Origin of the sequence: Staphylococcus equorum (assembly GCF_029024965.1) — a bacterium.
In the GTDB taxonomy this organism is placed as follows: domain Bacteria; phylum Bacillota; class Bacilli; order Staphylococcales; family Staphylococcaceae; genus Staphylococcus; species Staphylococcus equorum.
On the sequence record NZ_CP118982.1, the window covers coordinates 1,153,431 to 1,211,101 of the forward strand.

47 protein-coding genes and 1 riboswitch (2 of these 48 cut by a window edge) are annotated in these 57,671 nt (G+C 33.0%); of the genes, 35 read left to right on the top strand and 12 right to left on the bottom strand.

Going from position 1 to position 57,671, the window contains the following annotated elements; genetic code table 11:
• From PYW44_RS05640 to PYW44_RS05650, 3 genes are all read left to right on the top strand, one after another.
• Window positions 1-255, top strand: the 3' end of a protein-coding gene (locus PYW44_RS05640; protein WP_002512495.1) for a lysophospholipid acyltransferase family protein. The gene continues 366 nt to the left of window position 1, outside the view; the window shows 255 of its 621 coding nt (coding positions 367-621); its start codon lies beyond the left edge, outside the window; it ends in the stop codon at window positions 253-255.
• Window positions 256-433: 178 nt separating this feature from the next.
• Window positions 434-1,933 carry an N-acetylglucosamine-specific PTS transporter subunit IIBC gene (gene nagE, locus PYW44_RS05645; RefSeq protein WP_021339063.1) on the top strand — a complete coding sequence of 500 codons (1,500 nt, stop codon included), beginning with the start codon at window positions 434-436 and terminating at the stop codon, window positions 1,931-1,933.
• Between the two features lie 221 nt (window positions 1,934-2,154).
• The gene (locus PYW44_RS05650) at window positions 2,155-3,276 is read left to right on the top strand and encodes an HAD family hydrolase (protein ID WP_021339064.1); all 1,122 of its coding nucleotides are present in this window, start codon (window positions 2,155-2,157) and stop codon (window positions 3,274-3,276) included.
• A gap of 165 nt (window positions 3,277-3,441) precedes the next feature.
• Here the strand turns inward: PYW44_RS05650 and serA are convergent, their stop codons facing one another.
• The 3 genes from serA to PYW44_RS05665 all read right to left on the bottom strand — a co-directional run bounded on the left by serA (window position 3,442) and on the right by PYW44_RS05665 (window position 6,814).
• Complete coding sequence (gene serA, locus PYW44_RS05655) at window positions 3,442-5,058, bottom strand: phosphoglycerate dehydrogenase (protein ID WP_002507332.1); 1,617 nt, start codon at window positions 5,056-5,058, stop codon at window positions 3,442-3,444.
• A complete protein-coding gene (locus PYW44_RS05660; RefSeq protein ID WP_115075984.1) occupies window positions 5,051-6,211 on the bottom strand; it encodes a pyridoxal-phosphate-dependent aminotransferase family protein in 1,161 nt (386 codons plus the stop codon). The genes serA and PYW44_RS05660 overlap by 8 nt, the downstream gene beginning before the upstream one ends.
• Window positions 6,212-6,373: 162 nt before the next feature.
• Window positions 6,374-6,814: an SACOL1771 family peroxiredoxin gene (locus tag PYW44_RS05665; protein ID WP_002507334.1), complete on the bottom strand. Its 441-nt coding sequence runs from the start codon at window positions 6,812-6,814 to the stop codon at window positions 6,374-6,376.
• Window positions 6,815-6,893: 79 nt separating this feature from the next.
• Here PYW44_RS05665 and PYW44_RS05670 point away from each other — a divergent pair, with 79 nt between their 5' ends.
• Window positions 6,894-7,634, top strand: coding sequence for a glycerophosphodiester phosphodiesterase (locus PYW44_RS05670; RefSeq protein ID WP_021339066.1), 741 nt, complete (start codon window positions 6,894-6,896; stop codon window positions 7,632-7,634).
• Between the two features lie 82 nt (window positions 7,635-7,716).
• Here the strand turns inward: PYW44_RS05670 and PYW44_RS05675 are convergent, their stop codons facing one another.
• The 3 genes from PYW44_RS05675 to PYW44_RS05685 all read right to left on the bottom strand — a co-directional run bounded on the left by PYW44_RS05675 (window position 7,717) and on the right by PYW44_RS05685 (window position 9,756).
• Complete coding sequence (locus PYW44_RS05675; protein WP_002507336.1) at window positions 7,717-8,244, bottom strand: GNAT family N-acetyltransferase; 528 nt, start codon at window positions 8,242-8,244, stop codon at window positions 7,717-7,719.
• Window positions 8,245-8,433: 189 nt separating this feature from the next.
• Entirely contained in the window at window positions 8,434-9,036 is a 603-nt protein-coding gene (gene rpsD, locus PYW44_RS05680) for a 30S ribosomal protein S4 (protein WP_002507337.1), read from the bottom strand.
• Between the two features lie 255 nt (window positions 9,037-9,291).
• On the bottom strand, window positions 9,292-9,756 hold the full coding sequence (locus PYW44_RS05685; RefSeq protein WP_021339067.1) for a GAF domain-containing protein: 465 nt from the start codon (window positions 9,754-9,756) through the stop codon (window positions 9,292-9,294).
• Between the two features lie 229 nt (window positions 9,757-9,985).
• Between PYW44_RS05685 and ezrA the strand changes: the two genes are divergently transcribed.
• The 9 genes from ezrA (at window position 9,986) to PYW44_RS05730 (ending at window position 20,001) form a co-directional block, all read left to right on the top strand.
• The gene (ezrA, locus tag PYW44_RS05690; RefSeq protein ID WP_021339068.1) at window positions 9,986-11,677 is read left to right on the top strand and encodes a septation ring formation regulator EzrA; all 1,692 of its coding nucleotides are present in this window, start codon (window positions 9,986-9,988) and stop codon (window positions 11,675-11,677) included.
• A gap of 224 nt (window positions 11,678-11,901) precedes the next feature.
• Window positions 11,902-13,038: a cysteine desulfurase family protein gene (locus PYW44_RS05695; protein ID WP_021339069.1), complete on the top strand. Its 1,137-nt coding sequence runs from the start codon at window positions 11,902-11,904 to the stop codon at window positions 13,036-13,038.
• A complete protein-coding gene (gene thiI, locus PYW44_RS05700) occupies window positions 13,035-14,258 on the top strand; it encodes a tRNA uracil 4-sulfurtransferase ThiI (RefSeq protein WP_021339070.1) in 1,224 nt (407 codons plus the stop codon). The genes PYW44_RS05695 and thiI overlap by 4 nt, the downstream gene beginning before the upstream one ends.
• 113 nt (window positions 14,259-14,371) lie before the next feature.
• Window positions 14,372-15,145: a sulfite exporter TauE/SafE family protein gene (locus tag PYW44_RS05705; protein WP_021339071.1), complete on the top strand. Its 774-nt coding sequence runs from the start codon at window positions 14,372-14,374 to the stop codon at window positions 15,143-15,145.
• A 325-nt stretch (window positions 15,146-15,470) separates the two neighbouring features.
• Complete coding sequence (gene sppA, locus PYW44_RS05710) at window positions 15,471-16,463, top strand: signal peptide peptidase SppA (protein ID WP_002507343.1); 993 nt, start codon at window positions 15,471-15,473, stop codon at window positions 16,461-16,463.
• A gap of 17 nt (window positions 16,464-16,480) precedes the next feature.
• Window positions 16,481-17,014 carry an RDD family protein gene (locus tag PYW44_RS05715; protein WP_370444995.1) on the top strand — a complete coding sequence of 178 codons (534 nt, stop codon included), beginning with the start codon at window positions 16,481-16,483 and terminating at the stop codon, window positions 17,012-17,014.
• A gap of 89 nt (window positions 17,015-17,103) precedes the next feature.
• Complete coding sequence (gene tpx / locus PYW44_RS05720) at window positions 17,104-17,598, top strand: thiol peroxidase (RefSeq protein ID WP_002507345.1); 495 nt, start codon at window positions 17,104-17,106, stop codon at window positions 17,596-17,598.
• Between the two features lie 169 nt (window positions 17,599-17,767).
• On the top strand, window positions 17,768-18,715 hold the full coding sequence (locus tag PYW44_RS05725) for a class I SAM-dependent methyltransferase (protein ID WP_021339073.1): 948 nt from the start codon (window positions 17,768-17,770) through the stop codon (window positions 18,713-18,715).
• A gap of 86 nt (window positions 18,716-18,801) precedes the next feature.
• Entirely contained in the window at window positions 18,802-20,001 is a 1,200-nt protein-coding gene (locus PYW44_RS05730) for an acetate kinase (protein ID WP_021339074.1), read from the top strand.
• Window positions 20,002-20,134: 133 nt separating this feature from the next.
• On the opposite strand, the gene PYW44_RS05735 is transcribed toward PYW44_RS05730, so the two are convergent.
• Window positions 20,135-21,307: an esterase-like activity of phytase family protein gene (locus tag PYW44_RS05735; protein WP_021339075.1), complete on the bottom strand. Its 1,173-nt coding sequence runs from the start codon at window positions 21,305-21,307 to the stop codon at window positions 20,135-20,137.
• Between the two features lie 260 nt (window positions 21,308-21,567).
• Window positions 21,568-22,071, bottom strand: a complete 504-nt coding sequence (locus tag PYW44_RS05740) for a universal stress protein (protein ID WP_002507349.1) — start codon at window positions 22,069-22,071, stop codon at window positions 21,568-21,570.
• 141 nt (window positions 22,072-22,212) lie between these two features.
• On the opposite strand from PYW44_RS05740, the gene ald reads away from it, so the two are divergent.
• Window positions 22,213-23,328, top strand: coding sequence for an alanine dehydrogenase (gene ald, locus PYW44_RS05745; RefSeq protein ID WP_002507350.1), 1,116 nt, complete (start codon window positions 22,213-22,215; stop codon window positions 23,326-23,328).
• A 324-nt stretch (window positions 23,329-23,652) separates the two neighbouring features.
• On the opposite strand, the gene PYW44_RS05750 is transcribed toward ald, so the two are convergent.
• Together PYW44_RS05750 and PYW44_RS05755 are read right to left on the bottom strand one after the other, a co-directional pair.
• Window positions 23,653-24,282 (bottom strand): copper homeostasis protein CutC, encoded by a 630-nt coding sequence (locus PYW44_RS05750; RefSeq protein ID WP_002507351.1) that lies wholly within the window; start codon window positions 24,280-24,282, stop codon window positions 23,653-23,655.
• Entirely contained in the window at window positions 24,279-25,331 is a 1,053-nt protein-coding gene (locus tag PYW44_RS05755; protein ID WP_021339076.1) for a M24 family metallopeptidase, read from the bottom strand. The genes PYW44_RS05750 and PYW44_RS05755 overlap by 4 nt, the downstream gene beginning before the upstream one ends.
• 207 nt (window positions 25,332-25,538) lie before the next feature.
• Between PYW44_RS05755 and PYW44_RS05760 the strand changes: the two genes are divergently transcribed.
• Complete coding sequence (locus PYW44_RS05760; RefSeq protein WP_021339077.1) at window positions 25,539-26,228, top strand: metal-dependent hydrolase; 690 nt, start codon at window positions 25,539-25,541, stop codon at window positions 26,226-26,228.
• Window positions 26,229-26,446: 218 nt separating this feature from the next.
• On the opposite strand, the gene PYW44_RS05765 is transcribed toward PYW44_RS05760, so the two are convergent.
• Complete coding sequence (locus PYW44_RS05765; RefSeq protein ID WP_002507354.1) at window positions 26,447-26,860, bottom strand: universal stress protein; 414 nt, start codon at window positions 26,858-26,860, stop codon at window positions 26,447-26,449.
• A 228-nt stretch (window positions 26,861-27,088) separates the two neighbouring features.
• On the opposite strand from PYW44_RS05765, the gene PYW44_RS05770 reads away from it, so the two are divergent.
• From PYW44_RS05770 to pyk, 8 genes are all read left to right on the top strand, one after another.
• Complete coding sequence (locus PYW44_RS05770; protein ID WP_021339078.1) at window positions 27,089-28,381, top strand: DRTGG domain-containing protein; 1,293 nt, start codon at window positions 27,089-27,091, stop codon at window positions 28,379-28,381.
• A 36-nt stretch (window positions 28,382-28,417) separates the two neighbouring features.
• A complete protein-coding gene (locus PYW44_RS05775) occupies window positions 28,418-29,353 on the top strand; it encodes a DHH family phosphoesterase (protein WP_021339079.1) in 936 nt (311 codons plus the stop codon).
• A 21-nt stretch (window positions 29,354-29,374) separates the two neighbouring features.
• Window positions 29,375-32,578, top strand: coding sequence for a DNA polymerase III subunit alpha (locus tag PYW44_RS05780; protein WP_021339080.1), 3,204 nt, complete (start codon window positions 29,375-29,377; stop codon window positions 32,576-32,578).
• Between the two features lie 255 nt (window positions 32,579-32,833).
• On the top strand, window positions 32,834-34,066 hold the full coding sequence (ystJ, locus tag PYW44_RS05785) for an NADP-dependent malic enzyme (RefSeq protein WP_021339081.1): 1,233 nt from the start codon (window positions 32,834-32,836) through the stop codon (window positions 34,064-34,066).
• Between the two features lie 80 nt (window positions 34,067-34,146).
• The gene (gene accD, locus PYW44_RS05790) at window positions 34,147-35,013 is read left to right on the top strand and encodes an acetyl-CoA carboxylase, carboxyltransferase subunit beta (protein ID WP_002507359.1); all 867 of its coding nucleotides are present in this window, start codon (window positions 34,147-34,149) and stop codon (window positions 35,011-35,013) included.
• Complete coding sequence (locus PYW44_RS05795; protein WP_021339082.1) at window positions 35,006-35,950, top strand: acetyl-CoA carboxylase carboxyltransferase subunit alpha; 945 nt, start codon at window positions 35,006-35,008, stop codon at window positions 35,948-35,950. Before accD ends, PYW44_RS05795 begins: the two co-directional genes overlap by 8 nt.
• A 336-nt stretch (window positions 35,951-36,286) precedes the next feature.
• A complete protein-coding gene (pfkA, locus tag PYW44_RS05800) occupies window positions 36,287-37,255 on the top strand; it encodes a 6-phosphofructokinase (protein WP_002507361.1) in 969 nt (322 codons plus the stop codon).
• A gap of 20 nt (window positions 37,256-37,275) precedes the next feature.
• Window positions 37,276-39,036, top strand: coding sequence for a pyruvate kinase (gene pyk / locus PYW44_RS05805; protein WP_002507362.1), 1,761 nt, complete (start codon window positions 37,276-37,278; stop codon window positions 39,034-39,036).
• Window positions 39,037-39,263: 227 nt separating this feature from the next.
• Here the strand turns inward: pyk and PYW44_RS05810 are convergent, their stop codons facing one another.
• Window positions 39,264-40,628: an amino acid permease gene (locus PYW44_RS05810; protein ID WP_021339083.1), complete on the bottom strand. Its 1,365-nt coding sequence runs from the start codon at window positions 40,626-40,628 to the stop codon at window positions 39,264-39,266.
• Between the two features lie 356 nt (window positions 40,629-40,984).
• On the opposite strand from PYW44_RS05810, the gene PYW44_RS05815 reads away from it, so the two are divergent.
• The 12 genes from PYW44_RS05815 to thrS all read left to right on the top strand — a co-directional run bounded on the left by PYW44_RS05815 (window position 40,985) and on the right by thrS (window position 57,486).
• Complete coding sequence (locus PYW44_RS05815) at window positions 40,985-42,103, top strand: citrate synthase (protein WP_021339084.1); 1,119 nt, start codon at window positions 40,985-40,987, stop codon at window positions 42,101-42,103.
• A 104-nt stretch (window positions 42,104-42,207) separates the two neighbouring features.
• Complete coding sequence (icd, locus tag PYW44_RS05820; protein ID WP_021339085.1) at window positions 42,208-43,476, top strand: NADP-dependent isocitrate dehydrogenase; 1,269 nt, start codon at window positions 42,208-42,210, stop codon at window positions 43,474-43,476.
• Window positions 43,477-43,947: 471 nt separating this feature from the next.
• Window positions 43,948-44,658, top strand: coding sequence for a response regulator transcription factor (locus PYW44_RS05825; RefSeq protein ID WP_002507366.1), 711 nt, complete (start codon window positions 43,948-43,950; stop codon window positions 44,656-44,658).
• On the top strand, window positions 44,658-46,352 hold the full coding sequence (pnpS, locus tag PYW44_RS05830; RefSeq protein WP_002512485.1) for a two-component system histidine kinase PnpS: 1,695 nt from the start codon (window positions 44,658-44,660) through the stop codon (window positions 46,350-46,352). The genes PYW44_RS05825 and pnpS overlap by 1 nt, the downstream gene beginning before the upstream one ends.
• Window positions 46,353-46,542: 190 nt before the next feature.
• On the top strand, window positions 46,543-49,173 hold the full coding sequence (polA, locus tag PYW44_RS05835; protein WP_021339086.1) for a DNA polymerase I: 2,631 nt from the start codon (window positions 46,543-46,545) through the stop codon (window positions 49,171-49,173).
• A 15-nt stretch (window positions 49,174-49,188) separates the two neighbouring features.
• A complete protein-coding gene (mutM, locus tag PYW44_RS05840) occupies window positions 49,189-50,061 on the top strand; it encodes a bifunctional DNA-formamidopyrimidine glycosylase/DNA-(apurinic or apyrimidinic site) lyase (RefSeq protein WP_002512483.1) in 873 nt (290 codons plus the stop codon).
• A 15-nt stretch (window positions 50,062-50,076) separates the two neighbouring features.
• Window positions 50,077-50,700, top strand: coding sequence for a dephospho-CoA kinase (coaE, locus tag PYW44_RS05845; protein WP_021339087.1), 624 nt, complete (start codon window positions 50,077-50,079; stop codon window positions 50,698-50,700).
• 299 nt (window positions 50,701-50,999) lie between these two features.
• Window positions 51,000-52,025: a type I glyceraldehyde-3-phosphate dehydrogenase gene (gap, locus tag PYW44_RS05850; protein ID WP_021339088.1), complete on the top strand. Its 1,026-nt coding sequence runs from the start codon at window positions 51,000-51,002 to the stop codon at window positions 52,023-52,025.
• Between the two features lie 393 nt (window positions 52,026-52,418).
• Window positions 52,419-52,889: a transcriptional regulator NrdR gene (gene nrdR / locus PYW44_RS05855; protein WP_021339089.1), complete on the top strand. Its 471-nt coding sequence runs from the start codon at window positions 52,419-52,421 to the stop codon at window positions 52,887-52,889.
• Window positions 52,890-54,284: a replicative helicase loading/DNA remodeling protein DnaB gene (locus PYW44_RS05860; RefSeq protein ID WP_021339090.1), complete on the top strand. Its 1,395-nt coding sequence runs from the start codon at window positions 52,890-52,892 to the stop codon at window positions 54,282-54,284.
• Window positions 54,285-55,208, top strand: a complete 924-nt coding sequence (gene dnaI, locus PYW44_RS05865) for a primosomal protein DnaI (RefSeq protein WP_021339091.1) — start codon at window positions 54,285-54,287, stop codon at window positions 55,206-55,208.
• 340 nt (window positions 55,209-55,548) lie between these two features.
• A complete protein-coding gene (gene thrS, locus PYW44_RS05870; RefSeq protein WP_002507375.1) occupies window positions 55,549-57,486 on the top strand; it encodes a threonine--tRNA ligase in 1,938 nt (645 codons plus the stop codon).
• Window positions 57,487-57,557: 71 nt separating this feature from the next.
• A riboswitch (Lysine riboswitch) is annotated at window positions 57,558-57,671 on the top strand (it continues 59 nt past the right edge of the window).

Consider the following 57,671-nt stretch of genomic DNA (forward strand, 5'->3'; position numbering starts at 1 on the left):
CCTATGAAACGTGGCGCAGTAACTATTGCTTTGATGGCCCAAGCTCCTATTTTACCAGCTGCATATGTAGGACCTAAAGAAATTAAAGGACTTGTTACGGGTAAAGCGATTGTTAAATTTGGGGAACCTATCGAAACGAAGCATTTACCAAAAAACATGAAGCGCAATGAAAAATTAGAATATTTAACAAAAGAATTAGAAAGCAGAACGACACAATTACAAAATGAATTAAATGATTATGTGAATCATAAATAGTAAGTTTCAATATTTTTTAAATAGTTAGACATTTTAATTTATATACGAATTTTTTTAAACTTGTGTTATTATGTAACTGTACAATGACAGCAAGTAAAACGTTTACAAACACCACGTGGACATATTGTGCATGTGGTGTTTGTTTGTGTAAATATCTATTTTGAAATGGGGAATTGTTATGTTTAGTTTCTTTCAACGTCTTGGTAGGTCTCTTATGCTTCCTGTTGCAGTGTTACCAGCCGCCGCAATTATTACGGGTATCGGTAACGCATTAACAGCAATGGGAGTCTTACCAACGGTAGCAGCGTTTTTCTCTTCTGCCGGTTCGACGATTCTTGAACAACTAGGTATTCTTTTTGCAATTGGGGTAGCATTAGGAATGGCTAAGAAAAATGATGGCGCAGTAGCACTCGCGGCTGCAGTAGGTTTCTTTTTAACTACAGTTGTTTTAAGTCCAGCAAAATTAGCACCATTATTAGGTGTTAAAGAAACAAGCGTAAACGAAGCTTTTGAACAAATGAATAATTCTAACGTGTTTATTGGTTTATTGATTGGTTTAATCGCAGCGTATACTTACAACAAATTTAGTAAAACTGAATTACCTACAGCGTTATCATTCTTTAGTGGTAAACGTTTAGTACCAATTTTAACAGCATTCTTTAGTATTATATTGGCCGTATTGATGTTATTTGTTTGGCCATTTATTTATTCAGCAATTGTAATATTTGGGACATGGATTTTAGATTTAGGTCCAGGAGGTGCTTTCTTATATGGTTTCTTTAACAGATTATTGATACCGACTGGATTGCATCACGCGTTAAACTCAGTGTTTTGGTTTGATTTAGCAGGTATTAATGACATTGCTAAATTCCAAACTGGTGATGGTGCAGTACATGGTATTACAGGACGTTATATGGCTGGCTTCTTCCCAGTAATGATGTTTGGTATCCCGGCTGCAGCATTAGCGATGTACCATACAGCAGAATCTAAACAGAAAAAACGTGTTTATGGTTTAATGTTTGGTGGCGCAGTTTCAGCATTCTTTGTTGGGGTTACTGAGCCAATTGAATTCTCATTCATGTTTGTGGCACCAGTGTTATTTGTGATACATGCATTTTTAACTGGTTTATCCATGTTTATAGCAGCATTGTTCGAGTGGACAGCAGGCTTCTCATTTAGTGCTGGTTTAATAGACTATGTATTATCATTAATTAATCCTGTATCAAGTCAACCATACATGTTGTTAGTACAAGGACTTGTATTCTTTGTTATATATTACTTTGTATTTAGATTTGCTATTAAAGTATTGAAATTAAATACACCTGGTCGTGGGGATAACTTACTAGCAGATCCAACTTCTGATGAAGCGTCAACGGGAGATGTTGCAGATTCAGAAGGAGCAACTACAACGACAACTAATAAATATACAAATACAGCAAGCCAAATTTTAGATGGATTAGGTGGCAAAGAGAATATTTCATCATTAACAAACTGTGCTACTAGATTACGCATGGAATTACATGATAATAGCATTATTGATGAAGCTAAGATTAAGGGGGCAGGAGCTGTCGGTGTGACAAAGAGTGGTAAACATAATGCCCAAGTTATTATCGGCACTCAAGTTCAGCAAGTAGCTGATGAAATTGAAGTACAAATGGAATCAGAGCAGCAAAAATAATGGAGACGCAATAATATCTAAATAAGTTTATTTTAGGATACGCCTAATCATAGTTATCACTGAAAAGTGGAACTTTGTAAGGCGTATTTTTTATCTAAAAAAATTAAATATTTAACGATATGATTTGTTTGATAAAATGATGAAAATACATTGCTCTTTTCATGGGTAAATAGTACGATGAACTAGTATCAGAATTTTCTGATTTAAGGAGAGTAGATGACATGAAGTCGGTATTATTTGATGTTGATGGTGTTTTTTTAAGTGAAGAAAGGTGTTTTGATGTATCTGCATTAACGGTTTACGAAATTCTTATGAGTAAAGATTATATGGGCTTAGATCCATCTATACAATTTGATGATTTAAGTGATCAACAAATTACTGAAATAAGAGAAATCGTATTCTACCATGATGAAATTTTAACTAAGTTAAAGTCACTTGGATTAAATTCAAATTGGGATATGTTATTTGTAGTTGTAGCCATTCACTTTATTGAAATATGTAAAACATTACCCCAAGAAAAATTAGTGGAAGTTTTAAATCCAGAAAGCTTTAATCAAGAAACATTGCAACAAATTGGTGGAAATATTTTTGATATAGAATTGAACTTTGAGTCACCATTATCGTTTTTAGATGGTATAAGTTCAGGAAAAGATAATATTTATCAAACACTTGTTACGCATGCTGGTGATCAGTTAAATACAAAGCAAACAGCATTATTTGAACTGAAAAGTCCGTTTTGGACGCTAGCTCAAGAGGTTTACCAAGAGTGGTACTTAGGTTCTAAGTTATTTAACGAAGTAGAACAAAAGCCTAACCGTACAGAATTTAAAGAAGGTTACATATATAACGAAGTTGTGTTAAGACCTGTAACTGAAATTAAACAGTTATTAACAGATTTGAAAGCTGCTGGCTATCATATAGCCATTGCAACTGGTAGACCTAGAACAGAAACATTAGTGCCATTTGAAGCAATTGGTATCAAAGATTTATTTGATGATTTACATATTGTTACTGCAAGTGAGGTATTAATCGCTGAGGAACAATATCCTAAGTTAAAACCATTAGGTAAGCCTAATCCGTTTAGCTATTTAGCAACATTAGAAGGTAATCATTTAAAAAATTATGAAAAATATGCTACAAATCAAGAAAATCGTGTTAATAAAGATGATGTTTTTGTGGTAGGAGATTCATTGGCAGATCTGTTAAGTTCTAAAAAAATAGGGGCGACTTTCATTGGTCCATTGACAGGTTTGAAAGGACAGAATGCACGTGAAGAATTAGAGTCTTACGATGCTGAATATATCGTAGACCATGTAGGAGATATTAGAGAAATATTATTGTAATTAAAAGATACTACGCTTATTATTTGATGACTAAATAATAATGCGTCAGTATCTTTTTTTATTGCCAACAAAAAATACCAATCCATTAGAAAACTAATAGACTGGTATTTTTAATTTAAGAAATAAGTTATTTATATTCTAAGTTCTTTTATGATGATTCAATATTTAAATATTGTAGTTTGCATCACTTTGAATATCCAGTTCAACGCTTCGTATCAAATTAAATCCTTCAATTTGATATAATGCATCAATAACATCTGGTGTAACAGGGTGGTCAATTGATAATACCATTAGGGCGTTACCACCTTGGTTTGTACGACCAAGGTGCATTGAAGCGATATTGATATCATATGTGCCAAGAATTTGTCCTGTGCGGCCTACAATGCCTGGTCTATCGTTATGATTTATTACTAGTTGGTGATGTTCTGGTTTAAAGTCTACTGGATAATCATTGATACGTACGATTCTTGGACCATAACCATTGAGTACAGTTGCGCCAAGTTTAATTTGAGTATCTTTATTAATTAATGTTAATTCTATATAGTTACTAAAACCACGATGTTTTGTATTCTTTTCAATATTATAAGATACACCTTGTTCATTTAAGAGTACTAAGGCGTTGATTAAGTTTACACGTTCTGCTAAATCTTGACGTAAGACGCCAGATACAAGTGTTCTTGTAATCAAACTTGTATCATCTAATGCAATGTCACCTTCGTATTTGATTTGTAGTTCGCGAGGTGCTTTTTCAAGTAATTGAATACCGACTTCACCAGTCATTTTACTTAATTCAATATAAGGCTTCAATTCATCATTGATTTCACTGTAAGTCATTTTTGGTGCGTTAATCGCGTTTAAGACGTTACCATTTTCGAAAATATCAACGATTTCATTTGCTACTGAAACAGCCACTTTTTCTTGAGCTTCGACAGTCGATGCACCTAAATGTGGTGTAACAATAATTTTATCGTTATCAACAAGAGGGGACTCAGTTGCTGGTTCACTTTCAAATACATCTATTGCCGCACTTTGAATTTGATCATTGTTTAAAGCGTCTAATAGCGCTGTTTCATCAATAATACCACCACGTGCTACGTTAATAATTTGTAACGTTGGTTTTGCCTTTTCGAAAAAGTCTTTACCAACGATACCTTTAGTTTTTGGAGTTAATGGTGTGTGTACAGTAACGAAGTCTGCTTGTTCAGCAATTTCTTCAACTGTTGCACGTGTGACATTTAGTTCTTTTGCCTTATCTTCAGATAAGTAAGGGTCAAAAGCTAAAATATGCATACCGAAACTTTGTGCACGTTTTGCAACGCCTAAACCAATTCTACCAGCACCGATGACGCCAAGCGTTTTATTATAAAGTTCTGTACCTCTATATGTTTTACGGTCCCATTTTCCATTTTTCAATGATTGATGTGCTTGTGGGATATTACGTGCCATTGATAAAATCATAGCCATAGAGTGTTCAGTAGCAGAAATAGTATTACCATCTGGTGCATTAATTACGATAACACCATTTTTGGTAGCTGCATCGACATCAATGTTGTCTACACCGACCCCAGCTCTAGCAATAACTTTTAGATTTGGTGCTGCTTCAATCATTTCTGCAGTGACTTGTGTTTGGCTTCTAACAATTAAGCCTTGATAATCACCAATTTTTTCAACGAGTTCGCTTTCATTTAATTCTGTATTGATTTCGACTTCGAAGTCTTTATGGTCAATTAAACTTTTTAAACCTTCTGGTGAGATTGGATCAGATACTAAAATTTTATACATATGCTTTTACGACCTCCATGTACTGAGTAATTGCTGTACCAATATATGATTCTTTTCTGAATTCAGTTAATAGAATTTCTAATGCTGATACGACTTGTAAAATATCAAAAGGTGAAATTTGACCCATATGACCTATGCGTAGAATTTCTCCTTTTAGATGACCTTGTCCACCTGCAATCGTTATAGCAAAACGGTTTTTAAGTTCATTTTTAATGAAGTTGAGTTCTTCTTTTGATTTAGGCACAAAGGCCGTAACAGTAGGTGAAGCAAACTCATCTTGGACTAATAAATCTAAGCCTAGTGAATTGAGTGATTTTCTTAAAGCATCACGTATTGCATAGTGACGTGCAATAACTTGGTCTAATCCTTCTTCTTCAACTAATTTGGCGTAGGCATTCACACCTCTAAATAACGAAACGTTTGGTGTGAAAGGTGTTGAATTTGCTTCTAAAGATTTCAAATATTTATTTAAATCTAAATAAAATCTTGGCGTCGTAACTTGGCTAAATCGTTCTTTAGCACGATTATTATAAGCTACAAACGCTAAACCAGGAGGCAACATAATAGCTTTTTGACTACCAGAAATAAGCACATCAATCTGATCTCGTTGTAAGTCTACATCAACTGCACCGATACAACTCACGCCATCAACAATAAAGTAAATCGATTCGTCGTATGCTTTAAGGGCATGTCCTAATTCATGGACAGGATGCAACACTGCAGTGGATGTTTCACAATATTGACTATAAACTGCTGTAATATCTGTGTTCAATGAATTTAAGAAGTCAATAAATTCAGGCACGTTTACAGCCTTGCCCCATTCGACTTCAAAAATATGTACGTTTTCGTAATATGTTTCTGCAATTTGTTTGAAACGATTACCAAAAGCACCTGAAACAATGATAACAATGTTGTCATCAGGATTTGCAATATTTAACATGCTTGCTTCTAAAGAGCTTGTCCCACTAGAAGTTAATATCATTACTTCATTTTGCGCACCGAATATTGGTTTTAGAGCACGAAATGCTTCTTCAGCAATTGTTTCAAAGTCACTTGATCTGTGTCCGACCATTGGTGACTGTGTTGCGTGTAAAATTTCATCTGGTACTGGCGTTGGTCCTGGTGTAAGTAACATAGGACGATAGTATTTCATATGTGATTCCCCCAATGCTTATGATTGTCTTAGTTTAGCAAATTTTCAGAAAATATAAAAGTGCAAAAGTTAAAAGATTATGTAAATAAACAAAATAAAATATCATGAAAGGGCATACATTGTTATCGCATTCATATTCCGTCATATATAAAATTTTTTAAATTATTTTATTTTTGGTTCTATTTTTACAGTGACATTACCTTTAATTGAATTTGAAATCATACAATTATTGTCTGCAACCTTTAAGAGTTTAGGTAATTTTCTTACTAAGCTATCTTTTTGTGCAGTTTCAACTTCAATAACAGGGTAGTGGATAATGTTGTCCATACGAAATTTGGCATTTTCAAATACAGCTGTACCTATAGAAGATTGTTGAATTTCTATATTATTAAAACCAGAACGTTCGAGTACAGCTGCAAGTGAGATAATATAACAAGAAGATGCAGCTGAAACTAATAATTCATCTGGGTTTGTACCAGTTCCATTGCCGCCTAAACCTGATGGTATAGATATTTGTTCATCTAATACGTCTCCGTTAAGTTGACCTACAGCTTCACGACCACCAGACCATTGTGTGTTTACTTTGAATTCATGTTGAACCATAACGATTGACCTCCAGTTGATTTATGATAATTTAAGTTTAGATGAAAATAAGATATAAAGAAAGAGGAGAGCAACTTTAATGACAATATATAATAATGAGAACAAGCTCATATTAGTGGCACATCGTGGTATTGCTACATATTTTCCTGAAAATACGATGATTGCTTTTAAAGCTGCACTTGTAAGTGATATTGATATATTAGAAATAGATATACACAGGACATCAGATAACCATCTCGTAGTTATTCATGACGATTCGATTGATCGTACTTCGAATGGATCAGGAAAAATCAAGGATATGAATTTAGCGGAATTGCAACAATTTGATTATGGTATAACTAAAGATAAGCAATTTGCGGGAGCGACAATACCGACTTTGGATGAAGTAATTAATTTAATTCGAGATTATCATCAAAAGTTACTAATAGAATTAAAACAGCCACAGAATTATCCTGGAATTGAAAGTGAATTAATAGATGCATTAAATGCATCAGATTTACCAAAAAATAAAGTGATTGTACAATCATTCAATCAAAAAAGTATGAAAAAAATATTTGATATGAATGAAGGCTATGAACTAGGTGTATTGATTAGTAAAAAGAAATATTGGTATAAATTACCTCCATTCAAAAGCATTGCTGCCTATGCGGATTATGTAAATCCAAATTATGCTTTAGTTACAGAGAAGTTTTTAAAAAATGCACATCAGTATAAATTGTCAGTGATGCCCTATACAGTGAATGAGCATGAACAAGCAAAAGTATTGCAAAAACTAGGTGTAGACGGATTGATTTCAGATAATCCAAATGATATTTTATAAAAATGAAAATATTAAAAAAGCTTAAATGAATTTAAAGGGTTCATTTAAGCTTTTTCTAGTTTTAATAAAAATGAAATGTATATTATTTAATGTGAGATAAATCATTATCATGATGATTTACCCAATTCTTTTTTAATAATCCCATCACATGACAATCACTATATTCACCACGAGTATAAAAATGTTCTTGTAATGTACCTTCGATGGAGAAGTTTTGTGCTTTATAAATATGAACAGCTTTTTCGTTGTTAACATCAACAAATAAATATATTTTGTGGAGATTAAGTACTAGGAACGCATAATCAATAGCCATTTTAAATGCACTTTTGGCATATCCTTTGCCACCATATTCTGAATCAATAATAATTTGAATTTCGCAGTTACTATGTATAAAGTCGATTTCAACTAATTCAACTACACCGATTCGTGTTTGATCTTTTTCAATAATAAATCTACGTTCAGTCTCATCTAATAAATGTTTTTTATATAATGATTGAAGTTCACTTAATGATTGATAGGGCTCTTCAAACCAATAAGACATAATGGAATATTCGTTATTTAAGTGATGTACAAAATCTAAATCTGTTTCTTCTAATGCTCTAATAATCAAATTTAACACTCCTTTATTCATAAGCATACAGTAATTATTATAAGAAAGTAAAAAGATATTGTGCCATGAGTGAGGGGGTTAAAAGGATTTCTACTTATAATTAAATATTTGGATGAAAGGTGTTAATTATATAGTAATAAAAAAACCAAGAAATCCTCGAAAGGACTTCTTGGTTTGAAATTAAAACGCTTATCTTGAGTAGTACTCAACGATAAGTTGTTCGTTGATTTCGGCAGGTAATTCACTACGTTCAGGAACGCGTACATATTTACCTTTTAAGTTGTCTGCATCAAATTCTAAGTACTCAGGTACAAAGTTATTGATTTCAACAGATTCAGCAATGATATCTAATTTTAAAGATTTTTCACGTACTGAAATTTCTTGACCAGGTTTTAAAGTATATGATGGAATATCAACACGTTTACCATCTACTAAAATGTGACCGTGGTTAACAAGTTGGCGAGCTTGGCGACGCGTACGCGCTAAACCTAATGAATATACAACTGCATCTAAACGAGCAGCTAGTAATTGCATGAAGTTTTCACCATGGACACCATGTTGGTTACCAGCAATTTCAAATGAGTTACGGAATTGTCTTTCAGTCATTCCGTATAAATAACGTAATTTTTGTTTCTCACGTAATTGTAATGCATATTCTGATAATTTTTTACGTTGGTTAGGACCATGTTGGCCTGGAGCGTATGGACGCTTCTCTAATTCTTTGCCAGTACCACTTAATGAGATACCTAAACGACGTGATTTTTTCCAGTTCGAACCTCTAAATCGAGCCATAATAGACTCCTCCTTTTTCTCTTTTGTTGTTATGAAAAAACAAAAAAGAGTGTTGCATGCTTATTTGGATATATTGTTTTATGTATCCTCACCTCATAGCTACGGTTACACGACACGTCCGCGTTGGGAACAACATAGAGCCAACTAATAGGCAACTGCTAATTTCGTTTATTCACACAAAGAACATTGTACCATGTTCTGAATTACTGTCAATAGTAAACCCAGATTTACCTATAGAAAGACGATTGTTAAATATTAAGCTATTTGCTGTTCTAGGATCTTAACAATTTCTTCTAAAGCAATTTTATCTGTGTTTGAAAAGCGATTTGTAATAGGGGCATCAATATCTAAGACACCAATGATTTGATTGTCTTTATGAATAGGAACAACAATTTCTGATTTGCTATTCGCATCACATGCAATGTGTCCTGGGAAAGCATTAACGTCTTCAACGAGTTGTGATTCGTTTGTTTCTACAGCTGTGCCACATACGCCTTTGCCGATAGCAATATGTACACAAGCAGGATGACCTTGGAACGGTCCTAAGATTAATTCATTATTTTCTATTAAATAGAAGCCAACCCAATTAATTTGATCTAACGAATCATTTAGTAAAGCAGAGACATTGCTAAGTATAGCAATTAAATTTGATTCATCTTCGATTAGACTAGCAACTTGCTTTTGTAATAAATCGTAATTTGTTTCTTTTACCTCTGTCATATTAATAAAACCTCACTTTTTACTTTTCATTTAGTATAAAGACTGTTTTAATAGTAATCAATCAAATGATTTGTAAGGGCTTTTTTTAGTTGCAATATGATACATAATATTAACAGAGATAGATTTACTATGAAATTTAAAATATTATCAATGATTAATTCATTTTCTCTTTTAATGCATGGGTAAATTACGTTATAATGAATAGTGATAAAATAGGAGGAGAAAACATATGGTATTGTATATCATTCTAGCAATTATTGTTATTATACTGATTATTGTCGGTGTATTATTCTATATGCGTTCAAATAAAAGCCAAATGATTGAGAAGGCTGAAGAACGAAAATTACAAGTAGAGCAATTACCCTATGATGAAAGTTTATCTCAATTATCTGATTTAACTTTAACAGGTGAAACAAAATCTACTTATGATAGATTAAAACAAACGTCTTTAGATAGTAAAAATCAATATTTGTTACCATTAGAAGAAAAGATTCACAATGCGGAAGGTTTACTTGATAAATTTAAATTTTCGCAAGCGCAAACTGAAATTGATGAAGCACACGAATTGATGGATAAATACGAAGAAAATTACAATGTATTAACTACAGATGTCGAAGATATTATGGGTGTACATAAAGAGAGTGATCACTTATATGAAGAATGTAAAGTGGATTACCGAGAAATGAAGCGCGACGTGTTAGCGAACAGACATCAGTTCGGTGAAGCAGCAGCGCCGTTAGAACATGAAATTGAAGCATTCGTACCAGAAATGGAAAGCTATGAATCATATAAAGCAGAAGGTAATTATGTATACGCACATGAACATATCAAAACTTTAAATGAAGATATGAACTTTTTAAAAAAGGATATGTCAGAAATTCCTGAGTTAATCAGAGAAGCACAAAAAGAATTACCTGGACAGTTCCAAGATATGAAATACGGATGTAGAGATCTCAAAGTAGAAGGCTATGATTTAGATCATGTCAAAATTGATAGCACTTTACAAACGCTTAAAACAGAACTTAGCTTTGTAGAACCGATGATTAGTAGATTGGAACTTGATGAAGCGAATGAAAAATTAAATAATATTAACGATCGTCTTGATGAAATGTATGAATTAATTGAGCACGAAGTTAAAGCGAAAAATGAAGTAGAAGAATCAAAAGAAGTCATTACAGATAATTTGTTTAGAGCAAAAGAAATGAATTATACTTTACAAACTGAAATTGAATATGTACGTGAAAATTACTATATAAATGAAAGTGATGTACAGAATGTAAGACAGTTTGAAAATGAAATTCAAAACTTAATAGCTGTTTATGATGAAATTCTAAAAGAAATGGCCAAATCTGCAGTACGCTACAGTGAAGTTCAAGATAACTTGAAATATATCGAAGAGCATGTAGCTGTGATTAATGAAAAACAAGAAAAATTACAAAATCACTTAATTCAACTACGCGAAGATGAAGCAGAAGCAGAAGAAAATATCTTACGTGTACAAAGTAAAAAAGAAGAAGTTTATAGAAAACTATTAGCTTCTAACTTACCAAGCGTACCAGAACGTTTCATTATAATGAAAAATGAAATTGATTATGAAGTGCGTGAAGTAAACAAGAAATTCAGTGTACGTCCAATACATGTTAAACAATTGAAAGATAAAGTATCTAAAGTAGTGCTACAAATGAATAAATTTGAAGATGAAGCTACGGATGTGCTTGTTAATGCAGTTTATGCTGAGAAACTTATTGAATATGGTAACCGTTACCGTAAAGATAGTTCGAACATAGATAAAAGCCTTAATGAGGCTGAAAGGCTATTTAAAAATAATAGATACAAACGTTCAATTGAAATATCTGAACAAGCTTTAGAAAGTGTTGAACCAGGAATTACCAAACAAATAGAGGATCAAGTTATTGGTTAAACTATTTAATTATTATAAATAACACCAGTAAGACACGAAATGAATTATGATTTCGTGTCTTTTCTTTTTATCAAAAGCGAGTATAATGCTTAAAGGGAAAGTATAAAATTAATTTTAAAATGACAGAAAAGTATTGTTATTAATGCAATAACTTAAATATAAATATAAAATTAGTATCACTTCTTAAATAAGTGTGTATGATAAAATGAAATGGAGTGAAAGAATTGATATATCTTGATAACGCCGCAACGACAAAGCCAAACCAAGACGTGTTGGATACTTATGTAAAAGTAAATCAATCATTGTATTCTAATGCTAATAGTCCGCATCAAGCCGGCTTACAAGCAGACCAATTGTTACAACAAACTAAAAAACAAATAAAAGATTTGTTTAATTTAGATGGAAAATTTGATATTGTTTTTACAAGTGGTGCGACTGAATCTAATAATATGGCGCTTAAAGGCGTAGCATATAAGAAAAAAGCTTTTGCTAATGAAATCATCACTTCAGTACTTGAGCATCCATCTGTATTAGAAGTTGTACGTTCATTAGAAACGGAAGGGTTTATTATTAAATATGTTGATGTTACTGACGAGGGTCAAATCGACTTGGACCATTTAAAAACATTGATGTCGGATGATGTTGCTATAGTAACCTGTATGCATGTTAATAATATTATGGGTCAAACCCAACCAATAGAAGAGGCTGCAAATATTGTGCACCAATATCCCAAGGCACATTTTCACGTAGATGCAGTACAAGCGATTGGTAAAGTGCCATTATGCTTTGAAGGTGTAGATACATTGAGTTTAAGTGGGCATAAATTTCACGGTTTGAAAGGGCAAGGTATATTATTTGTTCGAAATATTCATCAACTTGAACCTATTATTCACGGTGGTGGACAAGAGTATGGTGTGAGAAGTGGTACAGTTAATTTACCGATGAATATTGCAATTGTTAAAGCCATGAAAGCAGCTGTGAATCATACCACAGAACTTAACCATACTTTAAATGAATTTAATGCTGACTTACGTCAATTTCTTACAGGGTTTCACGGCGTCAAGCTGAATTCACCTCAAAATTCAGCGCCACACATTCTTAATGTTGGTTTATCAGGCGTAAAAGGTGAAGTATTGGTCAATGCATTTTCAAAACACAATATCATGTTATCTACCACAAGTGCATGTTCGTCTAAAAAAGCGAGTCTAAACGAAGTACTTTTAGCGATGAATGTGCCTAGAAAACAAATTGAAGGTAGTATCAGAATTTCAATGGGAGCCAATACGACTCAAGAAGATATTCAAACATTTAAAGATAATTTTTATAAAGTATATGAAGAAGTAAGGGAGCTGTTAGTATGATTTATGATCATATATTAGTAAGGTATGGCGAATTAACATTAAAAGGTGCAAATCGTAAAATATTCGTGAATAAATTACGCGCAAATGTTAAGCGTTCATTAATGCCATTGCAAGGCTATAAAGTAAAAGCGAATAGAGATAGAATGTATATTGAATTAGATGAAGGTGCAGACATAGATGAAATGTGTAATAGACTAAAAAAAGTATTCGGCATTTATTCTATTAGTCCTGTATTAAAAATTGATAAAACTGTAGAAGCGGCAAATGAACAAGCCGTTCAATTTGCAAAAGACTACGCAAACGGAGATACGTTTAAGATAGACGTGAAACGTTCAGATAAAAACTTTCCTTATGACACATATCAATTACAACGTGGCATTGGTGCTGCGGTATTAAATGCAACAAAGGATTTAACTGTCGATGTCCACAATCCAGATCACAATATAAAAGTAGAAGTGCGTTTAGATGCCATATATGTCTATGACAAAACTATAGCTGGACTTGGTGGCTTGCCAGTTGGAACAGGTGGAAAAACATTACTTATGCTCTCAGGTGGTATTGATTCTCCTGTAGCTGGTATGGAAGTCATGCGAAGAGGTGCGATGATTGAAGCAATTCATTTTCATAGCCCGCCCTTTACAAGTGAAAAAGCTAAAGAAAAAGTAATTGAATTAACACGTATTTTAGCTTCTCATGTAGGTCCAATTAAATTACACATTGTACCTTTTACAGATTTACAAAAACAAGTTAATAAAGTTGTACATGAACGTTATACAATGACATCTACACGTCGAATGATGATGAGAGTAGCAGATAAACTTGTACATGAAATTGACGGACATGCCATTGTAAATGGTGAGAATCTTGGTCAAGTAGCGAGTCAAACTTTAAAGAGTATGTACGCAATTAATAGCGTAACTTCGACGCCAGTGTTACGTCCATTACTCACATTAGATAAAGAAGATATCGTTAAAAGAGCTAAAGAAATTGGAACTTTTGATGTCTCTATACAACCTTATGAGGATTGTTGTACTATTTTCACACCAAAAAATCCTGTAACTGAACCTGATATTGAAAAAGTGGAAAAATATGAAAATATTTTTGATTTTGAACCATTAGTACAACAAGCTGTGGATCAAATCGAAACAATAGAAATTTCAAATGACTACCAAAGTGATAAAGACTCAGAGACACAAACTTTGGCAGAGGATTTATTTTAAATACGAGTTTAAATTATAGTAAGCATCATTTAAAAAATATAAAACTTAGTTTTAGATGTTCAATTTATAATGAATAATCAGTTAACATGATTTAAACAGACAGGGGTTGGCGCATGTTAGAGTGGGACATTTCAATTGTAATTATCATCATACTTCTTGGATTTTTAGCAGCGTTTATTGATGCAGTTGTCGGTGGTGGGGGATTAATTTCTATCCCTGCACTTTTGGCAGTGGGTATGCCACCAGCTATGGCGTTAGGTACTAATAAATTAGCTAGTGCATTTGGGTCGATGACCAGTGCATTTCGTTTTTTAAGGTCAGGCAATGTCGATCTGAAAGTTGTTGGGAAGTTATTCCCATTTGTATTCTTAATGGCTATGGGTGGTGCGAGCGTGGCGACATTTTTACCGTCTGAACTATTGAAGCCAGTGGTAATCATTATCTTAACGCTTGTCATGATTTATACATTAATGAAAAAAGATTGGGGTAGTATACGTACTTTTACAAAACTCACTACCGGTAAAGCTATAATATTTGCAGCTTTAATGTGCTTAATAGGTCTATATGATGGATTTTTAGGCGGCGGCACAGGTTCATTTATGCTTTTTGTTTTATTAATGTTTGGATTTGATTTTCTAGGTGCAGCAGGGAATGCCAAAGTATTAAATTTTGCATCCAATTTAGGGGCATTAATATTATTTATATTCTTAGATCAAGTCGATTATTTTTATGGTTTTATCATGGCTGGTAGTATGATTTGCGGATCATATTTGGGTGCTTTATTTGCAATTAAAAAAGGCGTTGGTTATGTCAAAGGTCTGTTTATTGTAGTTACTGCTATTTTAATTTTGAAAAATGCGTACGATTATTTAATGCAAATCATGTAGCAATTACAAAAATATATTAAAATAAACTAGTTCTTATACAAGAGCCTCAACGCTTGTCTTCCTTTATTTGTCAGCCTTATAGAAGCGAGAATACGAAATCAAATTTTGATTTCGTATTCCCGCTCTTTTTTGTATACAGTTTTATAAAATACGGCATAGTGTCACTTCGCATTATTAGTACTTTTTTACTGTAATTCTGATAAAACACTATTATATTTTAAAACTCTTTTAATATATATTTGGGATAAGGTATACATAGCTTAATTGATTATGGTTAAATTGGGGATGGAGTTAAAAGGAAAATAAATTATGGGAGTGAGTGTAAATGTCGAAGAAAAGGATTATCGCAATCATACTTGCGGTTGTCATCGTGTTAGGCGGCATCGTGATGAGTTCAATTTCAGCGGTCTTTTCATCTTTATTTGATGAACAAGCTACATCTAAAATGGACCCATTTACAGAAAAAGTAGAAAAAGAGGGCAATTCAAGTAAACGAATTGCACATTTAACATTAGATGGCCAAATAGCTGAAGGTACAGGTGGAGGCATGTTTGGTGGTGGTGGTTACAACCATGAGGCGTTCTTAAAACAATTAGAAAACGTAAAAAATGATGACACAGTCAAAGGTATGTTGTTATCTGTGAATACTCCTGGTGGTGGCACATATCCAAGTGATGAAATTTATCAAAAGATAAAAGAAATTAAGCAAAAAGATAAAAAGATTTATGTACATATGGGTAGTATGGCAGCATCTGGTGGATACTACATTTCAGCACCAGCAGACAAAATATACGCAGGTCCTCAAACAATGACAGGATCAATCGGTGTTATTATGTCTAGTGTTGATTATTCAGAATTACAAGAAAAAATAGGCGTTAAAGAAAATGTTATAAAATCAGGAGATCATAAAGACATATTAAGTAGCTCAAGAGCTATGACAAGTGAAGAAAAAGATATTTTACAATCTGTATTAGATGATAGTTTTGATCGATTTGTGAATATAGTTAAAGACGGTAGGGATATGTCTGAAAGTAAAGTTAGAGAGTTAGCTGATGGACGAATATACAGTGCACAACAAGCGGAAGATAACGGGTTAATTGACGAAATTGGTTATGAAGATGAAACATTAAAAGCAATGAAAAAAGATATGAAAGCAAAAGATGCAGAAGTATTTGAGTATAGTGAAGAAGGTAGTTTCTTCTCATCGTTTAGTAATGCAAAAGCGAGTATTGCTCAATTTAAAAATGAATTCAATGAAGTTAAATCAATAATTAAAAATGATACTGAAGCTGAACCTATGTATCTATACGAAGGTTAGGTGTAATAATGGATAATATGAAACAAGATGATACTGCACATAAGGTTGCAGGTTCAAACGAAGCCCAAACAGAGTCAGATGCACTTGCACATAATCAATTAGCAAAAGCACTATATGCAGGATTTGGTATAAGATTTTGTAGCTTTCTCATTGATTTACTCATCATTTTTGGTATTCAAAGTATTATATTGAAACCAATCTATCATTTCACACATATAGATAATGCAAAGTTATGGATTGATTATTTTAGTGTAGGTCACGTATTAGATGCACTCGTATTTTATTTGTATTTTGTGTTATTAACGAAATATTTTAAACAAACAATTGGTAAAATGATTTTGAATATTAGAGTGGAACGTGCAGATAGACAATCTTTAACTTGGGTAGACGTATTATTTAGAGAATGGATTGGTCGCATTGTCAGTGGCGTATTTGCTAATTTACCTTATTTAGTAACAATATTTACAGATAAACACAAAGGTATACATGATTATTTTGCTGATACTGTCGTAATAAAAAATAAATTTGAAAAATTGTTTTATTTGAAGTAGATTGTTATGTTTCAAAGGGTTTAAGGTTTATTTCATCTGATTAAACAGTTATAATTATTGAGTAAGCACTTTTTATAGGAGGCATTCAAATGGCGCAAATTACATTTAAACAAGAACCAATTACATTATTAGGATCACAAGTAAAAAAAGGTGAAACAGCACCAGATTTTACAGTGTTAGACAATGATTTAAATGAAGTAACTTTATCAAATTATGATGGTCAAAAGAAATTGATCAGTGTAGTACCATCTATTGATACAGGTGTCTGTGATAAACAAACACGTAAATTCAACGAAGAAGCAGCGCAGGAAGATGGCGTCGTGTTAACTATTTCTGTTGACTTACCATTCGCACAAAAAAGATGGTGCGCATCAAATGGCTTAGATAACGTGGTTACTTTAAGTGATCATAAAGAGCTTTCATTTGGTAACAATTATGGCGTAGTTATGGAAGAATTACGTTTACTTGCACGTTCAGTTTTTGTTTTAGATGAAAATAATAAAGTAGTATATACTGAAGTTGTTTCTGAGGGCACTGATTTCCCAGACTTCGATGCTGCTTTAGAAGCATACCGTGCTATTTAAATTAAATATAGGTAATATAAAATTTGTCATTTGATTTGAAGTTAAACAATCAAACAGTATCATTGACATTATAAAGTATACTGTCCATAATTATTTGGTAATATAAGTTAGCATGAACTGACTTAATTTCAAACAAATTATGGACAGTTTTTTTAGAAAGGACTATTAAATGACACAAGAAGAAACAGTAATGGAAAAGTTATTCCAAACACTCGACGAAAAAGCTAAAGCTTTAAATGAAAATAATGGTCAAAGTTTTATTGAAAACTTAGGACTAGCAATGGAACACATTTATACAAGTAAAAGAGACTTGTTAGAACAAGCTACATTGCAAGATAGAAGAAAAGCATTTCAGTTTGCTTACTTAAGCTTAATGCAAAATGAAGATATTCAAGCAAACCATCAAATTACACCAGACTCTATTGGCTTAATTTTAGGCTTTTTATCTCAACGCTTCTTAAAAAACAAAGAAGAATTACACGTTGTAGACATCGCAAGTGGGGCAGGCCATCTAAGTGCGTCTGTGCATGAAGTGTTAACTGAACATACGGTGATGCATCATCTTTTAGAAGTTGATCCAGTATTATCAAGAGTCAGCGTTCATCTAGCCAACTTTTTAGAAATACCATTTGATGTTTATCCACAAGACGCAATTATGCCATTACCTTTTGAAGAGACAGATGTTGTTATTGGTGATTTACCTGTTGGCTATTATCCAGCAGATGAGAGAAGTAAGGAAATGGCTTTAGGATTTGAAGAAGGTCACAGTTTCTCTCACTTTTTATTAATTGAACAAGCTGTTGTAGCTTTAAAACAATCAGGTTATGCATTTTTAGTTGTTCCAAGTAATATTTTCGAAGGTTCAAATGTGAAACAGTTACAAAACTTCATTGCTACAGAGACAGAAATGCAAGCATTTTTAAATTTACCTTCGACATTATTTAAAAATGAAAAAGCACGCAAATCTATTCTTGTACTACAGAAAAAAGAAACAAACGTTACTAAACCAGTAGAGGTTTTATTAGCGAACATTCCTGACTTCAAAAGCCCTCAACAATTCCAAGCATTTTTACAAGATTTAAATGTGTGGATGGAAGAAAATCATCCTGAAAATTAAACTGTATTATTCTTGAAAATAAACTGTATTAATGATTAAATAGATAGGTATATTAAAACTTAATTGAAAATGGAGGCAACAAGCTTATGTCAAAATTAATTTTGGCCATTAACGCTGGTAGTTCGTCACTGAAATTCCAACTTATTGAAATGCCGGAAGAAAAAGTTGTTACTAAAGGACTAATTGAACGTATTGGTTTAAAAAACTCTGTCTTTACTATTGAAGTAAATGGAGAAAAAATTACTGATACCAATGATATTGCTAATCACGAAGTAGCAGTAAACATTATGTTAGAAAGCTTTAAAAAACATGGTATCATTGAAAGTATTAATGATATTGATGGTACGGGCCACCGTGTTGTTCATGGTGGAGAATTATTCCCAGAATCAGTTTATATAACTGATGAAGTAGAAAAACAAATTGAATCGTTAAGTGAATTAGCTCCGTTACACAACCCAGCAAACTTAATGGGAATTCGTGCATTCCGAAAACTTTTACCAGAGACACCACATGTCGCTGTGTTTGATACTTCATTCCATCAAACAATGCCAGAGAAATCTTATTTATATAGTTTGCCATATCAATATTATGAAGACTTCGGAATTCGTAAATATGGTTTTCATGGCACGAGTCATAAATATGTTTCACAACGTGCAGCTGAAATTTTAGATAAACCAATTGAAGAATTACGTATTATCTCTTGTCATATCGGTAATGGTGCTTCAATCGCTGCTATTGATGGTGGCGAATCTGTAGATACATCTATGGGCTTCACTCCATTAGCAGGTGTTACAATGGGCACACGCTCAGGTAATATTGACCCAGCTTTAATTCCATTTATTATGGAAAAAACGGGTAAAAATGCAGAAGAAGTATTAAATACACTTAATAAAGAATCTGGATTATTAGGTATTTCAGGTACTTCAAGTGACTTAAGAGATATCATTGAAGATTCTAAAGAGGGTAAAGAAAGAGCCCAATTAGCGCTTGACGTCTTTGCATCTCGTATTCACAAATATATCGGTTCATATGCGACGCGTATGCATGGTGTAGACGTTATTGTATTTACAGCTGGCGTAGGTGAAAATTCTGATCCTGTAAGAGCAAAAGTCTTAGAAGGTTTAGAGTTTATGGGTGTTTATTGGGACGCTAAGAAAAATGAAATGATCCATGGTTCTGAAGGTTTCATTAATTATCCACATTCACCTGTAAAAGTCATCGTTATTCCTACAAACGAAGAAGTAATGATTGCTCGCGATGTTGTAGATTTTGGAAACGTAAAATAATCTGGAAGTAAACCCAGATTCATTAAATGAGTATGAGTTGTAAATATTTATACTTAAATTAAAAGCACCCATTCATTAGAAAAAATAATGAATGGGTGCTTTTATTATTTTATTAATCAGTTTTTAAAATGGATTATTTTTTCTCTGGTTTAACCTCAAAAGCAATAATTTGAGATTGTTGTGTTTCATTAAAGTTATTATCGGCTGTCAATACTAGACTGTCATTACCATTGGGCAGTTTTTTACCAAAAGTCATGCCTTCAATGTTATCAACTTTACCAATATCTTGTTCATTTAAATCAGCAACCAGCGTTTTGTTTAAAGGTTTTGCGTTTGTCTCTTTGAGTGAATTTATATCTTTGATATCAGTTCCTTTACTAACATCTATTTTATATATACGCACATAATTACTAAATGAACCATCTTCTGCTTGTACAGATGCACGTTCTAGAGTGAGAAATTCATGATCATTAATGGCTAATATTTCTGTGATTCCATTATCAGCTTGTTTGTTTTTGCCAGGTTTTTTAGGAATGGCATCAAGTGGATATGCAAATTCAGATAATATGTTGCCTTCGCGATCATATTGTGTGATGCGTGATAAAGCGCCTGATTCAGGTGTAGGTTTTTGGCCATCTTGTATTAGAGGGCCCTCCATAGAAGTCCATAACGTATTACCATCTTGAGAAAAAGTGCTACCTTCAATAGCTTGATTATTACGGAAACCTTTCTTATTTTGTTTATCCATTTTTATTGTATCTTTAACAGGAATTTCAGTTGAATATTTACCATCTTCAGTTGCTTTACGAATAAATGGATTCAATCCTAAGGAACGATCTCCTTCACTAGTATATAGAATCTCATTAGTATGTGGGTCGAACCGTATCGATTCTGGGTCAGCAACAATATTATCATCGTCGTTCTTATATTGCTCTTTATTGATGTAATCTTTGCCATTCGGTTGTTTTAACTTGTGGACGCCATTAAATTTGACGTCTTTGAATTCATTGCTATTATAGTCAATATCAGCTTCATAGAATCTTGCTGGATTGTGTTCTGATCGGTCATCGCTAATAAGTAACCATTTATCATTTTTAGGGTCATACGTTATACCAGACAATCCGCCAACTTTCGTATCTTTGTAAGTTTTATCAAACGGTAAGATTTTAGTGTCTATTAATTTGAGACGATCTTCTGTACGTGTTGTATTGTCTTTTTCTGCAGCAATTATTTCACTATGTAATGATGTGCTCGAAATAAATAATGTGAACATGCTTGTTATAAGTGCTTTATGCATCGGTTTCATAAGTTGTTCATACTCCTTTCATTATGCGTTTCACTTCAATCATATATCTTTTGTTTAAAGTGTATATGAAGTTTTGATAAGGAGTTTGTAAAAATCACTTTGAATGCGCAATATAACTTTACATGCTCATTCCTTTGGATATTAAAAAGGATAGATTGCTCTAAATAAATGAACAAACTATCCTAGCGAAACAAATTAATAACTTTTGTTTAGACTTTAAATGTAACTAAATCATTTTTATAAAATTAAACTAGTATATTTTAGTGAGCTTGGTGTTGCGATCTAAGTTCGTCTGTTGCTACTTGTGGTTGGAAATCTTCTGGCAGTTCTTCAGTGCGTACAACGAGTACATCACAAGGTGAGTGGCGCACGATTGCTTCAGATACAGAACCAACAATAAATCTTTCTACAGCATTTAAACCAGAAGTACCACACATAATTAAATCAGCTTCTACCTCAGACGCTAATTTTTTTGGAATAATTGCTTTTGGAGAACCAAATTCTAAGCGAGTTTCAACATCTTTAATACCAGCGTTTGTTGCAACTTCTTTATAACCTTTTAACAAGTCGTCAGAGAAATTTTTAGATTTCTCAGTGAACTGTGCATCATAAACCTCGTATGATGAATATGTTCGTGAATCAATGACGTTCACAACTGTTAATTTTGCTTCGTTACGATTTGCAACATCTACAGCTTTATTAAACGCCCATTCAGCCTCGTGTGAACCATCTACCGCAATTAAAATGTTTTTATAAGTTAGCATATCAATGACCTCCTTATTCTTCTTATATATATTATACCACCATTTACAGAATATTAACATAATTCACTGTTGTAAAAGTACTCTATTCTTTGATTGCGCTTTCATAGAATACACGTTACTATAAATTTGGAGGTGGATGAAATGATTATAGGTATTCCTAAAGAGATTAAAAACAATGAAAACAGGGTGAGTTTGTCCCCAAGTGGTGTGCATGCATTAGTTGAGCAAGGTCATAATGTTGTTGTTGAAAAATCTGCTGGTTTAGGCTCTTATTTTGATGATGTGGACTATACTGAAGCTGGTGCAAAAATTGTAAATGAACAAGCTGAAGTATGGAACGTAGATATGGTTATGAAAGTTAAAGAACCATTGGAAGAAGAATTCCAATTCTTTGAGGAAGGATTAATTTTATTTACTTATTTACATTTAGCAAATGAAGAGAAATTGACTAAAGCTTTATTAGAAAACAAAGTTATTAGTATCGCTTATGAAACAGTGCAATTGCCAGATCGTTCTTTACCATTATTAACACCAATGAGTGAGGTGGCAGGTCGTATGTCTGCTCAAATTGGTGCTGAGTTCTTACAGAAATATAAAGGTGGCATGGGTATTCTACTTGGTGGTGTACCTGGCGTAGAAAAAGGACGCGTAAGTATTATTGGTGGTGGCCAAGCCGGTACTAATGCTGCGAAAATTGCTTTAGGTTTAGGTGCTGACGTTACAATTTTAGATGTTAACCCTAAACGTTTACAACAATTAGAAGACTTATTTGGTGGTCGAGTACATACAATCATGTCAAACCCATTAAACATAGAGCAATGCGTTAAAAATAGTGACTTAGTCATTGGTGCAGTGCTTATTCCAGGCGCAAAAGCACCAAAACTTGTTACTGAAGAAATGGTTAAACAAATGAAAGATGGGGCAGTGATTGTTGATATTGCGATCGACCAAGGTGGCATTTTCGAAACAACAGATCGTATTACTACACACGATGACCCAACTTATAAAAAACATGGCGTAGTACATTATGCAGTAGCTAATATGCCTGGTGCAGTACCGCGTACGTCAACAATCGCATTAAACAACGCGACGTTACCATATGCGCAACAAGTAGCTGGAAAAGGCTATTTAAAAGCACTACAAGATAATCCAGCTTTATCTTTAGGCTTAAGTACGATTAATGGTGAATTAACTAATAAAGGTGTTGCAGATGCATTAAACTTATCATATACCGATATTGAAAGTGCATTAAAATAAAAATACCTATAATACAACTCAACCATAACGAATTGATTGTATTAAATTGATGTAAATAAAATAAGAGTAGGACATATATTTATGTATCTCACTCTAAAGTGCCGACAAAGTAACTGACTTTGTCGGCACTTTTTATACATAATTGTCTAGTAGTGTTATATGGCCAGTAGTAGTTCTTTAAAAGTTTGTTATAAGCGTATTTTCAATTCAGTCAGCTGCTGCCAATATAATAAAACAGGCTGAGACATGTAATTATGTCCCAGCCTGTTTTATTGACTCTATAAGATCTTATGTTTTAAGAAGTTAAACTATCAATGACAAGTTTTAAACGATTCTTGTACCATGTACTTCTTGGAAAGGGAAAGAAGATATTAAATCTTGCAAATTATCTTTATTTAACCCGCCACCAGGCATGATTTCGATACGTCCGCCTGTATTAACCACAAGCTTGCCGAGTTGATTTAAATTATCGAAAATATCAGTCCCTGATGGACCACCATGTGTAAGTAATCTAACAAAGCCAATATCAATCAGCTGATGTAGCGCTTTGATTTGACCATGTAAATGAATTTCATCGAACGCCATATGACACACGGATGGTACAGGTGATGCTAGGTTGTTCAAAGTCTTCATTTGCCATTCATTTAAGACATTATCTTCTGTCAAACATCCGAATACAAAGTAATCTACGTTAAGTTGTTTGATTGCTTTCATGTCTCGTTGCATGATTTCAAAATCATATAAATTATATACGAAATTACCACCACGCGGGCGAATCATTACTGCGATTTCAACCTCATTGGTATGACAAATTTCTGTCGCGATTTCAATCATTCCTATGCTAGGTGTTGTTCCTCCGACACTCAAGTTATCACATAATTCTATACGATCAGCACCATTGCTTATTGCTTGTTCAACTTGTTGAATTGTTTCAACAACCGCTTCTTTTATCATTTTTCGTAACCCGTTAAACTTTCATTACCATCTTCAGTTACTAAAATATCGTCTTCAATACGTACACCTGCAACGCCGGGAACGTATATGCCTGGTTCAACAGTGATAACCATTCCAGCAACAAATTGGTTGGTATTTGAACTAGAAACATCTTGATACTCATGTTCTTCTAAGCCTAATCCATGTCCTAAACGATGAGGGAAATAATCACCATAACCTGCATCACTGATAATATTACGTGCAATATCATCTACATCTTTAATTGTAACGCCTGGTTTGATTGCTGCAATTGCTTCTTGTTCAGCTTTCAAAACAACATTATATATTTCTTGAGCTTTATCATTTGGTTCGCCAAATTTAACGGTTCTAGTCATATCACTACAATAATTGTTATAAATAACACCAAGATCAAATAGTACATATTCATCTTTTTGTAATTGACGATCACCAGGCGTACCATGTGGTGAAGCAGCGTGATCGCCGAAGAGTACCATCGTATCGAAACTCATTTCATTCACACCGTAATCTTTGATTGCATTCTCAATATGATTGACAACTTGGCGTTCCGTGACACCTTCTTTTAAAAAGTCTACACCGATTTCAATACATTTGTCAGCAAGTTCACATGCTTTTTTAATAGTAGCAATTTCATTTTCGCTTTTAACATTACGTAAGTCTTTAATTGTTTGGTCAATATCACCAAAAGTTTGTACATTAAATGCTTCAACGAGTTCGCGTTGACGTTTTACTGTTAAATGTTCAGCTTCAACTAATAATTTATTTACAGTGAACGTATATTTGTCTAATGCATTTTCTGTGTCTAAATATCCAATTACTTCGCCCTCAAAAGGAGAGGATTTTACTTCATCAACTTCTAATTGTGGACAAAATAATACTTGTTCACCATTTTCTTTGATTAATAATGCGAGTAAACGTTCATGAGGATCACTTAAATAGCCTGTAAAGTAAAAAATGTTTAATGGTGTTGTAATCCATGCTGCTCCAGCTTGTTGTGATTTTAATTCTGCGGTAATCTGTTCTAATTTCATTTATCATCATCCTCCTAAAAATACTATCATTCTAAGTTTATGTTAGTTCATTACGGAATTCAAAAATAAAATGTTATAATGATGCTATTTTAGCTAAATGTTTTAAAAATATGCATAAAAGCGCTATATAAAATGAACGGATATGTTATAAAATGGCATGAATGTGGTATGTAGTAAATAAACAGATTTATGGGAGGAATTCATATAATGAACTTATCATTTCATGGACAATCAACGATTTATTTTGAAGCGAACGGTAAAAAAGTAATTGTAGATCCATTTATTACTGGCAATGGTCAGTCAGATTTAGATGCAAATGCTATAGAAGTAGACTATATCATTTTAACGCATGGTCATGGTGATCATTTCGGAGATACAGTCGAATTAGCTAATAGAAATAATGCAACTGTAATTGGTTCGGCAGAACTGGGTGATTATTTAACTACAAATAAAAATGTTGAAAATGTAAGACCAATGAACATTGGTGGTAAAGTTGAATTTGAATTTGGTACAGTGAAATTTGTACAAGCTTTTCACAGTTCAAGTTTAACTGACGATAATGGTATTCCAGTTTATCTTGGCATGCCGATGGGGGTTATTATAGAAGTTGAAGGCAAAACAATTTATCACACTGGAGATACAGGATTATTCAGCGATATGAAATTAATTGCAGAACGTCATCCTGTGGATGTTTGTTTTGTACCTATTGGTGATAACTTTACTATGGGTATCGATGATGCAAGTTATGCAATCAACACATTTATAAAACCTAAAATTACTGTACCTGTGCACTATGATACATTTGAATTGATTGAACAAGATCCAAATGAATTTAAATCTTCTGTTACGGTAGGAGAGGTACAAATTTTAAAACCTGGAGAATCAGTTAAATTTTAAAACCTTTAATGGATTAGAATTCATAATAAAATAAAATGTCGACAAAATTTCATTATTTTGTCGACATTTTTATGTTTATTTATAAGAATTATTCTAAGCATTCATTTATATTTCAAATTTTTAAGAATATAAACTAAAAAAACAAACCCAATGCATTTGTGCGCTAGGTTTGTTTAGATGATAAACTCAAATTAATACAAAGGTGTTTGAGTTTTATATTATTTTACAATAAGAACAGGGATGTTTGCTCTTTTCGCCACCTTATGGCTGACGCTACCAAGGACAAATTTTTTCTTTTCCTCAGCTTTGCGGTTACTGAGTACGACGATTTCATATTTGCCACTATTTGCTTGTTTAACTAGTTGTTCTTTGGCACTGCCACGAACAATAATTTCATCATATTTGATGCCATATTCATCTAAAGCCTTACGTGTTGGCTCAAGTCCTTTGCTGCGCTTTTCAACTAATTTATCTAAATGAATACCAGATTTAATTGATGATTGTGCATCTTGTTCACTAATTGAATTTAAAATAGTGACCGTCGTTCCTTCACCTGCTAATTTTGATACTTCTTTAAGTGCTTTTTCGTTAGTAAGTGTTGTATCTACACCAAGTAAAATATTTTTGAACATTGTTCATCCCTCCTTGATATCATTCTAATCAAAATTCCTTGATAAATCCAATTATAATATAAAATCTTACATATTAATTTCTTAAAAAGAATTATTTATATTATTTAAAAGGTGCAGTTCAACATTATAAAGTTATAATCTACCATAATTTGAATTGTGACATCGCAATTTTAGATATAAGAAGTTATAATGGCATAGAAACTGTTCAATAAAAATGAGGTTATTTAAATGACAAAGCATGAGCAAATTTTATCATATATAGAATCTCTAGCAGTAGGACAAAAAATTTCTGTTAGAAAAGTAGCGAAGGATTTAAGTGTATCTGAAGGTACAGCTTACCGAGCGATTAAAGATGCTGGTCAAATTGGCTTGGTAGCAACAATTGACCGCGTAGGTACTGTTCGCATAGAAAAGAAAACGCGCGAACAAATTGAACAACTTACATTTGGTGAAATTGTAAAAATTATAGACGGTCAAGTGTTAGGCGGCAGAAACGGTTTAATTAAAACACTAACCAAGTTTGCCATAGGTGCGATGGAGATAGACGATGTAGTAAAATATTTAAGTACGCATACATTATTAATTGTTGGTAATCGTAAAGATGTACAATTAGCAGCTTTAAAAAGAGGAAGTGCGGTGCTGATTACAGGTGGTTTTAGAACTTCTGATGAAATTATAAAGTATGCGGATGAACATGATCTACCAATACTTTCTTCTAATTATGACACATATCTAGTAGCAAACATCATTAATAGAGCAATGTATAACCAAATGATTCGTAAAGAAATATTGGTCGTTGAAGATATTGTAAAATCAGTGAAAGAGAGCACAGTAATCTTTGAAAATATGAAGTTGATTGATTATAAAGAAAAAGCAAGAGCTACTGGACATTCAAGATTTCCAGTTATTGATGAACAATGGAAATTAGTAGGTATTATTACGAGCAAAGAAATTATTAAAATGGATGATTATGACACGATAGCTCAGTTTATGACGAAGGCACCTATAAATGTCCAATTAACTACCACAGTAGCAAACTGTGCCCATATGATGATTTGGGAAGGTATAGAACTGTTACCAGTGACTACAAGTAGCAAAAAACTTATAGGTGTTATAACGAGAAAAGATGTATTAACAGCGATGCAATTATTAAGTCGACAACCTCAAGTGGGAGAAACTATTAATGATCAAATTGCAAAACATATCAACATTACAAATAATGGTATTCAAGTACAAACAACCCCGTTATTAACGAATCAATATGGTACTTTAAGTAAAGCTGTATTTGTCGCTATAATTGAAGAAACAGTACGCTATGAAATGAGAAAGTTAAAAAAACTTGAAGTCATGATAGAAAGTTTGAACATCATATATATTAAGACAGTACAAATCGAATCAGAAATCGATGTGCATTATGATATGTTAGATGTAGGAAGAAACTTTGCTAAATTAGAAGTGACAATGTCTACTGATGAGCATCATGTAGCGAAAGCAATGATTATCTGCCAGATGATAGACTAAACGAATTTTATATAACTAATGAAAAGGAAGATATAAATGACTAAAGAATTCAATCAAATTATGAGTGAAATTAACGAAGCTGAAACAGTTATTATACATAGACATGTCAGACCTGATCCAGATGCTTATGGTTCACAGCTTGGTTTGAAACACTATTTAACATTAAAGTTTCCAGAAAAAAACATATTTGCAGTTGGGGAAGCAGAGCCTTCGTTAGATTTTATTGGAACTTTTGACGAAATTACAGATGAACAATACAAAGATGCATTAGTGATTGTTTGTGATACGGCTAATTCACCAAGGATTAGTGATGAGCGCTTTAATAAAGGTCGTTCCCTAATTAAAATCGACCATCACCCAGCAGTGGATCAATATGGTGATATTAATTATGTGAATGCACAGGCTTCTTCTACAAGTGAAATTATCTTTGACTTTATTGCGCATTTTAATGACACAACAGTGATAGATGCCTCTGTTGCACGCGTACTATATTTAGGAATTGTTGGTGATACAGGTCGTTTCTTATTTAATAATACGACGTCCCATACGATGGAAGTTGCAAGCCAGTTACTCAAATATCCATTTAATCATAATGAAGAGCTTAATCAAATGGGCGAAAAAGACCCGAAACTCTTACCCTTCCAAGGATATGTATTACAGAACTTTGAGTTAGATGAAAATGGATTTTGTAAAATAATTATTACACAAGATGTGCTTAAGCAGTTTCATATTGCGGCTAACGAAGCTTCATTATTTGTAAATGCGATTGCAGATATTCAAGGCTTGAAGATATGGGTCTTTGCTGTTGATGAAGGCACTGAAATAAGATGTCGCATCCGCTCAAAAGGCATTGTGATTAATGATATTGCAAGTGAATTTGGTGGTGGAGGCCATCCAAATGCATCAGGTGTTTCTGTTGCAAACTGGAATGAATTTAAGTCATTGGCTGAAGCTTTAAATAATAAGTTGTAAGTATATAGGAGGTGTTTGCTGATGGTTACGCATTTAAATATTCATACAACATACGACTTATTACATTCTAGTTTGAGAATAAAAGATGTTGTTGCTAAGGCCGCTAAAGAAGGGTACACCGCGTTAGCGATTACAGACACAAATGTCTTATACGGTTACCCACAATTTTATGACGCGTGTATTGCAGCAAATATTCATCCTATTTTCGGTATGACGATTTTTGTGACAGATGGTTTAGAGTCAGTGGAAACGATAGTGCTAGCGCAAAATGAGCAAGGACTAAAAGATATGTTTAAGCTGTCGTCTGCTATAAAAATGAAAGAAAAAACTGAAACACCTATAGAGTGGCTGAAAAAATATCTACAGCATATTGTTGTTATTTTTAAAGATGTATCATCATCAAATGAAGCTATTGTAGCTGATTTTACTGATGATACACATGTTTATGTAAATCATACGAGTGAAGTAACATTGGAATTACCAATGGTTTGGGCTCAAAGTACACGTTATCTTAACCAACAAGATGCTGATACGCTTACTGCGCTCGCTGCCATCAGGGATAACGCTAAATTAGATTTAGTGAGTGAACAACCTGATTATAATGCACATTTATACGATTATAGCGATTTGACTACACTTCATTTAAGTAAGGAAGTGCTAGATAACACAAATCAACTTGCAAAAGTATGCCAGGCTGAAATGATATATCATCAGTCTTTATTACCTAAATTTAAAACGCCGGATAATCAGCAATCAAAAGATTATTTATGGCAAGTATTACAAGAAAACTTAAATCAACTTAATTTAAATCATAACCAATTCGACACTTATAGAGAAAGACTTGTTCATGAGTATCAAGTCATTACTCGCATGGGGTTTGAAGATTACTTTCTTATAGTAAGTGATTTAATACACTATGCGAAAACGCATGATGTATTAGTAGGACCTGGTCGTGGTTCTTCGGCAGGGTCATTGGTAAGTTATCTTTTAAATATTACTACGGTTGATCCTATACAATATAATTTATTGTTTGAACGTTTTCTTAATCCGGAACGTGTAACAATGCCGGATATTGATATTGATTTTGAAGATACGCATAGAGATAAAGTTATTCAATATGTCCAGGAAAAATATGGTGATAATCATGTTGCTGGTATTGTAACGTTCGGTCATTTGTTAGCTAGAGCAGTAGCTAGAGATGTTGGTAGAATTATGGGATTTGATGAGGTTACTTTGAATGAAATTTCAAAATTAATACCACACAAGCTAGGTATAACTTTAGATCAAGCTTACGAACAAAATGATTTTAAACAGTTTGTACACCGAAACCATAGGCATGAACGATGGTTTGAAATTAGTAAAAAATTAGAGGGGTTACCTCGCCATACATCAACACATGCTGCAGGTATCATTATTAATGATCACCCATTATATGAATATGCACCATTGACGTTAGGTGATACTGGATTATTAACACAATGGACGATGACGGAAGCAGAGAGAATAGGATTGTTGAAGATCGACTTCTTAGGGTTACGGAATTTATCCATTATTCATCAAATTGTGAAACAAGTTAAAAAAGACACGAATACACATATTGATATAGAGCAAATACCTTTTGATGATAGCAAAGTCTTTCAATTATTATCTCAAGGTGATACTACAGGTATTTTCCAACTTGAATCAGATGGTATTAGAAATGTATTGAAAAAATTACAACCTGAACATTTTGAAGATATTGTAGCCGTAACGTCTTTATACAGACCAGGTCCTATGGAGGAAATACCTACCTATATTACGAGAAGGCATAATCCATCTAAAGTGCAATATTTGCATAGTGATTTACAACCGATATTAAGTAACACTTATGGCGTTATCATTTATCAAGAACAAATCATGCAAATTGCCAGTAAGTTCGCAAACTTTAGTTATGGAGAAGCGGATATTTTAAGACGAGCGATGAGTAAAAAGAACCGTGCTGTATTAGAAAATGAACGTCAACACTTTGTGGATGGTGCTTTGAAAAATGGCTACGATGAAAGTTTAAGTAAACAAATATTTGATTTGATTCTAAAATTTGCAGACTATGGCTTTGCACGTGCCCATGCTGTAAGCTATTCTAAAATCGCTTATATTATGAGCTATTTAAAAGTACATTATCCTAACTATTTTTACGCTAATATTTTGAGCAATACTATCGGAAGCGAGAAGAAGACAGCGCAAATTATTGATGAAGCAAAGCATCAATCAATCAATATTTTAACACCGAATATTAATCAAAGTCACTGGTTCTATAAAGCAACTAAACAGGGTATCTACTTGTCAATCGGTGCGATTAAAGGAGTAGGTTATCAAAGCGTTAAGTTAATTGTTGATGAACGCATAACAAATGGGCATTTTAAAGACTTTTTTGATTTTACAAGACGTATTCCTAAAAGGATTAAATCTAGAAAATTACTTGAAGCGCTCATATTAGTAGGCGCTTTCGACACCTTTGGCAAAAATCGTGCTACACTACTACAGTCAATTGATCAAGTACTTGATAGTTCATCTGATATTGAACAAGACGGCTTTATATTTGATGTATTAACGCCTAAAGCGACATATGAAGACAAAGAGGAATTGCCGGATAAAGTATTGAGTGATTATGAAAAAGAATATTTAGGCTTTTATGTTTCAACACACCCTGTCGAAAAAGCTTTTGAACAAAAGCAATATCTCGGTATATATAAACTTACTAATGCACGAGATAATCAACCGATTTTTGTTCAAATTGATAATATTAAACGTATACGTACCAAAAACGGTCAAAATATGGCTTTTGTAACACTAAATGATGGAGTTAATAGTTTGGATGGGGTCGTTTTTCCAGATACATTCAAAAAATATGAAACAGATTTGAAAACGGATGAGACATTTATCCTAAAAGGTAAGTTTGAAAATAGGAATAATAAGAAGCAGCTTATTATTAATCAGATAGAGACGGTTGAAGCTTTTGAAGTGAGTACATTTGAACAAGCGAAACAAATTGTAATTAGAAACCTAAGCGATGAAACAGAATTAAAGCAATTTTTAACTCAAACAGAAAATAGTAACTATATTCCTGTTAAGTATTTCCAAGAGGAGCAAAATAAGTTCAAAATCATAGGTTATATCACACGTGATAACGACGTATTAAATACATTTATACAACGGTTTTCCCCTTGGGATATAAGAATTATTTAACTTTAATAGCGCTATGAACTATGGTATAGTAAACTGATGGTTAAGCATAAACTTGCCGTCAGTTTTAATTCTAACTAAATTAAAAATAATAATTATTTAATGTCAAATCAATCTATATATTTTTATTACAAATATTAACTGTATGAGTTAAATCGACATCTTGTTAGCAATATCATTTGTAATTTAAGTTAGATTGTAATAAAAATATATATGAACTGATTTTTATACTAGTTGAGTGTAAAGGGGTAGATTTACATGACATTGAGAGACGAAGCATTAGAAATGCATAGACGAAATCAAGGAAAGTTGGAAGTAACACCTAAGGTACAAGTTACTAATAAAGAAGAATTAAGTTTAGCTTATTCACCAGGTGTCGCAGAGCCTTGTAAAGAAATACATGAAGATTCTCGAAAAGTTTTTGAGTATACCATGAAAGGCAATACTGTAGCTGTTGTAACAGATGGTACAGCTGTTTTAGGATTAGGAAATATTGGTGCAGAAGCGAGTATCCCAGTAATGGAAGGGAAAGCAGTGTTATTTAAAAGTTTTTCTGGTATCGATGGTGTGCCTATTGCATTAAATACTACAGATACAAATGATATAGTGAATACTGTGAAATTATTAGAACCGAATTATGGTGGCATTAACTTAGAAGATATTTCAGCGCCGCGCTGTTTTGAAATAGAAGAGCGTTTGAAAAAAGAAACTAAAATACCAGTATTTCACGATGATCAACATGGTACAGCAATCGTTACAGTAGCAGGTATGATCAATGCCTTAAGAATAGTGGATAAAGATTTGTCAGACATTAAGGTCGTTCTTAATGGTGCCGGTGCAGCTGGTATGGCTATTGTTAAATTATTATATTCTTATGGTGTTAGAGATATGATTATGTGTGATTCTAAAGGTGCTATTTTTGAAGATCGTGCTTTCGGTATGAATGATACGAAAGCATACGTAGCTAAGTGGACTAATAGAGAGAAAATTGAGGGTAGCTTAAATGATGTCATCAGAGATGCTGACGTGTTTATAGGCGTTTCTGTTGCAGATTTATTAACAAAAGAGATGGTCGAATCTATGGCTGATGATCCAATTATCTTTGCTATGGCAAACCCTAACCCAGAAATTCAGCCAGATGTTGCAAAAGCAGCAGGTGCAAAAGTAATAGGAACAGGCCGTTCAGATTTTCCAAATCAAATTAATAATGTCTTAGCATTTCCGGGTATATTCAGAGGTGCTTTAGATGTAGAAGCAACACAAATTAATGAAGCAATGAAACAGGCTGCGGTTGAAGCAATTGCTAATTTAATTAATCAAGAAGAATTGAATCCTGATTATTGTATTCCTGGTCCGTTTGATAAGCGTGTAGCACCATCAGTCGCTAGAGAAGTTGCAAAAGCAGCAATGGAGTCTGGCGTTGCTAGAAATGATATGGATCCAGAGGAAATTTATGAAAAGACAATGAAATTAACAGACTTAGATAAATAATATTCGTTAATCCTGAACTCAATACGTGACTTACAGTTAAGTGTAGAGAAAGATTGCGATATTTATGTGGAGGTTTACCAATGTTTAAAGATTTTTTCAATAGAAGTAGTAAAAAGAAAAAGTACGTGACCGTATCGGATTCAAAACAAAGTGATGTTCCTGCAGGTATTATGACGAAATGTCCTAAATGTAAAAAAATTATGTATACGAAAGAATTAGCTGAAAACTTAAACGTTTGCTTTAACTGTGATCATCACATTGCACTTACAGCTTATAAACGTATTGAAGCTATTTCCGACGAAGGTACATTTAAAGAATTTGATAGAGGCATGACTTCGGCAAACCCATTGGACTTCCCAAGTTATGAAGAAAAAATCCAAAAAGATCGACAAAAAACTGAGCTGAACGAAGCAGTAGTGACTGGAACTGCAAATTTAGAAGGTATAAGTTATGGTGTTGCTGTTATGGATGCTAGATTCAGAATGGGCAGCATGGGTTCTGTAGTAGGCGAGAAAATTTGTAGAATTATTGAGCATTGTATTGAAAATCGTTTGCCATTTATTTTATTTTCAGCAAGCGGTGGAGCTAGAATGCAAGAAGGTATTATATCGTTAATGCAAATGGGTAAAACGAGTGTGACACTGAAGAAACACGCGGATGCGGGGTTATTGTATATTTCTTACATCACTAATCCAACTACAGGTGGTGTTTCTGCAAGCTTTGCTTCTGTAGGTGATATTAATCTTAGTGAACCAAAAGCGTTAATTGGATTTGCTGGAAGACGTGTCATTGAACAAACTATTAATGAAAAATTACCAGATGATTTCCAAACTGCAGAATTTCTATTAGAACATGGTCAATTAGATAAAGTAGTACATAGAAAAGAAATGAAAACAACGTTATCTAATATCTTAAAAATGCACCAAGAGGTGAAAACAAATGCTTGATTTTGAAAAGCCGCTTTTTGAAATAAAAAATAAAATTGAATCATTAAAAGAATCTCAAGAAAAGAATGATGTAGATCTTCAAGAAGAAATTGATATGCTCGAAGCTTCTTTAGAGAGAGAGACTGAAAAGGTATATACAAACCTTAAACCATGGGATCGTGTGCAATTAGCACGTTTACAAGAAAGACCTACATCTTTAGATTACATACCTTATATATTTGATTCATTCATGGAATTTCATGGTGATAGAAATTATAGAGATGATCCTGCAATGATTGGTGGCATTGGTTATTTGAATGGCCAAGCTGTTACTGTAGTTGGACAACAACGTGGTAAAGATACCAAAGATAATATTTATCGTAATTTTGGGATGGCACATCCAGAAGGTTATAGAAAAGCAATTAGATTGATGAAACAGGCGGAAAAATTCAATCGACCTATTATTACTTTTATCGATACTAAAGGTGCGTATCCAGGTAAAGCAGCAGAAGAACGTGGACAAAGTGAATCTATCGCTAGAAACTTAGTTGAAATGGCTTCGTTAACAGTGCCAGTCATTTCTATTGTGATTGGTGAAGGTGGTAGTGGAGGAGCTTTAGGTTTAGGTATTACAAATCGTATATTGATGCTTGAAAATAGTACGTATTCTGTTATTTCACCTGAAGGTGCTTCTGCACTGTTATGGAAAGACAGTAATCTTGCAAAAATTGCTGCAGAAACAATGAAGATTACTGCTGAAGATTTACGTGAACTCAATATAGCTGATGATGTAATTAAAGAACCATTAGGTGGTGCACACCATGATGTTGAAATTCAAGCACAAAACATCAAGAAAGGTTTTGAATATCATTTAGCAGAATTAAGTCAGCTAAGTAAACAACAACTTGTTGATGACCGTTATGCAAAATTTAGAAATATTGGAGCATTTCACGAATAATATCAAATATATTGAGATGAGCTGTGAAAAAATCTATGACGATAGATTTTTCACAGCCATTTTTATAGTTGTAGAGAAGTAGATTGAGTAAACACAAATATTTATTTTATTTAAAAAATAAATATATTGTTTAAGAAATATAATTTAAAGGTAAATACATAAGAGCGCTCATTTCATTTTTGCCGAAAATTATAGTAAACGCTTACTATTTATAAATTAATAGTTTAGATTACTTTAAAACGTTTACATTTAGCACAAAGCCTTATTTTAATGGCACCATTGTATTATTTATGGTATTTTTAGAATAAGAAATACATGTTAGAAAGGTTTGTCGTCATGAAAAAAATTGCAGTGTTGACAAGTGGTGGAGATTCTCCAGGCATGAACGCAGCTATAAGAGCTGTAGTTAGAAAAGCGATTTTTAATAACATTGAAGTCTATGGTGTTTACCAAGGCTATCAAGGTTTATTAAACGATGATATCGAAAAGCTTGAACTCGGTTCTGTTGGGGATACAATTCAACGCGGAGGCACTTTTTTATATTCAGCAAGGTGTCCTGAATTTAAAGAAGTAGAAATGCGTAAGAAAGGTATAGAAAACTTACGTAAAAGAGGAATCGAAGGCCTTGTAGTTATCGGTGGAGACGGTAGTTACAGAGGCGCGCAACGTATAAGTGAAGAATGTGAAGAAATCCAGACAATTGGAATACCTGGTACGATTGATAATGATATTAATGGTTCAGATTTTACAATTGGATTTGATACAGCATTAAACACTATTATTGATTGTGTTGATAAAATCCGTGATACAGCATCGAGTCATGCTAGAACCTTTATTATAGAAGTTATGGGACGTGATTGTGGAGACTTAGCATTGTGGGCAGGCATGTCTGTAGGTGCAGAAACAATTATCGTTCCAGAGGTAGAAACAGACATCAAAGATGTAGCTGAAAAAATCGATAATGGTATTAAAAGAGGCAAAAAACATTCAATCGTCATGGTAGCAGAAGGTTGTATGTCTGGAGAGGCTTGCGCTCAAGAGTTAACTAAGTATATTAATGTTGATGCACGTGTTTCTGTATTGGGTCACATCCAACGTGGTGGTAGCCCAAGTGGAGCAGATCGTGTGTTAGCGTCACGTTTAGGTGGTCATGCAGTAGATTTATTATTACAAGGGAAAACTGCTATTGGTGTGGGAATCCGTAATAATGAATTAACTGATACACCATTTGAAGAAATATTTAGATCAGATCAACATGAGTTCGATTTTGAAACTTATGAATTAACAAATGAATTATCTATATAAAATACTTGGAGGCATTATTAATGAGAAAAACTAAAATTGTTTGTACTATTGGACCAGCGTCAGAATCGGAAGAAATGCTTGAGAAATTAATGAAAGCCGGAATGAATGTTGCTCGTTTAAACTTTTCACATGGTGATCATGCAGAACATAAAGCAAGAATTGACTCGATTCGTAAAGTATCTAAAAAATTAGGTAAAACTGTTGCAATCTTACTTGATACTAAAGGACCTGAAATTCGTACACACAGTATGAAAGATGGCGGTATTGAACTTGAAAGAGATACTGAAGTCATCGTAAGCATGACAGAAGTAGAAGGTACACCTGAAAAATTCTCAGTAACTTATGATAATTTAATCAATGATGTAGAAGAAGGTTCATATATTTTATTAGATGATGGTTTAATTGAATTACAAGTTAAACGTATCGACAAAGATAATGGCGAAGTTGTTTGTGATGTATTAAACACTGGCGAATTAAAAAATAAAAAAGGCGTAAACTTACCAGGCGTTAAAGTAAGTTTACCTGGTATTACTGATAAAGATGCTGAAGATATTAATTTTGGTATTAGCGAAGGCGTTGATTTCATCGCAGCTAGTTTCGTACGTCGTCCAAGTGATGTACTTGATATCCGTAAATTACTTGAAGCACAAAAAAATACAACAATCAGCATTATACCTAAAATTGAAAACCAAGAAGGTATTGACAACATCAAAGATATTCTTGAAGTTTCAGACGGTTTAATGGTTGCACGTGGTGATATGGGTGTTGAAATTCCACCAGAATCAGTACCTATGGTGCAAAAAGATTTAATCAGACAATGTAATAAATTAGGCAAACCTGTTATCACTGCGACACAAATGCTTGATTCTATGCAAAGAAACCCACGTGCTACACGTGCCGAAGCAAGTGATGTTGCCAACGCAATCTATGATGGTACAGACGCAGTAATGCTTTCTGGTGAAACAGCTGCTGGACTTTATCCTGAAGAAGCAGTTAAAACAATGCGTAATATTGCAGTTTCTGCTGAAGGTGCACAAGATTATAAAAAATTATTGTCAGATCGCACTAAATTAGTAGAAACGTCACTTGTTAACGCAATTGGTGTTTCAGTTGCACATACAGCATTAAACTTAAATGTAAAAGCAATTGTTGCTGCTACAGAAAGTGGTTCAACTGCTCGTACGATTTCTAAATATCGTCCACAATCAGACATTATCGCAGTAACACCTAATCCAGAAACTGCACGCCAATGTGCTCTAGTATGGGGAATTCATCCAGTAATCAAAGAAGGACGTAAAACTACAGATGCATTATTAAATAATGCTGTAGCAACTGCAGTTGAAACTGAAAAAGTTCAAAATGGTGATTTAATTATTATCACTGCTGGTGTTCCAACAGGTGAAAAAGGTACTACTAACATGATGAAATTACATTTAGTAGGAGATGAACTTGCTAAAGGACAAGGTATTGGTAGAAATTCAGTTGTTGGCCAAACACTTGTTGTTAATAATGCAAATGAGTTAGAAGGTAAAGATCTATCTGAAACAATTATTGTAACGTCTTCAGTAGACGAAACACTTGTACCTTATATTGAAAATGCAATTGGTTTAATCACAGAGGAAAATGGCATCACTTCACCAAGTGCAATCATTGGTTTAGAAAAAGGTATTCCTACAGTTGTTGGTGTTGAAAACGCAACTAAAGAAATACAAAATGATGTTTTAGTTACTATTGATGCAAATCAAGGTAAAATCTTTGAAGGTTATGCTAACGTTCTATAATAGATTTACGAATATAAACTAATAGGTAGTTGTAAATTCCTGTTTGAAATAATATAAGAAGTTGAGAGTTAATTGAATTTTAAATTCAATTAACTCTCTTTTTAATTTTCACTCAACTTTATATGAAATAACAAAGTATTCTTGATTTTAATTATAATAAAAACTATCTATACACATTGGTTCGCAAGCAATGTGTATAGATAGTTCATTTTGAAAATATCTGTTTTTTATTTACCTTGAGTACGTGCTACTTTTTTATATCTTAAGTACATTAAACTTAGCATAACGAACCATATTGGTGTTAAAAATACCGCTGTTCTTGTAACTTCATTTACGAACAATAAAAAAAATACTAACAAGAAGAATATTAAGATGATATATCCCATATATTTACCGCCTACTAATTTAAAATTAGCCTGTTTGTGAGCTTCTGGGTTACGTTTAGTATAATTAATATAAGCAACAATGATTAATGCCCAAACAGCTAAAAACAACACTGTAGATACAGTGGTGATATAAGTGAAGACGAGTGTCGCATTCGGGACAATATAATTTAATAAAGCAGCAATCATCAGTAATGCACATGAGACAAATATTGCAATGTGCGGAACGCCATTTTTATTCGTTGACGCAAAATAAGGCGGTGCTTGTTTTTGATTAGAAAGACCAAAGAGCATACGACTGTTAGAAAAAATGCCGCTGTTACAAGAAGACGCCGCTGCAGTTAGAACAACGAAATTAATAATGCCTGCTGCAAATGGAATACCAATTAGTGCGAACAATCTAACAAATGGACTATCGTCAGGATTTATAGCATTCCATGGGATAATTGACATGATTACAGCTAATGCACCAACATAAAAGACTAATATACGTAAAGGAACGCTATTAATTGCTTTCGGTAGAGTCTTAGTCGGATCTTTAGTTTCGCCTGCAGTAACACCTATTAATTCGATACCCACAAATGAGAATACAGCCATTTGGAATGACATTAAAAATCCATTAACACCTTTAGGAAATATGCCATTATTGTATAAATTAGATAATGAAGCATGTCCAAATTGTGTGTCATAGGCCATAATAATCATAATTGCACCAACAACAATCAAAGCAAGAATCGTTACTATTTTAATGATTGCAAACCAAAATTCTAATTCACCAAATAGTTTAGCACTTAATAAATTAAGTGACATAAGTACAAGTACACAGAATAATGCACTGATCCAATTTGGAATGTGAGGAAACCAAAAACTTACATATTTAGCAACTGCAGTTACCTCAGCCATACCAGTAATAATCCAACATAACCAATAAGTCCAACCAGTCACAAAACCTGCAAAAGAACCAATGTACTTATTCGTGACATCTGCGAAAGACTTAAAATTAGTATTTGTTACAAGCATTTCTCCTAAGCCACGCATAAACATAAATAGCATAAAACCAATGATGATATATGTAAGTAAAATAGAAGGGCCAGTTAACGCGATTGTTTGACCAGCTCCTAAAAACAGACCTGTACCAATTGCGCCACCAATTGCAATCAGCTGGATGTGCCGGTTGCTTAGTTCTCTCTGTAATTCATTGTTTGACATAATCTACTACCCCTTCATTTTGTCGTTTTATTATTATGCAACTGTCTTTAAAATATTACAACTGTTTTTTAACTGAACCATAAAAAAATTAAGGGTAAAACTACATTAATAATTAGTTATTAATAATGATAACCAAATGAAAAGTAATTAAAATTGAACTGTAAGGCTTTACATACTAGAATGAGTTTATAACACCATTTAATATCATGATGTGTTTTAAGGGTATATAAACAAATACTTATTTCTTAGTGTTCTGGCAAGAGGATTAAACTTTAAATATTCACAAAAGGGACGAAATTGGATATAATGGTTAATGAAAGCCATTTCATAACGAAATAGAAAAGGGGAATTTATATATGGCAGAGTTACAAAAAGGTTTAGAAGGGGTAATTGCATCTCAAACTAAAGTAAGTTCTATCATTGATAGTCAATTAACATATGCAGGTTATGATATTGATGATTTAGCTCAAAATGCTGAGTTTGAAGAAGTTGTCTTCTTGTTATGGCACTACCGATTACCTAATGAAGAAGAATTAAAAGAATTAAAAGAAAAACTTTTTGGATACATGACATTAAATCCTAGAGTGTATAGCCACTTTAAAGAATACGCTACTAGTAACGTGCATCCAATGACAGCGTTAAGAACATCTGTGTCTTATATTGCCCATTTTGATGAACATGCTGAAACTGAAAGCGATGAACAAACAATGGAGCGTGCGATACGTATTCAAGCTAAAATAGCTTCTCTTGTTACAGCATATGCAAGAGTTAGAGAAGGTAAAGATGTTGTAAAACCAAATAGCGATTTAAATTATGCTGGTAACTTCTTATATATGTTAAGAGGAGAATTGCCTACAGATATCGAAGTCGAAGCGTTTAACAAAGCGCTTGTATTACACGCAGACCATGAGTTAAATGCCTCAACATTTACAGCAAGATGTGCTGTTTCATCATTATCCGATATGTATTCAGGTATTGTTGCTGCAGTTGGTTCATTGAAAGGTCCACTTCACGGTGGGGCAAATGAACGTGTCATGAGCATGTTATCTGAAGTGAAATCAATTGATGAAGTTGATAATTACATCGATAAAAAAATTGAAAATAAAGAAAAGATTATGGGCTTCGGACACCGCGTATATAAAGATGGTGATCCAAGAGCGAAATACTTAAAAGAAATGAGTAGAAAAATTACAGCAGAAACAGGTCAAAGTCAATTGTTTGATATTTCCGTTAAAATTGCTGATAAGATGAAAGAAGAAAAAGGCTTAATAGCCAATGTGGATTTCTTTAGTGCGACCGTTTATCATAGTATGAACATCGAACATGATTTATTCACTCCAATTTTTGCAGTAAGTAGAACTTCTGGTTGGATTGCACATATCTTAGAACAATATAGAGATAATAGAATTATGCGTCCAAGAGCTGAGTATATTGGTGAAACAGATAGAAAATATGAACCAATAGAAAAAAGATAATAAGTTTAATCATTCATTATTAAAATATTTATTGTAATAATGAATGTACAAACAATATTTTTAGAAAATATTTAATCAAAAACAAAACACGGAGGTTTTTTTACATGTCAGGAGAAAAAATAGTAAAATCACAAGAAGGTTTAACAGTTCCAAATAATCCAATCATCCCATTTATTATTGGTGATGGTATTGGACCAGATATTTGGAATGCGGCTAGCAGAGTAATCGATGCAGCGGTTGAAGAAGCTTATAGCGGTGAAAAGAAAATCGAATGGAAAGAAGTATTAGCTGGACAAAAAGCTTACGATGAAACTGGCGAGTGGTTACCTAAAGAAACACTTGATACGATTAATGAATATTTAATTGCTATTAAAGGTCCTTTAACAACACCAATTGGTGGCGGCATCCGTTCACTTAACGTTGCTTTACGTCAAGAATTAGATTTATTTACATGTCTACGTCCAGTACGTTGGTTCCAAGGCGTTCCATCACCAGTTAAACGTCCTGAAGACACTGATATGGTTATTTTCCGTGAAAATACTGAAGACATTTATGCTGGTATCGAATTCCAAGAAGGCACACCTGAAGTTAAGAAATTAATTGAATTCTTACAAAATGAAATGGGCGCTAAAAATATTAGATTCCCAGAAACATCAGGTATTGGCGTGAAACCAGTTTCTAAAGAAGGTACAGAGCGTTTAGTACGTGCTTCTATACAATATGCTTTAGAAAATAATCGTAAATCATTAACATTAGTGCACAAAGGTAATATCATGAAATTTACTGAAGGCGCATTTAAACAATGGGGTTATGACTTAGCACATAACGAATTTGGTGATAAAGTATTTACTTGGCAGCAATATGATGAAATTGTTGAAAAAGAAGGTAAAGACAAAGCAAACGAAGCGCAAGAAAAAGCAGAAAAAGAAGGCAAAATTATCGTTAAAGATTCAATTGCTGACATTTTCTTACAACAAATTTTAACACGTCCATCAGATCATGATGTAGTAGCTACAATGAACTTAAATGGTGACTATGTATCTGATGCGTTAGCAGCACAAGTTGGCGGCATTGGTATTGCACCTGGTGCAAACATTAACTATGAAACTGGTCATGCTATTTTTGAAGCTACACATGGTACAGCTCCAAAATATGCAGGATTAAATAAAGTTAACCCATCATCTGAAATTTTAAGTGCAACATTAATGTTAGAACACTTAGGATGGCAAGAAGCTGCAGATAAGATCACTGAATCAATTGAGAAAACAATTGCTTCTAAAGTGGTAACTTACGACTTTGCTCGTTTAATGGACGGTGCTAAAGAAGTTTCTACTTCTGAGTTTGCAGATGAACTTATTAAAAACATCAAATAATACAAATTCGTATTGAGTCTTTAAAGATTCAATACGAATTGATTTTAAAAATACCAACAATATCTTAGGATTTTGTTGGTATTTTTTTGTGATTTTCATAAGTTAGTAAAAAGTGCCTCACAAATAGCATTTAATCCACATTTTTTAATGTAAATTGTAAATTTAAGAACGTTGTTTGATGTATATTAACTCGAACAATTTCTCTGGATTGCATATTTTCAATGATATAAGTGTTCATGTTGTTAATTAAATGTTAAGATTTTGTTAACGTATGATTTTTAAAAAAATCAGTGAAATGAAATCAACAGCGCAACAGATTGTTAACATCACAATTACATTAAATTCATGAATACTTAATTTGATCCTTTATTCTAGGTATTGTAAAGTTTATGTGAAAAGAATTTAAAGTATGTTATTTTTATTTAAATATAAGTTATAATTAATTTGTAAACACAAATATGGAGGTATACTATGTCACAAAAAGTACTTGTAGTAGATGATGAGCAATCAATCGTAACCTTATTAAAATATAATTTAGAACAAGCTGGGTATATAGTGGATGTAGCTTATGATGGAGAAGAAGCACTGGAGAAGGTCAATGCTACAAATCCCGAATTAGTTGTGTTAGATGTCATGCTTCCAAAAAAAGATGGAATAGAAGTTTGTAAAACGATTCGTTCTGATAAAAATCTTGTACCTATCTTAATGCTGACAGCTAAAGATGATGAATTTGATCGTGTACTAGGACTAGAACTTGGTGCAGATGATTACATGACTAAACCATTTTCACCAAGAGAAGTAGTAGCAAGAGTCAAAGCTATTTTAAGAAGATCTGCGATGGTTACAGAAGCAGCTCAAATTGAAAATGATGAAGATGACATACTTATTGGTTCAATCAGAATTAGACCAGAATATTTTGAAGTGTATAGAGAAGATGAATTATTAGAATTAACACCAAAAGAATTTGAACTGTTATTATATCTTATCGAAAGACAGGGTAGAGTGATCACACGTGAACATATGTTAAATTCAGTATGGAATTATGAATTCGCGGGTGACTCTAGAATTGTGGATGTACATATTAGTCATTTAAGAGATAAATTAGAAGAAAACCCAAAACAACCTAAACTTATCAAAACAGTACGAGGTTTAGGATATAAGTTGGAGAGACCTAAGGTTTAATGCTGAAGTTTCATCACCGCCTCTTATTTTTATTATGTACCATCGTTATCATTAGCTTTATTATGTTAGGCGCAATCATAACACATGTTATTTATAACACGGTTACTACGGGTCAAGAAGGGGACCTAGAGCATCGTTCAGAGCATTTCGTTAGTTTGTACAACCATGATAAAATAGCTGAAATCAAAGATATTGCTGAAAGTGAAAAATATACTGTAGTTATTGAAAAAGGTAACGATGTCTTGTTGTCCACAAAACAAGGAACTGAGATAAATGAAGATATAAGAAATGATGCTATTCCTTCGAACTTAATTTATGATAAAGTAGCTGATGATCGAAGATATACATTCAAGACTTCAATCAAAGATAAAGATGTTTTGATTAGTGGTGTAAATAATGAAATCTTAGAATTACAAATTGAACTGTGGAAATACACGGCTTTAATTGGTTTAATTGTTTTAGTGATTATTTTCTTTGTCGTTCGAAGTATCAATAGAACGTATATAAGACCTATTAATGAAGTAACGTATGCCACGAACCTTTTGGCTGAGGGGTATTATCATGTGAGGGTGCCAGAGAGCAACGTAAAAGAGACGAGAGAGTTGTTCGTTACTACAAATGAATTAGCTAGACGTTTACAACGTTTAAATCATAAGCAAAAGCTACAATCCAATAGGCTAAAAACAACTGTAGAAAGTATTCCGAGTTCCATATTAATGATTGATAAATATGGTGAAATTGTTGTAGCAAATAAAGCATATTATGAGTTATTTACGCCTGAAGAAGCAGTAGAGCATAAAAGTTATGTTGAGTTTATCGATGTTAAAATCCAAAAACTTATTGTTGATGCGTTTAAAGTAGAAAAACCTATTTATGATCAAGTAGAATTAACCATAGATCAAGTGCATCAGAAATATTTTGATACTGCTTGCGTACCAATTTTGTCAAAAACTAAGAAAAATTTATATGGCATGGTTATTGTTATGCATGACATCACAAACCTTAAAAAGCTTGAAAATTTACGTCGTGAATTTGTAGCAAATGTATCACACGAATTAAAAACACCTATTACTTCAATAAAAGGATTTGCTGAAACATTACTAGATGGGGCAAAAAATGATGAACAGGCATTAGATGATTTTTTACAAATCATTTCTAAAGAATCTAATCGCATAGAAACCTTAGTTTTTGATTTACTAGATTTATCTCATGTCGAACAACAATCTGAAATAGAAACTGAATATATTAGTTTGTCTGACATTGCGGAACTAACGATTAAAAATATGCAGACGATTGCTGAAAGTAAAGATATAACAATTGTAAATGAAGTGACACCTGATATTGTCATTGATGCAAATAATGATAAAGTTTCACAAGTTGTTATCAATTTACTATCCAATGCAATTAGTTACTCTAAGGAATCGGATGAAGTTATTGTGCGTGTATATAAAGAGGGCAATAAGCGTATACTAGAAGTAGAAGATTTCGGTATGGGTATAAGTGAAGAAGACCAAAAACATATTTTTGAACGCTTTTATAGAGTAGATAAAGCACGTAGTAGAGATTCAGGTGGCACAGGCTTAGGATTGTCTATTACAAAACATATTATGGAAGCCCATAATGGTAGAATTAATGTAATTAGTAGTCCGAATGAAGGATCAACATTTAGAATTACATTTTTTGAAACAGAATAAGTATACTTTAAATTTATAATTGTTGTGTGATTTTATACAAAATTAAAATGATAGTCGATCTAATTAACTTTATGTTGTTAGGTCGATTTTTTTATATTGCAATGAAAACCAGAAGATATGTCGTATCAATACGGGTAGAGTTATAATTTGTGATAAAATGGATAGTAAATATGTGTTGGAGGTTAAAACATTGAATAAATTAATCTTAGTTGATGGTAACAGTCTTAGCTTTAGAGCTTTTTACGCTTTGCCATTGTTACAAAATAAGGCAGGTATTCATACCAATGCCGTGTATGGTTTTGCGATGTTGCTTGAAAAAATTATAAAAGAAGAACAGCCCACACATTTCTTAGTTGCATTCGATGCTGGAAAGACCACGTTCAGACACTCACAATATAGTGAGTATAAAGGTGGACGTCAAAAAACACCGCCTGAATTAAGTGAACAATTTCCTTATATCAGACAATTATTAGATGCTTATCAAATTAAACGTTATGAGTTAGAGAATTATGAAGCGGATGATATTATCGGTACGCTAAGTAAACAAGCAAATGAAGAAAAATTCCAAACAATTATTGTAACTGGTGACCGAGATTTAACACAACTTGCTACAGATGACGTTACAATCTATTACACTAAAAAAGGTGTGACAGATGTTGATCATTACACACCGGAATTTATTTCAGAAAAATATGATGGTTTGGTACCTGAACAAATTATTGATATGAAAGGCTTAATGGGTGACACTTCAGACAATATTCCAGGTGTTGCAGGTGTTGGTGAAAAAACAGCGATTAAATTATTGAAACAATTTTCAAATGTGGAAAATGTCTACGAACATCTAGATGAAGTCTCTGGGAAGAAATTAAAAGAGAAACTTGAAAATAGCAAAGATGATGCCTTAATGAGTAAGGAACTTGCGACAATTAATTGTGAAAGTCCAATTGAAGTATCTTTAAACGAGACTAAATTGCAAGAAAATCCAGATACAAATGATAAAATTGAATTATTTAAAAAATTAGAGTTTAAACAGTTGTTAGACCAAATAGACGTTGATGGCAGTAGCTCAAGTGTGGAAGAAATGGAAATCAATATAGCAAGTGATTTTGCACAGGTTGATTTTAACAACTTAGACGCTGCATCTATACATTTTGAGTTAGATGGTTCTAATTACTTAAAAGATGACATATTAAAGTTTGCTTTATATGATGGCACGCACCATGTTGTTATTGATGCACATAAGATGCATGATTATCCAGCACTTATTGCATGGTTAGAAGATAGTACTACAGAAAAGAATGTATATGATGCTAAAAAATCATATGTTGTTGCACATAGATTAGATATTGCGATTAAACACATTGTGTTTGATGTGATGTTAGCAAGTTATATTATTGACCCATCACGTACAATAGATGATGTCAATTCAGTTGTTACGAATTATGGTCAATATTATGTACAACAAACCATCGCTGTTTATGGTAAAGGCAAAAAAAGACAATTGCCTGAAGATGATGTTCTGAATCACCATGTAGCAACCATTATAGAAGCAATTAGTGCAATTAAGCCCAAAATGGCAAAGCAACTAGATGAATATAATCAAACAGATTTACTAAATGATTTAGAATTACCATTGGCACGTATTTTAAGTGAAATGGAAGAAACAGGTATTTATACAGTCGCTAATGATTTAAAAGAAATGGAAAAAGAGATTCAAAGTAAATTAGATGTGTTAATAAAAAATATACATGAAGCTGCAGGAGAGCCATTTAATATCAATTCACCAAAACAGTTAGGTGTTGTATTATTTGAAACATTAGAGTTACCTGTAATTAAAAAAACGAAGACAGGTTATTCCACAGCAGTAGATGTGTTAGAACAATTACAAGGTGAACATTCTATTATTGAGCATATCCTTGAGTATAGACAACTTGCTAAATTACAGTCTACGTATGTAGAAGGATTGCAAAAAGTGATCGCTGAGGATAATCGTATCCATACACGCTTTAACCAAACACTTGCACAAACTGGTAGATTGTCATCTATTGATCCTAACCTACAAAATATACCTATTCGTTTAGAAGAAGGTAGAAAAATCAGAAAAGCTTTTAAATCTACAGACGAAAACAATGTCATATTTGCAGCCGATTACTCGCAGATTGAATTAAGAGTATTGGCGCACATCACGCAAGATGAAAGTATGAAACAAGCATTTATTAATGATGAAGACATTCACACAGCTACAGCTATGAAAGTATTCAATGTACAACCAGATGACGTTGATAGCACGATGCGTAGACAAGCGAAGGCAGTAAATTTCGGAATTGTTTATGGCATAAGCGATTATGGTCTAAGCCAGAGTTTAGGCATAACAAGAAAACAAGCGAAACAATTTATTGATGATTATCTAGATAGTTTCCCTGGGGTTAAACAATATATGGAAGATATTGTTAAAGACTGCAAAGCTCAGGGCTATGTTGAAACGTTATTACATCGTCGTAGATATATACCAGATATCACAAGTAGAAACTTTAATTTGAGAGGTTTTGCAGAAAGAACTGCGATGAATACACCAATTCAAGGTACAGCTGCAGATATTATTAAATTAGCCATGGTTAATTTTGCAAATGAAGTTAAAGAAACAGATTTCCATGCACAACTATTATTACAAGTGCACGATGAATTGATTTTTGAAGTACCTAAAGAAGAAGTAGAAGCGTTTGAAAAATTCATTGAAAAGATTATGGATAATGCGATAGAGTTAGATGTGCCATTAAAAGTTGAATCTAGCTATGGTCAAACATGGTACGATGCAAAATAGAAAGAAGGTATTATATTGCCTGAATTACCAGAAGTAGAACATGTGAAAAGAGGTATTAAGCCTTTTGTTAAAGGACAAACAATTGAATCAGTTACTTTTTCTGACAAAGTGCATGAAGGTAAAGCAAACCAACGTGAGACGATAATTAAAGGTTTAGAATTAGATACGTTCAGACGCTTTACTGAGCATTTTACAATTAGTGATATAGATAGACGAAGTAAGTATATCGTTTTCTACTTAGAGAAAAACGGTGAAGAAAGAATACTTATTAGCCATCTAGGTATGGCTGGTGGTTTCTTTGTGGTCGATAAGATAGAGGATATTAGTGTTCCAAATTATCGTAAACATTGGCATGTTATATTTAAATTAAATAATGATAAGTTGCTTGTCTATTCTGATATTCGCCGCTTCGGTGAAATTAGAAATGTGCCATCATTTGAGGCGTATCCCTCATTTTTAGAAATTGCTCCAGAACCATTTGATGAAGAAGCAATGCCACATTATTTATCATGGTTTAATAAAAAACTTTACCAAAACAAGCCTATTAAGCAAATGATTTTAGATCATCGGGTCATTTCCGGCTGTGGTAACATTTATGCGTGTGAAGCGCTTTTTAGAGCAGGTATCCATCCAGCGCGTCTATCAAAAGAGTTGAATAATCAAGAACGAGAAATATTATTTTATTATGTTCGAGATGTATTAGAAGCGGGTATAAAATATGGTGGAACGAGCATATCTGATTATCGTCATGCAGACGGTAGTACAGGTACGATGCAATTACATCTTAATGTTTATAAACAAAAGATATGTAAAGTGTGTGGAAGTGATATTGAAACTCAAGTTATTGCAACGAGAAATAGTCATTTCTGCGCTACATGTCAAAAATAAAGGAAGAGTGATATTATGCCAAAGGTTATAGGACTAACAGGTGGTATCGCATCAGGTAAATCCAGTGTTTCGGAATTATTAACCGTACATGGTTTTAAAGTCGTAGATGCAGATGTTGCATCACGCCAAGCAGTAGAAAAAGGTACCAAAGGACTAGAACAAGTTAAAGAAGCATTTGGAGAAGAAGCGATAGATGAAGATGGCAATATGAATCGATCATATGTAGGAGATGTCATATTTAATCATCCAGAGAAAAGATTGGAATTAAATGAAATTATTCATCCTATTGTTAGAGACATCATGGAAGAAGAAAAAGAAGCTTATCTTGAGCAAGGCTATAATGTCATTATGGATATTCCGTTATTATTTGAAAATGACTTACAAGATACAGTGGATGAGGTTTGGTTAGTATACACTTCTGAAAGTATTCAAATTGATAGATTGATGGAACGTAATAATTTATCAATGGAAGATGCGAAAGCACGTGTTTATAGTCAAATTTCAATCGATAAAAAACGTAGAATGGCGGATCGTGAAATTGATAACCGTGATACGAAATTAGAATTGAAGCAGAACTTAGAAAGAATGCTTGTAGAAGAAGGCTATATTCACAACAATACTGAAGAAGAAGCGCAGTAAATCATCTTTTTAAGTGAGTTTTTAAATGATAATTATCGTATGCTTGATTTAATATACATTAGTATGGTTTAATAAGTGTATTCTGAAGTGCTACTCAACTTATAATCTAAGTTTGAGTAGTACTTTTTTACTATGATTTCAAATTATACAGATGAAATTATCTCGAAAAGGTCTCTTTAAGCTCTTAGGTAAGCGGAATGCAAATTTTTTTGATTTTATTTTAGAAAACGCTTTCTTGTACTTTTATTTATGTTATACTATTTCCATAAAGTATAACACAAAAATAAGGGGTGCTTTGAATGACGACAAATATTGCAATTAATGGAATGGGTAGAATAGGAAGGATGGTATTAAGAATCGCTTTGAAAAATAAGGATTTAAATGTAGTAGCAATTAATGCGAGCTACCCACCTGAAACGATTGCCCACCTAATTAATTATGATACAACTCATGGTGCTTACGATTTAAAAGTAGAGCCTATAGAAAATGGGGTCAAAGTCGATAACCATGAGATTAAGCTTGTAGCAGAAAGAAATCCTGAGCACTTACCTTGGGAAACGCTAAACATCGATATCGTTATTGAGGCTACCGGAAAATTCAATCATGGAGATAAAGCTGTTGCACATATTAATGCAGGTGCTAAAAAAGTATTGCTCACGGGTCCATCTAAAGGTGGAGAAGTCCAAATGATTGTCAAAGGTGTTAATAATAAACAATTAGACATTGAACAGTATGACATATTTAGCAATGCTTCATGTACGACTAACTGTATTGGTCCGGTTGCTAAAGTATTAAATGATCAATTTGGTATACAAAATGGTTTGATGACAACGGTTCATGCCATTACGAATGATCAAAATAATATAGATAATCCGCATAAAGATTTAAGACGTGCGCGTTCTTGTAATGAAAGTATTATTCCAACTTCAACAGGTGCTGCAAAGGCATTAACAGAAGTACTACCTGAATTAGATGGTAAATTACATGGTATGGCATTAAGAGTGCCAACGAAGAATGTTTCATTAGTAGATTTAGTCGTTGATTTAGACACGAATGTAACGGCTGAACAAGTCAATCAAGCATTTAAAGATAATGACTTAGGTGGTGTGATTGCAACAGAAGATGCACCTTTAGTATCTATGGACTTTAATACAAATCCACATTCAGCAATTATTGATACACAAAGCACAATGATTATGGGTGACAATAAAGTCAAAGTAATCGCTTGGTATGATAACGAATGGGGCTATTCAAATAGAGTTGTAGATGTGGCTGAACAAATAGGTCAATTACTCAAAAATGATGTTGGCGCTGTCACAAATTAAAGTACAAATTATAACATTTAATAATTAACTAATTGATTAAATGCTAAGAATCCATAATGTTTAGACTGTACGACATGATGATAGAAAGTGTTATATATACTCCTTTTGAAGTAATGCACATTGTTAGTGCTTACTTTGAAAGGAGTTTTCAATTTGTCGTTTAAACCTATATACTAGATGATTGTAGAAAAAAGTAATGATGAAATTACTTAGCATGTTAAACTTACTATCATAGAGACGCAATTAGCATGTTAAATTCTATCAATATTTGGAATATTAGTGATAAAAATTACATAATGCAATAAGTATTTTACATGTGTCATAGTGATTCTTTTGTGACATACATATTTATAGTATAATGATAAGTAATCAAAACGAGAGGGTGATAATTCGATGAAATGCCCGAAATGTAATTCGACTCATTCTCGTGTTGTAGACTCTAGACATGCAGATGAAGTTAATGCGATTCGACGAAGAAGAGAATGTGAAAAGTGTAGTACGAGATTCACAACTTTTGAACATATAGAAAAAAGACCACTCATTGTAGTAAAAAAAGATGGTACGCGAGAACAATTTTCACGTGAAAAGATTTTAAATGGATTGGTGCGTTCATGTGAAAAAAGACCAGTCCGTTATCAACAATTAGAAGATATTACGAATAATGTTGAATGGAAGTTACGTGATGAAGGACATGCAGAAATTTCTTCAAGTGAAATTGGAGAGCATGTAATGAATTTACTTATGCACGTAGACCAAGTGTCGTATGTAAGATTTGCATCTGTATATAAAGAGTTTAAGGATGTAGATCAACTATTACAATCTATGCAAGGTATTTTAGCTGGAAATAAACGGAGTGATTCTTAAATGGGGTTACAATCATATGATTATGGTTTGAGACCACATGATAATTTTACTGTTGTGCGCAATTTCTATTTGAACAGTAAGCATTTAGAAATTTTAAATAGATTGTTTACACCAATGATTGGTGCAAATGCAATTGGTTTATATCATTATTTGAATCAGTTTGTTGAATATGAAACGGATTCTGTATTGACGCACTATATAATTATGAGTGAGTTAAAGATTAATTTATTAGAATTTAGAAAAGATATGGACTTATTAGAGGGAATTGGTTTAGTTAAAACATTAGTGAATCATGATGCGCAGCATTCGTCTTTTGTTTATCAGCTTGTCCAACCACCATCAGCAAAACAATTTTTCAGTGATCCAATGTTATCAGTGTATTTGTTTAGTGAAGTAAGCAAACAACGCTATCAACAATTGAAACGCCATTTTGAACATAAAAAGCAAATTGACTTTAGCAAGTATCAAGATGTGACACGAAATTTCACTGATGTGTTTAAAGTACCTAACAAGTCATTAGATGACAATACAAATGAAATCCAAAGTGAAACGGCATATGAAGGTTTAAACTTGTCACAAGTGCACTTTGATTTTGAAACATTATATGATTTATTGCAAAACCACTTTATCAGCACAAAAATTATTGATAAAGAAGCCAAAGCTTTAATTACACAAATCGCGACTTTATATGGTTTGACGCCGGAGCCGATGAAACGTATCATTTTAAAATCGATAACAAGCGCGCAAGAACTTTCGTTTGAAGAATTAAGAAAACATGCAAGAACTTATTATTTGATGGAGCATGAACAACAAATGCCATCTTTAAATATCAAAACTAACAATTATGCAGATAGTACAACTCAAGCTACTCAAGTGCAGAATAACAACCAAACGCAAGATGAGGAAAAATCTGTTACTTGGCTAAAACAATTAGAAGAAACAAGTCCCATAGATATGTTAGCGTCTTGGTCAGAATCTGAACCAACAACACAACAAAAGTATATGATTGAAGAATTAGTAGAACGTGAACAATTGTCATTCGGTGTCATTAATATACTGTTACAATTTGTGATGTTGAAAGAAGATATGAAGCTACCGAAGACTTACATTTTTGAAATAGCATCAAATTGGAAGAAAAAAGGCATCAAAACAGCTGAACAAGCATATAATTATGCGATAAAAGTGAATCAACCTAAGACGGAAAACAAATCATCTAAGTCTTATTATAAACAAAAACAATTAGCATCGAGAGAAATGACACCTAAATGGTTAGAAGAACGAGATAATAAAACAGAAACTGACACTTCAAATAATAATGAAGATGATGAAAAATTGAAGAATGATAGAGAACAGTTTTTAAATCAACTTAAAGATAGATGGAAGGAGGACAAGTAGATGAAACCATTTAATCAAATTATGGGTGATTCAAATGATTTATCAAAAAAAATTGCCAAGATAAAAAAAGATGTCGTCAATGATCCAGACGTTAAACAGTTTTTAGAGTCGCATAAAGCTGAACTGACAAATGCGATGATAGATGAAGATTTGAATATTTTACAAGAATATAAAGATCAAGAAAAGCGTTATGATGGTCATAAACTAAAAGACTGTCCCAATTTTGTGACAGGTCATATTCCTGAATTATATATCGAACATAATCATATAAAAATTCGCTATTTACCTTGTCCTTGTAAAATTAAACACGACGAAGAACGGTTTAATAAACATTTAATTACATCGCACCATATGCAACGTGACACACTAGACGCAAAACTTGAAGATATATATATGGATAGAAGAGATCGATTAGATGTCGCAATGGCTGCTAACCAAATTTGTGAAAAAATAACAAATAAAGAGCCCCAAATTAAAGGTTTGTATTTACATGGCCCATTTGGTACTGGTAAATCATTTATCCTTGGCGCAATTGCAAATCAATTAAAAACTGAAAAAATTCCATCTACAATTGTTTATCTACCAGAATTCATCCGTTCACTTAAAGGCGGATTTAAAGATGGTACTTTTGAAACGAAACTCTCTAGAGTAAGAGAAGCAAATATATTAATGTTAGATGATATAGGTGCTGAAGACATTACACCATGGGCAAGAGATGAAGTGATTGGCCCACTGTTACATTATCGTATGGTTCAAGAGTTACCTACATTTTTCAGTTCTAATTTAAGTTTTGAAGAATTAGAATATCATCTCTCTGTCACGCGAGACGGCACAGAAAAAACTAAGTCTGCAAGAATCATGGAAAGAATCAAAACATTATCAACACCATATTTCTTAGAAGGAAAAAATTACAGGAACGATTGAAATCTAAAATAAATGTTGTATAATATAATTAAATCTAAATCATAACAAATGAAATGAAGACGAGATGAATAAGCCACTACTTTACAGAGAACCAGTAAAAGATGAGATGCTGGTAAGTAAGTTTATTCATTACTACTTCATAATTGATGTTGTAATGAACATCCGGCTCAAGACCGTTATCTTACGTAGAGTAAAGTTATTACATCATAACTTTAATTTAGGGTGGTACCGCGAAGACCTCGTCCCTTTTTAGGGATGGGGTCTTTTTGTTTTTGAGTCTAATTCAGTATAAACATCATTTCATTTTGATTTAAGTGCTTGAATAAATAGGAGGGTTTTTATGGAGCAAATAAATATTAAATTTCCAGATGGCAATTCAAAAGTGTTTGATAAAGGTACAACTACAGAAGATATTGCACATTCTATAAGTCCAGGATTAAGAAAAAAAGCTGTAGCTGGTAAATTAAATGGACAACTCATTGATTTAACTAGACCAATTGACGAAGATGGCTCAATTGAAATCGTTACACCTGGTTCTGATGAAGCGCTAGAAGTATTACGTCATTCTACTGCACATCTTATGGCACAAGCCTTAAAACGCCTCTATGGTAATGTTCATTTTGGTGTTGGTCCGGTAATTGATGGTGGATTTTATTATGACTTTGATATGGAAGAAAGTATTTCATCAGATGATTTTGAAAAAATAGAAAAAACAATGAAACAAATTGTTAATGAAAACTATCCAATTGAACGTAAAGTGGTTTCTAGAAATGAAGCTAAATCATTTTTCTCAGACGACCCATATAAGCAAGAATTAATCGATGCTATTCCAGAAGATGAAAATGTGACTTTATATTCCCAAGGAGAGTTCACTGATTTATGTCGTGGTGTTCATGTACCATCTACTTCTAAAATAAAAGAATTTAAATTATTATCTACAGCTGGTGCTTATTGGCGTGGAAATAGTGACAATAAAATGTTACAACGTATATACGGCACAGCATTTTTCGATAAAAAAGAATTGAAAGCACATTTGAAAATGTTGGAGGAACGCAAAGAGCGTGATCACCGTAAAATTGGCAAAGATTTAGAACTATTTGCTAACAACCCTTTAGTAGGTGCAGGTTTGCCACTTTGGTTGCCTAACGGTGCTACAATTCGTCGTGAAATTGAACGTTATATTGTAGATAAAGAAGTAAGTATGGGTTATGACCATGTTTATACTCCTGTAATGGCCAACGTTGATTTATACAAAACATCAGGTCATTGGGACCATTATCAAGAAGACATGTTCCCAACAATGAAATTAGATGAACATGAAGAAATGGTCTTAAGACCAATGAACTGTCCGCACCATATGATGATTTATGCAAATAAACCACATTCATATCGTGAATTGCCTATTAGAATTGCTGAATTAGGTACTATGCATCGTTATGAAGCGAGTGGTGCGGTTTCTGGTTTACAACGTGTCCGCGGAATGACATTAAATGATGCGCATATTTTTGTACGTCCGGACCAAATTAAAGAAGAGTTCAAACGTGTTGTAAATTTAATTGTTGATGTATACAAAGATTTCAACTTTGAAAATTATAAGTTCCGTGTAAGTTATAGAGATCCTGAAGATAAAGAAAAATATTTCGATGACGATGACATGTGGAATAAAGCAGAAAGTATGTTGAAAGAAGCGGTAGACGAACTTGGTTTAGATTATGAAGAAGCAGTAGGCGAAGCAGCCTTCTATGGTCCGAAACTTGACGTACAAGTTCAAACTGCTATGGGCAAAGAAGAAACATTATCTACAGCCCAATTAGACTTCTTGTTACCAGAGAAATTTGATTTAACTTATATTGGTAATGATGGAGAACAACATAGACCAGTAGTCATTCACCGTGGTGTAGTATCTACTATGGAACGTTTCGTCGCATTCTTAACTGAAGAAACAAAAGGTGCATTCCCTGCATGGTTAGCACCAAAACAAGTAGAAATTATACCTGTTAACGTTGATTTACATTATGATTATGCTAGACACATTCAAGACGAGCTTAAATCTCAAGGTGTAAGAGTTGAAATTGATGATCGTAATGAAAAAATGGGTTATAAAATTAGAGAAGCACAAATGCAAAAAATACCTTACCAACTCGTTGTAGGGGACAAAGAAGTAGAAAACAATGAAGTAAATGTACGAAAATATGGTTCCCAAGATCAAGAAACGTTAGAAAAAGAAGAATTCATTTGGAATTTACTCGATGAGATTAGATTGAAAAAACAAAGATAGTCTTGAAACTCTTGAAGAAATCATGTATATTACAGAATAGTGAAGTTAGTTCACATTCATATTAAAATTAAATTTGAGTTAGAGGTTGCATTTTCAATGAGTAATTATTCAGAAGCCGAATGGGGCATATGTTGAATAATAGAAAGGTGAAGATGCCGAAACTTGTATTGTCCATTAACTATACA

Bases quoted from the DNA above. Each gene is read 5' to 3' on its own strand.
- nagE (WP_021339063.1), top strand. From the start codon at position 434: ATGTTTAGTTTCTTTCAACGTCTTGGTAGGTCTCTTATGCTTCCTGTT.
- PYW44_RS05650 (WP_021339064.1), top strand. From the start codon at position 2,155: ATGAAGTCGGTATTATTTGATGTTGATGGTGTTTTTTTAAGTGAAGAA.
- serA (WP_002507332.1), bottom strand. From the start codon at position 5,058: ATGTATAAAATTTTAGTATCTGATCCAATCTCACCAGAAGGTTTAAAA.
- PYW44_RS05660 (WP_115075984.1), bottom strand. From the start codon at position 6,211: ATGAAATACTATCGTCCTATGTTACTTACACCAGGACCAACGCCAGTA.
- PYW44_RS05665 (WP_002507334.1), bottom strand. From the start codon at position 6,814: ATGGTTCAACATGAATTCAAAGTAAACACACAATGGTCTGGTGGTCGT.
- PYW44_RS05670 (WP_021339066.1), top strand. From the start codon at position 6,894: ATGACAATATATAATAATGAGAACAAGCTCATATTAGTGGCACATCGT.
- rpsD (WP_002507337.1), bottom strand. From the start codon at position 9,036: ATGGCTCGATTTAGAGGTTCGAACTGGAAAAAATCACGTCGTTTAGGT.
- PYW44_RS05685 (WP_021339067.1), bottom strand. From the start codon at position 9,756: ATGACAGAGGTAAAAGAAACAAATTACGATTTATTACAAAAGCAAGTT.
- ezrA (WP_021339068.1), top strand. From the start codon at position 9,986: ATGGTATTGTATATCATTCTAGCAATTATTGTTATTATACTGATTATT.
- thiI (WP_021339070.1), top strand. From the start codon at position 13,035: ATGATTTATGATCATATATTAGTAAGGTATGGCGAATTAACATTAAAA.
- PYW44_RS05705 (WP_021339071.1), top strand. From the start codon at position 14,372: ATGTTAGAGTGGGACATTTCAATTGTAATTATCATCATACTTCTTGGA.
- sppA (WP_002507343.1), top strand. From the start codon at position 15,471: ATGTCGAAGAAAAGGATTATCGCAATCATACTTGCGGTTGTCATCGTG.
- PYW44_RS05715 (WP_370444995.1), top strand. From the start codon at position 16,481: ATGAAACAAGATGATACTGCACATAAGGTTGCAGGTTCAAACGAAGCC.
- tpx (WP_002507345.1), top strand. From the start codon at position 17,104: ATGGCGCAAATTACATTTAAACAAGAACCAATTACATTATTAGGATCA.
- PYW44_RS05725 (WP_021339073.1), top strand. From the start codon at position 17,768: ATGACACAAGAAGAAACAGTAATGGAAAAGTTATTCCAAACACTCGAC.
- PYW44_RS05730 (WP_021339074.1), top strand. From the start codon at position 18,802: ATGTCAAAATTAATTTTGGCCATTAACGCTGGTAGTTCGTCACTGAAA.
- PYW44_RS05735 (WP_021339075.1), bottom strand. From the start codon at position 21,307: ATGAAACCGATGCATAAAGCACTTATAACAAGCATGTTCACATTATTT.
- PYW44_RS05740 (WP_002507349.1), bottom strand. From the start codon at position 22,071: ATGCTAACTTATAAAAACATTTTAATTGCGGTAGATGGTTCACACGAG.
- ald (WP_002507350.1), top strand. From the start codon at position 22,213: ATGATTATAGGTATTCCTAAAGAGATTAAAAACAATGAAAACAGGGTG.
- PYW44_RS05750 (WP_002507351.1), bottom strand. From the start codon at position 24,282: ATGATAAAAGAAGCGGTTGTTGAAACAATTCAACAAGTTGAACAAGCA.
- PYW44_RS05755 (WP_021339076.1), bottom strand. From the start codon at position 25,331: ATGAAATTAGAACAGATTACCGCAGAATTAAAATCACAACAAGCTGGA.
- PYW44_RS05760 (WP_021339077.1), top strand. From the start codon at position 25,539: ATGAACTTATCATTTCATGGACAATCAACGATTTATTTTGAAGCGAAC.
- PYW44_RS05765 (WP_002507354.1), bottom strand. From the start codon at position 26,860: ATGTTCAAAAATATTTTACTTGGTGTAGATACAACACTTACTAACGAA.
- PYW44_RS05770 (WP_021339078.1), top strand. From the start codon at position 27,089: ATGACAAAGCATGAGCAAATTTTATCATATATAGAATCTCTAGCAGTA.
- PYW44_RS05775 (WP_021339079.1), top strand. From the start codon at position 28,418: ATGACTAAAGAATTCAATCAAATTATGAGTGAAATTAACGAAGCTGAA.
- PYW44_RS05780 (WP_021339080.1), top strand. From the start codon at position 29,375: ATGGTTACGCATTTAAATATTCATACAACATACGACTTATTACATTCT.
- ystJ (WP_021339081.1), top strand. From the start codon at position 32,834: ATGACATTGAGAGACGAAGCATTAGAAATGCATAGACGAAATCAAGGA.
- accD (WP_002507359.1), top strand. From the start codon at position 34,147: ATGTTTAAAGATTTTTTCAATAGAAGTAGTAAAAAGAAAAAGTACGTG.
- PYW44_RS05795 (WP_021339082.1), top strand. From the start codon at position 35,006: ATGCTTGATTTTGAAAAGCCGCTTTTTGAAATAAAAAATAAAATTGAA.
- pfkA (WP_002507361.1), top strand. From the start codon at position 36,287: ATGAAAAAAATTGCAGTGTTGACAAGTGGTGGAGATTCTCCAGGCATG.
- pyk (WP_002507362.1), top strand. From the start codon at position 37,276: ATGAGAAAAACTAAAATTGTTTGTACTATTGGACCAGCGTCAGAATCG.
- PYW44_RS05810 (WP_021339083.1), bottom strand. From the start codon at position 40,628: ATGTCAAACAATGAATTACAGAGAGAACTAAGCAACCGGCACATCCAG.
- PYW44_RS05815 (WP_021339084.1), top strand. From the start codon at position 40,985: ATGGCAGAGTTACAAAAAGGTTTAGAAGGGGTAATTGCATCTCAAACT.
- icd (WP_021339085.1), top strand. From the start codon at position 42,208: ATGTCAGGAGAAAAAATAGTAAAATCACAAGAAGGTTTAACAGTTCCA.
- PYW44_RS05825 (WP_002507366.1), top strand. From the start codon at position 43,948: ATGTCACAAAAAGTACTTGTAGTAGATGATGAGCAATCAATCGTAACC.
- pnpS (WP_002512485.1), top strand. From the start codon at position 44,658: ATGCTGAAGTTTCATCACCGCCTCTTATTTTTATTATGTACCATCGTT.
- coaE (WP_021339087.1), top strand. From the start codon at position 50,077: ATGCCAAAGGTTATAGGACTAACAGGTGGTATCGCATCAGGTAAATCC.
- gap (WP_021339088.1), top strand. From the start codon at position 51,000: ATGACGACAAATATTGCAATTAATGGAATGGGTAGAATAGGAAGGATG.
- nrdR (WP_021339089.1), top strand. From the start codon at position 52,419: ATGAAATGCCCGAAATGTAATTCGACTCATTCTCGTGTTGTAGACTCT.
- PYW44_RS05860 (WP_021339090.1), top strand. From the start codon at position 52,890: ATGGGGTTACAATCATATGATTATGGTTTGAGACCACATGATAATTTT.
- dnaI (WP_021339091.1), top strand. From the start codon at position 54,285: ATGAAACCATTTAATCAAATTATGGGTGATTCAAATGATTTATCAAAA.
- thrS (WP_002507375.1), top strand. From the start codon at position 55,549: ATGGAGCAAATAAATATTAAATTTCCAGATGGCAATTCAAAAGTGTTT.